This window comes from Microbacterium sp. ZW T5_45, assembly GCF_044987415.1.
Taxonomy (GTDB): Bacteria; Actinomycetota; Actinomycetes; order Actinomycetales; family Microbacteriaceae; genus Microbacterium.
The window spans coordinates 1-57,671 of sequence record NZ_JBJDRJ010000019.1; the positions used below are offsets into that span (position 1 = coordinate 1).

The window sequence follows — 57,671 nt, forward strand, 5'->3', positions numbered from 1 at the left end:
AACAACAAGCGTCTCCACGAAGCTCTCGACTACGCCACACCAACCGAGATCGAAGCCGCCTACTATCAATCACAGAACGCCGAACCGGCGCTCACATAGACAACGGAACAGAACCCAGGGCGGTTCAAACATCCTCGCTCGTGGATGAGGATGCGCCGCTGCTGCGCCTTGCCGAAGGGGAGTCGCGGCGACACGAGGTGCGGGTCGTCGGGTCTGTATCTTGATCGAGCGGCACCTGGGCTTCGGTTCCTGAGCGAGCGCCGCGGGGGACAAGGCCTCCGTGACCCTCGAGGGCGAGGCGGAGGTGCCGAAGCAGAGGATCTACCGCTGGTGGCCGTCGAAGGATGCGATCCTCGGCGAAGCACTGCTCGGGGAACACTGCCCGGTGCAGACCTCGCCGTCCCCTTCACCGACGGCTTTGCCGCCGAACTGCGCTTCTGGTTCTCGGCGATGCCGCGGGCCGCGGCGACCCGGAGAGCGTGGCGATCGCGCGGCGCTGATCGTCTCGCGTGGGCGCGCGAGGCGGGCGAGGGGCGGGCGGATGTCGAGGCCGAGGTCGTGGCGACCGCGAGCTACGCCGCGCTGCTGGGTGTGCCGCTGCCGGAAGGGCGGGCTGGGGCGATCGTCGCGATGCTGGTGCGCGGGGTGTCTGCGAACTTGAAATGTGGATTGCACGCCTCACCGGAACAACGTTATCCTGATGAGGACATCCCGCCTTCTTCACACTGGAGCGAACGTGCATCGAGACACCCTGGCCATGGATCGCGCGCGCATGGCGCTCCCTGACGACTTCGTGCGGATCTTCAGCGGACGCGGCGCCGTCGCTCCGCGCGATCACACTGTGACCGGTATCCGCAATCTGCAGATGACGCCGCTCGAGCAGGCGGGATGGCAGTTCGAGCTATCGTTCCGCGAGCACAGCACCGGCGTGCGCATCCACGACCGCGCCGACCTCATCTGGGCGCACCACCGACGCACCGGCGTCGGCATGCACCCGCTGGCGCTGAACTTCGGTTCCGGTCTCGGGGCGCACGATTTCCTCCCGCCACGCGAGGACGAGCCGGCGCCTGAGGGGACGCTGCGCGGACTCGTGACGCAGAGCTGCACCTGGGCGCCCAACGAGGTCGAGCGCCGGGGAACGTTCCACAAGCGCATCTTAGGCCGCACGCTCAGCTTCGCGGTGAGCAGCCGTACCACGACGGATGCCGTCGCCGACGGGGTGTTCCTCGCCCTCACGATTCGCAACCGCGAGGATCAGGAACTGCGGCTCACGGTATCCGCGCATCAGCGTATCCTGCCCGGCGCACATGCCGATCCACGTGTCGACGACATCGCGGAGCGGATCGACGGGCGCACAATCGAGGGGCCTGTGTGGCAGTGGCCTGCGGGACGCACGAGTGAGGCAGCACGTTTCCGCGCCGCGGTGTCGTCCGATCTGCCGGATGACGGTGAGGGCTGGCTCCTCGTCGTGCCCGCCCGTTCCGAGGTCTCGGCGGTCTTCCGCATCGCGGTGACCGAAGCCAGCACGGCGTTCGCGGTCCCCGCCGAGCATCCGCTGACCGCTCTGCTCGCCGACTCCGACGCGCACTTCGCCGCCGTGCACGACCGCTTCCTTTCGCGCCTGCCGCGGGTGCATGGATCGGCCGCGCTGGCCGAATTCCACCTGCGCTGCGCCCACACGCTGTTCGAGGCGCGCTGGGTCCGACGGGACTGGACTGTGACGCCGTTCTACAGCGCGGGCACCTGGCTCGCGACGCTGGCATGGGATGTCAGCTTCTCGTCGGCGCTGCTCGCACTCCTCGAGCCTGACCACCTCGAGAACGGTATTAGGGCCATCGCCGATGCCGGGCTCACGCAACACAGCTACCTGCTCTGGGACGGGTTGCAGGGACCGCACTACTCCTACACGCTGTTCGCCGCGATCCGTGCGGTGCGCGACCTCGTCGATGTGGCTGGACGTCCTGAGGCGCTCGATCGTCCTCTCCTGTCGGGCTCCGCTGTGGGGCAGGAGCTCGTGACGCGCATGCGCGAGGTCCTCGAACGGCATCGGGATAACGTGGGCCTCATCTCGTTCGGCGATGAGGCGCACGACTACAACGAGAACCGGACGGACGGTCATCAGGGAGCCGTCGCCGCGATCAACCTCGTCGCGATCGACGCCCTGGGGTGGCTGGCCGATCTCGACACGACCCCGGATGCCGACCGCGACCTGTTCCGGACCGAGGCGGCGGCCATCCGCACCGCACTCGACGGGCTGTGGGACGCGGATGCCGGCTGGTTCCGCAACCGCTACGCGGACGGTGCGACCGAGCTGTACGCGAGCTTCCAGATGTACGACGCTCTGCGCTCGACCGGGCTGCGCCCTGCAGAGCGGGATGATCTGCTGGGCCACCTGCGGGAGAGTGCCTTCCTCGGGCCGCACGGCATGTACTCGGTGTCGCGAGAGGACGAGGTGCACTTCGACCTCGACGATGCGGACTGGGGTGGCGGCGGGCAGTACACGGGGATGCCGCTGCGCATCGCGCAGGACCTGTTCGCGATCGGCCGCGCCGACCTCGGCTGGGACGTGCTGGAGCGTTGTCTGACGTGGAGCGACGCGTTCCCGTACTTCCCGCAGGAGGTCATGACGGACTCGCTCACCACGCCCGACGTCGAGCAGCCCGTCGAGGTCGCCGCGGGGGCCGGCGTGCAGGCCATCGTGTTCGGGGTCTTCGGCCTCACGCCGGCCGCCGACGGATCGCTGCGCGTGGCGCCGGCCTGGGATGCCCGCAGCGCGGGGCTCTCGCTCGATGATTACCCGCACGGTGACGAGCGTGTCTCGGTGCACCTCGCCGAGGACGGATTCGAGGTGCGGGTCGGCGCGACGACTCACCGCGCCGACTACGGCGAGACGATCGAAGTCGTGTCGCCCCGCATTCCCCGTTCCGTCCACTGAGACCCTGCCCTTCTCGAACCCAGGAAAGACGACATGACGACCACCCAGACCGCGACCGCAGTCCACCCGATCCCAACCGCCGTCGACGCACCCGTGCTGTCGGTGACGACGACGATCACGCAGGGGCGCGACGACGCGCTCGTCGTCCGCTCCACGATCGATGGCGACGGCGCCGTCGTGCTGTCCGTCGAAGCTGAGGCTGATCTCTTTGCGACCGCCGTCGCGACCGTCGAGTTCGCACAGACGTTCGGCGTCGCTCTCTTCGAGGGCGGCGTCGCCCAGCGCGACGGCGATGTCGCGCGGCATGCGGCCCCGGCATCCGGTCTGATCGCCGCCTACGCGACATCGCTGCACGGTGGCGGCGCCGTGCAGATCGACGGCACTGCGCCGTCCGCCGTCGCCGAGTGGACCGACGGGGGCTTCCGCGTGCACGTGCTGCTGGCCGGGGATGCGACGACCCACGACGCCGTGGTCGACGGTGCCTGGTCGCCGTCCGACGCGATCGACGCCGAACTCCTGTCGGAGGGGTCCACGCGCACGGTGGTGCTGCGCCTCACGCACGCCGTCGATCCCGTGCCGGCGCTCTTCGAGGACGCGGTCGCCTTCGCCGACCCGCTCGATCTGCAGACGCACCGAATCGCCCTGTGGGGCTCGCAGGTCGGCGCGTTGGACACGCTGGAGTTCGCCGGCGCCGCCTACCCGACGCTGCATGCACCGAAGCGTGCCTACGGGTCGCTGCACACGTTTTTCGATCCCGACGCCTGGAGCTCCTCGGTCGCGCTTGCGTACTCCGGCATCCCGTACCTGCAGCGGCAGGCCGAGCAGGTCGTCGAACGCGCACTCGCGCACCTACACGACGACGGCCTGGTTCCGCATCACTTCGACGGCGACGAGCCCGACTACATCGCGATCTCGGGCTCCCCGCAGCCCGGGCCCAACCTCTTCGTCGTCGAGGCGGCGATCGACATCGCGTGTGCGACGGGCGACATCGGATGGTTCCGCGACCAGTGGGAGGGCGGCCTCCGGCGGGCGCTGGAATGGCTGCTCGATCGCATCGACGACCGGCACGGGCTGCTCGATGTCGTCGGGGCGCTGTGGGTCGACGTGTTCCGCCGAGCCGGCATGACCCTCGACACCAACGCGATGGCGGTGCGCACGTTCGGACGCGCAGCCGATGCCGCCCGCGCGATCGGCGACCCGTTCGCGCAGCGTCTCGATGAGGGCCGCAATACGGTGCGCGGGCACCTGGACGCGCTGTGGAGCGACGACCACTTCGTCACGAGCATCGACGCCGAGGACGGCACGGTCGACGACCACCTCGACACCGAGAACTACCTGGCGATCGCGGCGGGTGCGACGACGCCCGAGCAGTCCGAGCGCATCGTCGCGCTCTTCGACGCCTCGCCGCTCACCCATCCGAACGGCCGCGGCACCTTCGTGAGCCTGCGCCCCTACGAGGCGGAGGACTGCTATCTCGGAAACACGGGCGACTCGGACATCGCGATGGCCCGGCATTGGTGGGCCGACCTTCTGGCGCGCCGCGCGCTGGGCGACGACGAGACCTTCCGTGCACTTTTCGAGCCGGTCAGGGCTGACATGCTGGAGATGCTCTGGATGACCGAGCGTTACTCGGTGGATGGGGCGATGGTGCGATCCGAGGGCTACCACGAGTACCCGGATCTGCTGGATTACCTCCTCCGTGAGGGGATGTACGGCCTGAGCCTCGATCTGGGTGCGGTGCTGATCGCGCCCATGCGTCCAGGGCCCCTCGCGGCTCGATGGGGAGGCATCTCCTACGCCTACGCGCAGGACGAGGTGCGCCTGACGCTCGCCGACGACCTCGACCGCGCGGTCACGTTGCGGGGTCTCGTGCCCGGCGGCCGGTACGACGTCGGCGGCACGATCGTCACGGCGGATGCCGCAGGCGAGCTGCACACCTCCATGCGTCGCGACCTGGTCGCCACGCTCCTTCCCGCGGAGGTCGAATAGGACGCTCCTGCCCGCTCCCCGCATGAGGCGGCGATCTCCGGATCCTCGCCCGTCCGCTCCCTCGTGTTGCTGCTGCGGCCCTACCGCTGGCGGGTGACGATCGCGCTCACCGCATTCGTCTTGAAGGATTTCCCCGTGTGGCTGATGCCGGTGATCACGGCATCGATCATCGACATCGTCGCGCAGGGCGGCCGTCCGAGCGCGGTGGTGCCGCTGACGGTCACCGCCGCGGTCCTGCTGCTGAGCAACTACCCGACGAGTATGACGTTCGTCCGCAACAGCAGCCGGGTCTTCCGCGACCTCGCGGCGCGTCTGCGGACGTCGCTGGTGGCCCGCCTGCAGAAGCTGTCGATCGGTTTCCACAACCGCACGAGCGCCTCGGTGATCCAGAGCAAGCTGGTGCGCGACGTCGAGAACATCGAGCTCATGCTCAGTGCGGCCGTCCCGTCGTTGCTGTCGGGGGTGGGCCTGCTCTCCGGCGCACTCATCATCACGGCGATCCAGGTGCCCGTGTTCGTCGTGGTGTTCCTCTGCACGCTGCCGATCTCCGTGGTGATCGTGCTGAGCGTGCGCAGGGTGTCGCGCCGCAGCAACCAGGGTTTCCGGGTCGACGTCGAGGAGCTGTCCCGCGCGGTCGGCGAGATGGCCCACCTCGTCTCGCTCACCCGAGCGCACGCTCTGGAGGCCGAGTCCGAGCGCAGCGTCGCGGTGCACGCCGAGCGCGTGCGCGACAGCGGCCTCGCCCTCGACCGCGTGAACGGGCGCTTCGCCGTCACGTCGTGGGTGAGCTATCAGCTCCTGGGACTGGGCTGTCTCGCGGGGGCGGCGCTGCTCTCGCTAACCGATGTGCTGCCAATCACTCCCGGTCAGGTCGTGCTGCTGTCGAGCTATTTCGCGCTGCTGACGAACGCGGTGGTGCAGCTGCTCGGTCTGTTCCCGATCCTCGCCAAGGGGATCGAATCGGCCCGGTCCCTCGGCGACGTGTTCGACGAGGAGGATCTCGAGCACAACGACGGCAAGGACGTCGTCGACGAGGTCCGAGGATCGTTCGCGTTCGAGGACGTGACCTTCCGCTATCCGGATGCCGGTGCCCCGGCCGTCCGCGGGGTGGACATCGAGGTCGCGGCGGGCGAGACGATCGCCTTCGTCGGGGCCTCGGGATCGGGCAAGTCGTCCATGCTCAGCCTGCTGATGGGGTTCGTGACGCCGACCGGCGGTCGTCTGTTGCTCGACGGCGTCGACCTCTCGACCATCGACCTGCGCAGCTACCGGCGGTTCGTGGCAGTGGTGCCGCAGCAACCCGCGCTGCTCACCGGGAGCATCCGCGAGAACGTCGCCTACGGCTTGCCCGACGTCGACGACGTCCGCATCGCGCAGGCCCTCGCCGACGCGAACGCGAGCGAGTTCGTCGCAGAGCTGGATGCCGGGTGGGAGACTCCGATCGGTCAGGGCGGGGCCGCGCTCTCCGGTGGCCAGCGGCAGCGTCTGGCGATCGCCAGGGCGCTCGTGCGCGACCCGAGGGTGCTGCTGCTCGACGAGGCGACCTCTGCGCTCGACGGCGCCTCGGAGGCGCTGGTGAGCGAGGCGCTGCAGCGTCTGATGCGCGGTCGGACAACGTTTGTCGTCGCACACCGCCTGAGTACGGTCCGAACCGCGGATCGCATCGTCGTGATGAACCGAGGACGCATCGTGGAGATCGGTTCGCACGACGATCTGATGGCATCGGGCGGGGTCTACGCGCGTATGCACTTCGGCTCGGATCGGCCTCCGGAGTAAGCGAGTCGCTCTTTCTGCACTGCGCGGGGCCGCTTCGGCGACCCCGCCGGTTAGGTCAGGATGGAGGCGTGTCGGGTTTGCCGGAAAGCATCTTGAACAACGTTGTTCCGCATGCTACTGTCGGAACACACCGACACGACGACGTGCCCTGCAAAGACGCAAAACGACGTGACCTGCATAAGCAAAGGAGCTGCACATGCACGCAAGGAAGACCCGACTTCTCGCCGCGACAGGAGTGTTCGCGATGAGCGTCGCCGCGCTCACCGCCTGCTCTGCATCGTCCGGTGGCGACCAGACGCTGCGGATCTACACGCCTTACCCCGAGATGTACGACATCCCCCTGGCCGCCCTCGCCGACGCGTACGAGGAGGCGAACCCCGGCGTGACCGTCAAGGTCGAGTCCACTCCCTACGACGGCTACGCCGACGCGCTGCAGACGCAGTTCATGGGCGGCACCGCGGCTGACGTCCTCCTGCTCGAGCCGCCGGAGATCACGGCGTTCTCGTCGAAGGGCTACCTCTCCGACCTCTCAGAGCCGCTGGCTTCCGACGGCTGGGCCGACACGTTCCTCGGCACCTCGGTGTCGCAGATCCGCGCGCAGGACGGCAAAGACTACGCCGCCCCGTGGGCTCTCATCGACGTCAAGCTCCAGTACAACGAGACGCTCTACGCGCAGGCAGGTATCAGCGAGGCGCCCACGACCTGGACCGAGCAGCTCGCGGCCAACGACAAGCTCCAGGACGCCGGCATCCAGCCCTACTGGTTCGGCCTCGACGGCACCGACGCGAACATCTGGTGGCGCTTCACGCTCATGCTGAACGCCGGCTATCGCACCGCGACCGACGAGATCAACCTGCGTCACGGCGACGGCTGGAGTTACGACTCCTCCGACCCCGACACGATCAGCGGCGAGGCGTACACGGCCGACGAGAAGTACGTTGCGTTCGTGAACGGCGTCACCGACCCGCTGACGAGCGACATCTACCAGGAGGCGCTCGACCTGCTCCTCGAGCTCCAGCCCTACACCGGCGATTCGACGGCGTGGAGCGGCGAGGCCAGCGGAGGGGCCTACATCGACGGCACGCTCGCCCAGAACACGGGCGTCGACGCCTCGATCCCGAACTGGACGCGCGACTCGGTCGAGGCAGGCTTCGACTGGACCTACGGGTCGATCGCTCTTCCGGCCGTGACCGACGCCGAGTGGCCAGCGCTGACCGACGGCCCCACAAACCCGCTCGCCTCGGTGCGCAACGGCCTCGCCGTCAACGCCGCCTCGGGCAACCAGGAGCAGGCGGTCGACTTCGTGAAGTTCGCCACCAGCACCGAGGGCCAGAACATCCTCTACGACAACGGCTGGGACGACGATGACGCGTTCGTCATCGGTCAGTCCTCGGCGATCGCGGGCGTCACCTACCCCGACGGCAGCGGGCTCAGCGACTCGGATGTCGCGATGGTCCCCGAGCTCTCCCTCTACGGGTTCGGGATGCCGCCGACGTACGACAGCCAGGACATGGACGAGTTCAACAACCAGCTCCAGCAGCTGTGGACCGGCGTGATCACGAAGGATGACTTCCTCGCCCAGCGCAGCGCCTCCAACCTCGCTGCCTTGGAGCGCAACCTGCAGGTCTACGCGAGCGAGGTCGACCAGGCCTTCATCGACGAGAACACGAAGTAAGGACCGCTCATGACATCGCTCGTGGACGGTGAGGAGACCGTGATGAGTTCCAGTGACGGCTCACCGCCCCCGCGCAGCGATGCGCCCGTCGGGGCGCCGCGAACCGCGGCGCCCCGACGGCGAAGCAGGAAGGGCCTGTTCCTCTCTTACGCGATGATCGCACTGCCGTTCCTGATGCTGTTCGTGTTCGCGATCTACCCCTTCATCCAGGGGCTCGCGAAGGCGTTCTTCAACTACAACGGCGGCGATATCGACATCTTCATCGGCGTCGACAACTTCGTCCGCATCCTCACTGACACGCAGTTCCACCAGTCGCTGCTGAACGCCCTGATCCTCACGGCCTTCGCGGTGCTCGTCTCCACCGTCATCCCGCTGTGGGTGGCGTGGATGGTGCACCACTTCACGAGCGAGCGGCTGAAGTACCTGTTCCGCATTCTCGTGATGCTGCCGACCATCGTCCCGATGGCGGTGAGCCTGCTCATCTGGTCGCGGCTGCTCTCGGTCGACGGCGTGCTCAACACCGTGCTCGGGGCTGTCGGGCTGGGCGACCTTGCCCACAACTGGCTCGGCGACCAGTCGGTTGTGCTGCTGGGCATCATGCTCGTGGGCCTGCCCTGGCTCGGCGGCGTGAACTGCCTGCTGTACCTCGGGGCGTTCGGCAATGTGCCCCCGGAGCTCTACGAGGCAGCCGAGCTCGATGGCGGCAAACGCTGGACCGTGTTCCGGATGGTCGAGTACCCGTTCGTGGCGATGCAGACGAAGATCATCGTGATGCTCGGCATCATCGGCGGTCTGCAGGCCTACGAGAACATCTACATCCTCACCAAGGGCGGTCCCAACGACGCGTCCATGGTCCCCGGCCTGATCCTGTTCCGCAATGCCTTCTCGTACGGCCAGTACGGCTACGCGAGCGCGATCGGCGCCACCATCCTGATCCTCACGCTCATCATCCTGGGAGCCTTCCAGCTCGTGGGTGCCCTTAGGAGGCGTCGTGGCTGAGACCGCCCTCATCGTGACCGAGAAGCCGGGGCGTCGTCGCCGCCGGCCCGCGCCCACCACCGCCCGTCGTGGCGATCGCAAGGGCAACATCCCCCGCGTGCTGATCGTCGCGTTCCTTCTGGTGCTGACGCTCTTCCCGCTGTACTACCTCGTGGTGACCTCGCTGAAGTCCAGCGGCGAGTCCAAGACGAACATGTTCCTGCCGCCGCTGCGCGGGGTGCACTTCGAGAACTGGCTGCGGGTCGTGCCCGAGGTGGCCCAGCCCGCGTGGAACTCGACCGTAATCGTGGTCGGCGCGGTCGTCATCCTGCTGGCGATCATGGCGCCCTGCGCCTACGCGTTCACCTGGCATCGCTTCCCGGGGAAGGAGCGCCTGTTCACGGTCGCGATCGTGACGATGATGCTCCCCTCGATCCTCACCCTCGTGCCGCAGTTCATCCTCGTGAAGAATCTCGGGCTGCTCAACAGCAAGTGGGCCGTGATCCTCCCGTGCGTGGCGGCCAGCGTGGGCCTGTCGCTCTACTTGCTGCGCGCGTTCTTCAGCGCCCTGCCCGAGGACCTCGTCGAGGCCGCCCGCATGGACGGCGCGAGCGAGATGCGCATCCTCGTGCAGGTGATCCTGCCCCTCACAGGTCCGGCGCTCATCACGGTGGCCGTGCTCACCGCGGCGGCCGTCTGGAACCAGTACCTGTGGCCGCTCATCACTCTCACCGATCCCGCCGAGCGCGTCGCCTCGGTCGCGGCGACCTTCTTCGCGTCGAATCCGTACACGGCGTCCAGTGTGCCGGTGCTGATGTCGGCGTACCTGATCTCGTCGCTGCCGCTGCTGATCATCATGGGCGTCCTGTTGAAGTACTTCATGTCGGGTGCGACCCAGGGGGCGCTGAAGGGATGACCTCGCTCATCGACCCGTCCCGCTCCACCCGTGTGACGTCGGCCCTTGCCGTCTCGGCGGATGCCGGACCGCCGTCGTCGCCGACCGCCCGAGCAGGCGTCGGCGCGGTGAGCCGCAGATGCCTGCGGCTGGACATCCCACAGGATGCCGACGGGCTGCTCGTCGCCGATGCCGCCCTCTCGTCCGGGGTGCTGATCGCCGGCGACCGGCTGGTCTACTACGTTTTCGCGGGCTTCGCCCCGGGGCACATTCCCGACACCGGAGCGCTGCACTGGGCGGCCGGCGGATACGCGGCCACGGGTGTGGGCGTCGACCTGCTCTTCTCCGACGGCCGCCGGCTGTCGACGTCCAACGCGCGCGATCATCACGGCGTCGCGGTGGACGCCGAATCCCAGGGGTCATCGAAGAGCGTCTCCGTCGACCAGTGGACCCGCAAAGAGGTCGACCTCACGGCCTTCGCCGGCGCGACCGTGGTCGGGGCCGAGGTCCACGTGAGCGCGCACGGCGCCCCGCATGACGCCGTCGCCTGGCTGGATGGCCCGTTCGTCGAGCCAGGCGAACCGGTGCCGACGAGTCCTGTAGAGCACGTCGACACCCGTCGGGGCAGCCATTCGTCGCGGGACTTCTCGCGCGGCAACACGGTGCCGGCGACGGCTCTGCCGCATGGCGGAGTGCTCGTCGTGCCGATGACCTCGACGGACGACGCATCCTGGCCCTACTCGTACCACCTGCACAACGACGCCGACAACGCGACGCCGTTCCGCGGCATCGCCCTCTCGCACGCGGCCACGCCCTGGTTCGGCGACTGGGGCGTGCTGCACCTGCGACCGGCCCTCGACGGAGGCGACGATCACGGCAGCAGGTTCGTGCACGCCGACGAGCGCGCGCACCCGCACGAGTACGCGGTGCGTCTCGAGAACGGCATCGGGCTGCGCGTGGCCCCGACCGGCACGGGGGCCGTCGCACACGTCTCGTTCCCGACCGACTCCGGGTCGATCGTCCTCGACCAGGCGCCGGCCGGCGGCGAGGTCTCGATCGTCGAGCACGACGGGGCGCGCATCGCGCTTGTGCGCTCCGCGGCTCACGGGCCGATGATCGCCGGCGCTCCGCTGACCCACTACGCGCTCGCGTTCGACGTACCCGTCGCGCGGGTGGAGCCGGCGGCATCCGGGGTGTGGGCGGAGTCCGCGACGCTGCGCGTCGACGACTCCGAGGTGGTCGTGCGCATCGCGACCTCCACGATCGACGTCGAGCACGCCCTCGCCCGTCTCGACGAGGCGGTCGCGGCAGGTGGCGGCGTCGACGACGCGGCCGAGGCCGCCGCCGCGGCGTGGAACGCCCTTCTCGGCCGGCTACGCGTCGAGGGCACGACGCCGGATCGGCTCACATCCGTCTACTCCTCGCTGTACCGGCTGTTCCTATACCCGAGCGCGCTCGGGGAGCGGACGGACGACGGGCTCGTCTCGCCCGATGTCTTCGCCTTCCGCCCGGACACGCCCCCGAGCGGGAGGACCGTGCAGGGCGACGTCGTGATCAACAACGGCTTCTGGGACACCTATCGCACCGCCTGGCCCGCGTACGCGCTGCTCGCCCCCGACCTCGCCGGCCCCCTGCTCGACGGGTTCGTGCGGCATTTCCACGAGTCCGGATGGGTGCCGCGGTGGAGCGCTCCCGGCTTCGTCGACTGTATGGTCGGCACCAGCAGCGACATCGTCTTCGCGGATGCCGTCGCCAAGGGCGTCGCGCTCGCCGACCTCGAGGCCGCCTATGACTCCGGCGTGAAGAACGCGCTGGTCCCGTCGCCGGAGCGCTCGGCCGGTCGCGTTGGCCTCGAGCGTGCGCTCTTCCTCGGGTATGCGCCGGACGAGGTGCACGAGGGCATGTCGTGGACGCTCGAGAGTGCGATCAACGACTTCGGCCTCGCGTCGCTCTCGCGGGCGCTGCTCGACCGCCTCGGCGACGGGCATCCGCGGGCTGCCGAGCTGCGGGCCAACGCCGCCTACTTCCGCGACCGCTCCCGGGCCTACACAGCCGTCCATGATGCGACGACCGGCTTCTTCCGCGGGCGCAGGGTCGACGGATCGTTCTCGACTCCGTCCGCCGAGTACGACCCGCGCGTCTGGGGCGGTGACTATGTCGAGACGAATGCGTTCGGTATGAACTTCTCCGTGCCGCACGACGGAGCGGGGCTCGCCCGCCTGCTGGGCGGACGCGAGGCGCTGCGCGAGCGACTCGACGCCTACTTCGACACGAACGAGCGGGGCGATGAGGCGGTCTGGGGCTGGTATGGCCGGAACGTGCACGAGATGACCGAGGCCCGCGATGTGCGCATGGGCATGTTCGCCCTGTCGAACCAGCCGGCCCACCACATCCCATACATGTACGCCCACACCGGCGCCCACGACCGCACCCAGGCGATCGTCCGCGAGTCGCTGTCGCGCCTATTCCTCGGGTCCGAGTTCGGTCAGGGGTACCCGGGCGACGAGGACAACGGCGAGATGAGCTGCTGGTACCTCTTCGGAGCCCTCGGCCTGTATCCGCTCGCCGTCGGCTCGACCGAATACGTCTTCACGAGTCCGCTGTTCCCCGTCGCCGAGTTCGACGTCGCCGACGAACGTACAGTGCGCATCGAGACGAGGGCTGCCGATCCCGCACACGTGTACATCCAGAGCGTGCTCGTCGACGGCGAGGCGTGGCACGGGATCACGATCGATCACGCCCGGCTCCTCGAGGGGTGCCTGATCGAGATCGAGCTGGGTGCCGATCCCTCGGACTGGTTCGAGGACAGCCATCCGTCGTCGGTCACCGCCGAAAACGAGGGCGTACATCCGCTCGTCGATCTGCTGGATGCCGATGCCGGGATCTCTGCCGACTTCGCCGGTGCGGAGCTGCTGCATGACGACGACGCCTCGACCGGTGTCGAGGTGCCGGCCGGCGGCGTCATCCGCTGCGTGACGACGGTCCTGCGTGAGGTACGTCTCTACACGATCACCTGCGGCGCGGCTCCCGGTGACGGCCCGACGGCATGGACGCTGCGCGGGGAGCGCCCCGACGGCTCGGTCGTCGAGCTCGCCCGCGAGAGCGGTGTCGCCTGGCGCTGGCCATACGAGACCCGGGTTTTCGCCGTGTCCGCCCCCGAACCCCTCGGCCGGCACGAGCTGGGCTTCGACGGCGACCGCTCCTGCACCGTCGGCGAGCTCCAGCTGCTCGCTCCGCGCTGACCCCTCCACCTGTGACGTCCCCAGAGACGTTCGACGAAAGGCCGATCCCCATGACCCGTACCGTCCTCGACCTGGCGACGCTGGACTGGACGCTCGAAGGATGGCGCCCCAGCGAGTGGGAGCTCGCTGCGGCGGTCGAAACCTCGGTGAGCCGGGTGAGCGATGTGGGGCCGATCCCCGCGCGGTTCCCCGGTTCGGTGCGCGGAGCGCTGCTCGCGGCCGATCTGATCCCCGACCCGACGATCGGGCTGCAGTCGCGGGCGAGCGAGTTCATCGAGCACCGGCACTGGATCTACCGCGCGGTGCTCCCCGAGGACCTGGTCGAGGGTGACCTGACGCTCGAGTTCGCGGCGCTCGACGGCCCCGCCGTGGTGTTCGTCGGCGGGGCCCGGCGGGCGGAGACCGCGAACGCGCATCTGCCGCTCGTTGTCGACCTCGGTGCGGCCGCCGAGCATCGCGGCGCGCAGATCGCGGTGGTCTTCCTCACGCCGCCGCCGTACCTCGGGCAGATCGGGCACACGTCGGAGACGCGATCGTGGCGACCGCGGTTCAACTACGGCTGGGACTGGATCCCGCGGATGGTGCAGATCGGTGCCGCACGCACCGCGCTGGCCGCAATCCGCAGCGGGGTGCCGACGCCGACCGACCTCGTGATCCGCACGGAGTTCACCCCGGATGCCGGCACTGCGCCGATCGTCGGACGCGGAGTCGTGCGCGGCACGGGTGCCGTCGCCCCCGGTCTCTCCGTCATCGCGCGGCTGACGTCCTCCGAGGGGGACGTCGTCGCCGAGAAGACGGTGACCACCGATGATGCGGGCCGCTTCTCCTTCTCGCTCGACGCCGATCGTGTCGCGGGCTGGTGGGGTGCGGCATCCCTGCACCGGCTGGAGGTCGGGGTCGACGGCGCCGACCCCGCCGACCGCATCGTGCGCCCGATCGGGTTCCGCGACGTCGCCTGGCGCGCGAACCCCGGAGCGCCGGAGGGCGCCGAGCCGTGGCTGCTCGAGATCGACGGTGCTCCGGTGTTCCTCCGAGGCGTGAACTGGGCGCCGCTGCGCGGCGACTACGCCGACGTCGGCCTCGACGAGTACCGCCGGCGGCTCGACCTCTACCGCGACCTGGGCGTCAACATCCTGCGGGTGTGGGGTGGCGCATCCCGCGAGCGCGACGAGTTCTACGACCTGTGCGACGAACGGGGGCTGCTCGTCTGGCAGGAGCTCCCGCAGAGCTCATCGGGGCTCGACAACCACCCACCGCTCGATGACGCGTACGCGGCAGAGCTCGCCGAGATCGCCGGCCGCTACGCGCGCGACCTGCACCACCACCCGTCTCTCGTCGTGTGGAGCGGCGGCAATGAACTCGCCGGAGCACCCGGCGAGCCGACGCCCGGCACTCCGCTCACGTTCGACCACCCGGCGCTCCGGGCCGCCGGCGCCGCGATCCGCGAGATCGACCCTGAGCGCAAGATCGTGCCGACCTCTCCGACCGGGCCGCGGTACACAGCCGACGAGAGCGAGTTCGGCCTCGGCCTGCACCACGACGTGCACGGACCGTGGGTCGTGTCGCCCGAGCCGGAGGGGTGGGCGCGGTACTGGGCCGCCGACGACGCGCTGCTGCGCTCCGAGGTCGGGGTCGCGGGGTCCAGCGGTCTCGACCTGCTCGAGCGTCACGGACTGACCGGCACGGATGCCGCAGAGCGCGCGCACCTGTGGCGGCACACCTCGAACTGGTGGTTCGACCGCGACACGGTGCCCGATGCCGATCTGCCCGGATGGGTAGAGAACAGCCAGCGCGAGCAGGCGGACGCCCTGCGGGTCGCGGCGTCCGCGGCGATGGACCGTTTCCCCGCCTGCGGCGGCTTCATCGTCTGGATGGGGCACGACGCCTTCCCCTGCGCGATCAGCCTCGCCGTCGTCGACTACGACGGCAGGGCGAAGCCCGCGGCCCTCGCTCTCGGCGACGTCTACCGCCGGCAGCTGCCGACCGAGTCCCTCACCGCCACCGCGGACCTGTCGGCCTGACGGCATCCGCCCCTGGGATCACGACGCCGTGACGGAGCGACGCTGATCGCACGACGGCATCTCTCGTCTCGGTCGCACGCGACGGGGGACCACCCGTGGCTCCGATCCGTGGTGCCCCGCCCAGGAGGGCGGGGCACCACGGGGTCAGTCGATCGTCAGGCCGAGTTCGTCGAAGCGAAACGTCGCGTCGCCGTGCAGGTAGATCTCGTATCGAAGGGTCGCCGTGCTCGAAAGGAGCACGCCGTCCAGATCCGAGAGCGACCACGACGAGCCGGGCGTGATGGCCAGAGTATCGTTCGTCAGGGGCGCGCCGGACGCATCCAGCTGCCAGACGGCGAGTGTCAGGGAGCCGGATCCGCTCTCCCGCATCGAACGCAGCGATGCGTGGAACGCGCTCTTGCCAGCCGTCGACACCGCGACATCTTGCAGGAGGGAGTTCGAAGTCCCGCACGTTCCGCCGCAATTCATCGCCAGGTAGGGCGTCCCGTCGTACGAGTTGCCCGGTAGCCGGTACACGGCCCAGTTCGTGCCGGTGCCGAGCCGCTGGAATCCGACGGTGTCACTGCGCCAGAAGTCGCTGTTGACGAGGAGATTCCCCGTCTTCTCGAGGCGGAACCAGTACAGCGCGTCGGTGTTCTGATCGACGTGGGAGTTGCGCCCGTATGCGAGCCAGATGTATCCGGTCACCGGGTCCTTGAACAGGCTCGTGTACTGGACGTTGCAGGGTGCGATGGTGCCGCCGGCCTCGTCGGTCGCGCGACCCGAGTACAGGATCGGGTTCCCGGCGGGGATCGGCGACCAGGCGGTGCTCGTCAGGGAGCTGGACCGGTAGAGGCCGAAGTCCCATCGCTGGTTGTCGGTGCAGGCGAGGGAGATGTCGGCGCTCTCCACGAGCTGGTAGAACTGGCCGCCCTCCTCGAGGATCGAGCCGTGGCCTCCCCCGACGGACTGTCCACCGGCCCAGGCCTCGCGCCAGCTCTGCGAGTCCTTCCGATCGAAGACCGCATCGGCGGGAGTCCCCTGTGCGGGATCGCCGGCGATCCAGGTCTCGAAGTCGGCGGTCTTCGCGATGCCGCGATAGCCGTTCACACCGTCGAAGCCGTGGAAGCCGACCCAGTAGTAGGTGCCGTCGAACCGGAAGATGTTGAAGGTTCCCTCGTCGAAGACCCTTCCCGGTGAGCCGGGGATGGAGGTGCAGTCGTCGGTCGCCGTGTCGCAGATCTGGTTCCAGAGCTCTCCGGGGGAGACCACGGGATTCGTGGATGCCGCGGTGAAGGCGCCCATCGGGTCAGGCCCGCTTCGTTGGGCGAGGCATCCGGCCCATGCGGTTCCGTCGAAGCACTGGAAGAGCAGCACCCAGGTGTCCGTCGTCGCGTTGTACCAGGCGCTGCCGTCGGTCGCCGCGCAGGAGTATGCGGTTCCGGCTGCCGGAGTGACCACGGTCTGCGGTGCGCTCCACGTCGCACCTTGATCGGTGGACTTCTGCACCACGATGCCCATCGTGCAGAAGACGGACCGGTCTGTCATGTGACGCCGGAACAGATACCAGGCGTCGTCGGGGCCGACCGTGACGCTCGTTCCCTCGTAGTAGCCCTGGGAGCCGGTCGATGCCCAGCTGTCCCTGCGCTGGTACACCCATTCGGCGTCGCCGTTCCAGTACTCCGACATGGTTGCGGGGGAGGCGCTTGCGGTCGAGGCGGACTGCGTCGATGCGGCAAGCACCTCCGTGATGGTGCTCGACGAGGGCGGATCGAGATCGGTTCCGGCCGCGGGAGGAGCGGCGGATGCGAGGCCGCTGACGACCACGGCGAATGCGACGAACAGGGCGTGGCGGATGGATGATCGCATTCTTGACTCCAAAACTTCGTTGTTTCAGAATGACGTTACTGGGTCGTTCTGAGGAGGTCAAGGGTGCGGATCATTCACGGTGATTCAGCACAATTATCCCGATCCACCGCCATATTTTGAGGGACTTTGATCGGCGATGCATTGCTAGACAACGTTATCTAAGTCCGCTACGGTGTCGGCGACGGACCATCCGTCGCCCCCACCCCGCACTGCCGCAAAGGAGCACCGCATGCGAAATACCGATCGATCCCCCCGACCTCGAAGGAGGAGACTCTCGCGGGTCTCCGCTCTCCTGACCGCCGCGGCGCTCGCCGCTGGCGCCCTTCTGGCCTCCGGTGCCGCGTCCGCCACCGCGGTGATGACGCCGGTCGCGGCCGCCGCGGCCGATGCGCCGACCCTGCAGGACTACTGGAACGGCGACGCCGACTGGTCGTTCGTCAAGCAGACCACAGCGACCGAGAGCGGCATCATGAACGCCGCGGACGGTCAGTTCTTCCGCACCATGCCCGACGGCACCTGGTACCGCTTCAGCCGTGAATGGGGCACCGGATCGTGCGGGGTGAGCCTGAGCACGGTGGTGCGCGCATCCACGGACCAGGGCGCGACGTGGACCGACCCCGAGCTCGTGATCGCCCCGGAGGCGGGGACCGACTGGTCGTGCTACGCGACCGACGGTGGTGCGTACTACAACGACACCGAGGACCGCTGGTACTACCTGTTCCAGTGCTTCGACGGGACCAAGTGGGGTGGATGCCTGATCACCAAGGATGGCGCGGACCCTCGTGGCGGTGGGTGGGTTCCCCTGCAGACGACCGCAGTGGTCTCGGGCGGTGACCTCTGGGATCAGATCTGCGACGAGCCGACGGACGACTGCGTCACGCTGTCCGGCGGACGGGACGTCTTCGACGAGGGCACCTTCGACGTGTTCAATTACGACGGCGAGTACTACTGGGTCGCCTTCCACGGTTACGACGGGATCAACGGATACCGTGGCATCGCCAAGACCACGGACTTCGTGACGTGGATCGCCGGGGACGCATCGCAGGGAGTGCCCGCCGACGCCTCCTTCGACAGGAAGGACTCGGACCTCTGGCGCGAGGACTGGAAGCTCGGCTCGTCGATCGGGTTCGGTCACGGAAGCATCGTCGAGCAGGACGGCTACTACTACCAGATCACCGAAGCCGCGGACACGAACCTCGGCTGCACCGTGGGGCAGCGCTGGGACACCGGGATCTACCGGACCGATGACCTGACTTCGACGGCCTGGGAGCCGCTGCCCCAGGGCAACCCGATCCTCTACTCGTCGCTCGAGCCCCGATCCGACGGCAAGATCCAGCCGTGCCAGATCCAGTATCCGTCGATGTTCGAGGACCCGACCACCGGCGTCGTCTACCTCACATACGGCCGTCTCGACGATCTCGACTCGAACCGCAACTCGGTCATCTGGCTGAAGCTGGACTGGAAGACGAACCAGCTGTCGAACGGCGACTTCTGGAAGGCGAGTCTCGACGATTTCACGATGTCCTCCGGCGCGACCTGGGCGGCCGAGCGACTCATGTCGATCACGTACGACGCCTCGCCCAGCCTCTCCGTGCGTCCGGGATCCTCGCCGGCCGTCCTCTCGCAGACGGTGGCCGTCGACCCGTCCCTCGGCAGTTCGCTCGTGGCATCCGCTCGGGTGATCGGGGACACGACAGGATCGATCACCGTGTCACTCGCGCAACTCGACAGCGCAGGGGCCGTGATCACTGTCGATCAGGCAGAGGTTGCGGCGGGATCCGGCTGGAACGACGTCGCTGTCCCGGCGACCGTGGCGGATGGGGCGGTATCGCTCCGCTTCGAGGTCGCGTTCTCTGGTGAGGGGCAGGTGTTCCGTGCCGATGACCTGGGTGTCGCGGCAGCGGCATCGGCGGTCTACACCGCGCATGCAGCGAACGCGCCCATCGTCGTGGACGGTGCGATCGACGAGGCGGCATGGGGCTCGGCCGGCGCGGTGGAGGTGTCGAACGAGTCGGTCGACGTGGCCGCGTTCGGCACCGTGTGGGGATCGCAGTCCTCGCGAGCCGACCTGACATCGACGTTCAGGATGGTGTGGGACCAAGACTCGCTCTACATCTCAGAAGAGCGGACGGATGACGTCGTCAACTTCTCGGAATCCGGGGAGGCGCTGTACCTCTCGGACGCGATCATGGTGTTCCTCGACACGGCCAACGACAAGACCGGTGCGTCCTATCGCGACGGGGACTACGCGATCCTCGCGACGGCCAGCGATCCCGACGGTGAGTCCCACGTCTATCTGCGCGAAGGGCACGACGCCGGAGCCGACACGATCGTCCTCGACGGTGCGCAGATCGCGGCGGACATCCGTGACGACGGCTACACGCTCGAGCTCTCCATTCCCTGGGCGGCACTCGCGGTGACCCAGCTGACGCCTGCCACCGGATCGGAGTACGGGTTCTCCCTGCTCGCGACCGACAATGACGGCGCTGCCGACTGGGGTCAGATCATGTGGTCAGGTGTCGGCGATCCGCAGGAGGGGTGGGGCACGCTCCGCCTCGCGGACGCGCTGGTGATCGAGGAGCCCGGCAAGGGCGAGCCGGAGCAGCCGGGTGACGGGGATGCGGACGGCGGTGGCGCGGATGCTGACGGCGGAGCCGGTGGCGGCGATGCCGGTGGCGGTTCCGACGACGGCGGTACGGACCCGATCGAGGCCGGACGGTCGGCCACGACGCCCGGCGGTGCACTGGCCCAGACCGGTGCGGATGCCGGGTGGACGCTTCTCGCCGCGGCCGGCGCCCTGGCTCTGATGGGTGCAGGAGTCCTGGCACTGCGCGCACGTCGTCGGGCGTAGCCGGGACGGAGGCGGCTGTCGGGCTCTCCCGGCGGCCGCCTCTATCGCGTCCGGGCCTTCGTCTCGCCGCGCTCGCTCAGGAACCGGAGATATCGGGCGAGGCCTCGACGCTACTCGGCCTCGGAGCCGCGGAGCACGAGAGTCGTCGACAGCACCTCGAGCCGGGAGTCGGCCGCGGTATCGCGGTCGAGGCGCTGCAGCACGACCTCGGCGGCGAGGTGGCCCATGGCCTGAGTGTTCTGGCTGACGACGCTGACGGCGGGCCGCACGAGGGTCGCGGCCTCGAAGTCGTCGAAGCCGATCAGTGGCAGCCGCACTCCCTCGTCGGCGAAGGCACGCAGCGCACCGACGGTCGCACGGTTGTTGGCGGCGAAGATCGCGGTGGCCTTGCCGGCGCGCAGCAGCGTGAGGGCTGCGGCGTACGCCTCCTGCTCACTGTGCGCGCTCGTGCTGACGAGTGCGGGATCGACCTGCTCGCCGCGGCGGCGCAGGGCGTCGCCGTAGCCGAGGTAGCGCTCCTGCATCGTGTAGATCGAGAGGGAGTCGCCGAGGAACGCGACGTGCTCGTGCTTCGCGCGCAGCAGGTCGACGGCCTCGAGGGCCCCGCCGCGGTTGTCGGCGATGATCGTGTCGGCCCCCTCGAGAGGAGCGGGGCGGTCGATGAACACGACGGGCGGATGCGGTTCGCGCACCGACGACCACGGTCGCCCGGACGACCGTGGCGGCACGACGATGATCGCGTCGACCTGGCGTTCGAAGAGGCTGTCGACGAGACGGTCGTGGGTGTCACCGTCTTCCTCAGAGCTCGCGGTGATGAGCAGGTAGCCGGCGTCTCGCAGCCGCGCCTCGGCGGCCCGGGCGATCGACGAGTAGTAGGGATTCGCGAGGTCGCTAATCAGTAGGCCGATGGTTTTGCTTGTCCAGCCGGGGCGGATGCTGGCGGCGGCGAGGTTGCGCCGGTACCCGAGTTTGGTGATCGCGTCGCCGATGCGTTTGGCCATCGCGGGGTTGATGTTGCCGGCGCCGTTGACGTAGCGCGACACCGTCTTCAACGCGACACCCGCTTCGGCGGCGACGTCGATCATGGTCGGATTCTTAGCCACGGCATCCCCCTATGGTCGGGGACAACGATAGCCCAGCAATCAGCCGATCGGCTGCTCCTGCGCGGCAGGTTGAGGCGCCTCGGGTGCCCAGGTCGGGACCGGCGGTCTCAGTTCGACGATCTCGATCTCGCCGCCCACGCGCACGAGTCCTCCCGCGTGCTCGAGCAGCACCGTGTCTCCCGCCTGCGCCGGCACGTCCCGGCCCTCGCGTGAGAGCACACCGGAGCCGGCGAGGACGATCGCGACGGCGAAACCGGCATCGAGTATTGCGCCGTCGCCGAGCACACGGCGGTCGAGGCGGAAGTACGGGTCGGCGGATGCGGGAAGCGTCGCGTCGCGGGCGATGAGCGCGTCGAGTCGATCCTCGCTCAGTCGATCGCGGTCGACGGCCTGCAGGGCGGTGTTGAAGCCGAGGCCGAGGTGCCCGTCGCGGCTGCCGTCGATCGCGAAACCTTCCCATTCGAGTAGGATCGACAGGTCTTCCGGCTCCTGCACCTCGGCGAGGAACACGTCCTGTCCGATCGCGTGCAGCACGCCGGGCGGCACGAATACGGTGTCGCCCGGCTGAACGGTGCGCCGGTGCAGCAGGCCCAGCAGTTCGTCGGTGCGCTGGTGCGCGACGAGCTGTGCGAGGTCGGCGAGCGGAACGTCCTCGCGCAGACCGAGGTGGACCTCGCCGCCGGCGAGGATGTGCCACGCCTCTGCCTTGCCGTGCGGGCGCATCAGATGCTCCTGGGCGAAGGGGGTCCCGGGGTGGGCGTGCACGGGCAGGCGCTGTCCGGCGTCGAGCAGCTTGACGAGCAGTTTGGAGTCGACGCCCCAGGCAGCCACGTGGGCGGCGCCGAGCCAGCGCTCGGGGTCGCGGACGAGCGATTCGGCGAGCGTGGTCCCGTCGGCGAGGGTCGTGAGTCCGAGGACGGGGTCTCCGAAGACGGTGGTGGTCGAGGCCACCCAGTCCTCCGGCACGTACTGCTCGAGATCGGGGAGGTTGCGGAACTGCGCGATCCGGGTGCCGCCGCGGTAGAAGCGCTGCGCGGGCCGGTTGGCCGGGAGGACGTGGATGCTCATTCTGATCTTTCGACTAGACAACGTTGTCTTGTTCAGGCTACTGTGTCGAACGTGCGAGAGACAAGCCTCCGTCCTCCGCATCGACCGATGATCTGCAATGAAGGAGCCGCATCGTGGCGCAATTCCGCCTCAACCGACTGTTCAATCCCCTCTCCGGGCGAGCACTCGACGTCGCCGTCGACCACGGCTTCTTCGGCGAGCCGAGCTTCCTCACCGGCATCGAGGACATGGACCGGGTCATTGACGTGCTCGTCGACGCCGGCCCGGACGCGATCCAGCTGACGCTCGGTCAGGCGCGGCTGCTGCAGTCGCGACCCGGCAAGCAGAAGCCGGCGCTGGTGGTGCGCACCGACGTCGCGAACATCTACGGCAACCCGCTCGACTCGCACCTCTTCAGCCGACACGTCCCCGACGCAATCGAGCAGGCCGTGCGGCTGGACGCCGTGGCCGTGTGCGTCAACCTCCTGCACATCCCCGAGCACCCCGAGGTGCGCGAGCAGTGCATCACCTCGATCCTCGAACTGCGCAGCAGGGCGACGGATGCCGGGATGCCGCTCATGATCGAGCCCCTCGTCATGCAGGACAACAGCGTCGCCGGCGGCTACATGGTCGACGGCGACACCGACAAGATCCGCACCCTCGTCCGCCAGGCCCGCGAGCTCGGCGCCGACCTCATCAAGGCCGACCCCACCGACGACTCCTCCGATTACCACCGCGTGATCGAGGTCGCTGGCGACGTCCCGGTGCTCGTGCGCGGCGGCGGTCGGGTCGACGACGCGACGCTTCTGCAGCGCACCGCCGACGTGCTGGCGCAGGGCGCGAGCGGCATCGTCTACGGCCGCAACATCATCCAACATCCGAACCCCGCCGGCATCACCCGCGCGCTCATGCGGGTGCTGCACGAGGGCGCGACGCCCGCCGAGGCCGCTCTCGAGCTCGATACGGAGGCCGTGCGATGAGTGCCCCCCGCACCGTCAACGTCGCCATCGTCGGCGGCGGACTCATGGGCCGCGAGATCGCCGCGGCGATCCAGCGCTGGCCCGCGCTCGTCGACCACCCCGTGCGCCCACGGCTCACGGCCGTGTGCGACGTGAACCCCGCGGCATTCGCGTGGTTCGAGCAGATCGACACGGTCACCACGACCGTCACCGACTACCACGACCTTCTCACCGACGACTCGATCGACGTCGTCTACATCGCCGTGCGGCACGACCTGCACGAGCAGCTCTATGTCGACACGATTCGCGCAGGCAAGAGCCTGCTCGCCGAGAAGCCCTTCGGCATCGACCGGGCGGCATCCGAAGCCGTTCTTCGGGCCATCGACGAGACGACGGGGTCGTTCGTGCGGGTCTCGAGCGAGATGCCGTTCTTCCCCGGAGCGCAGGCGGCGATCGCCCATGTGGCGTCCGGTGCTCTCGGTCGGATCATCGAGGTGCGCAGTGCGTTCCTGCACTCGAGCGACCTCGATCTCGACAAGGGCATCAACTGGAAGCGACAGGCGCAGTTCTGCGGGGAGGCCGGCGTGATGAACGACCTCGGCCTGCACGCCTGGCACGTGCCGCTGCGTCTCGGGTGGGCGCCGACGCGGCTCACCTCGGTGCTGCAGGACATCGTCCCGTTCCGTCCGGGCTCCGACGGGCAGCCCCAGCGCTGCGACACCTGGGACAACGCGGTCGTCAACGGCTGGTTCGATCAGGACGGTGTGGAAGTGCCGCTGCGGGTCGAGACCAAGCGCATCGCGCCGGGGCAGAAGAACTCGTGGGAGTTCGAGGCGATCGGCCTCGACGGCGGGGTGCGGTTCTCGACCGCGCGGCCCAAGACTGTCGAGGTGTTCGGGGTGATCTCGCCGGCCGGCATCGGTACAGAACAGAGTTGGCAGCAGATCCAGGTGGGCAGCCAGTCGGTGTGGCCGACGGTCACCGGCGGCATCTTTGAGAGCGGCTTCAGTGACGCGATTCTGCAGATGTGGGCCGCGTTCCTCGCCGAGCGCGAGGGACTGCTGGGGGATCGGTTTGGGTGCGCGACTCCTGAGGAGGCGGCGGCGACGCACCGCATCTACGACGCCGCTCTCGCAGCGCACGGCAGCGACCGGGTGGAGGCCGTCGAGGCGGCGGGGGTCCTCCAGGTATGAACGCGCGCAGTCGGATCTCGGTGGCAGGGCACGTGTGCGTGGATCTCGCGCCCGGCCTGCACCGCGAGCCGCCGCGCGAGCCGGGGGGACTGTTCGACGTCGGCGCGCTCACCGTCACGGTCGGGGGGTGCGTCGGCAACACGTCACTTGCCCTGGCCGGGTTCGGGATCGACGTCGACGTGCAGGCGGTGGTCGGAGCGGATGCTCTGGGCGCGATTGTGCGCGACGAGTTGGCGGCGGCCGGCATCCGCTCCTCGCGTCTGCGGTCGATGGACGTGGGCACTTCGTACAGCGTGGTGATCGAGCCTCCGGGTCAGGACCGCACGTTCTGGCACCATACCGGGGCGAACGACGTGTTCGACGGAACCGAGGTCGATCTCACCGGGCTTGACCTGCTGCACGTCGGGTATCCGATGTTGCTGCCGTCGCTGGTCGTCGACGACGGCGAACCGCTGCGACGTCTGCTGGCCCGGGCGAAGGATGCCGGGGTCACGACTTCGCTCGATCTCGCAGTGCTCGACGCCGACGGGCCGACAGGAGCAGTCGATTGGACCGCGGTGTTCGCGCGCATCTCGCCATTCCTCGACATCCTCAGCCCGAGCTTCGACGATCTTGTCTCGACGACGAGGGGGCCCTCCGAGTGGTCAGTCGCTCGTGAGCGCGGCTTCGCCGAGTCGCTGATGAACGCGGGTGTCGGGGTCGTGGCGATCTCGGCGGGTGCACGTGGTATGTCGGTGCGCACCGCGGATGCCGCCCGGCTGCGCGACGCCGGACGTGCTCTTGCGCCCCAGGCTGAGGTGTGGGCCGACCAGCTATTTCGGCACGAGGTCGACGAGATCATTGAGCCGGTGTCGACGAACGGCGCTGGTGACGCGTCGACCGCCGGGTTCCTTGCCGCCGTGCTCGGGGGCGGCGAGCCCCGTGAGGCGGCGACATGGGCAGCGGCGGCATCACGCGCGGTGCTCGAGGGTCGGCGACCGCAGCTCGCGGATTTCACCGCGGGAATCGTCTGAGGCGAAGTCCATGGGCGACGCGCGACAGGGGGTGACGATGCCCGGCGACCGGGTGCGGATGAGCGCGCCCGGGGTGACGGAGATCGCGCAGATCGTCGCCGGACCGAACGCGGCGGGAACGTTCTTGACGGTGCCGGTGGAACCTGAGCGATCTGTGGAGTCGACGTCGCCTGCGCCGGCGTGCATGAAAGAGGAGAACCGGTGATGCTGTCAGCTGTGTGGCCTCAGGAAGGAGAGGTACCCCACGAGGACCTGTTGGCGAGCGCCGAGGAGTTCTCATCGCGGCAGGGGCGGGTCGTGCGAGTGCGGACGTTCGGCGGGTGGGACGTCGAGCTGCTGCCCGACCGTGGTCTCGATATCGGCCTTGCTCTGCACGGCGGGGTGCCGGTCTCGTGGGTGTCGCCCGTGCGCGACCGGCGGCCGCTCGACAGGCCGCGCGATCGCGACTGGATTGCGAGGTTCCACGGAGGGCTGATGGCGACCTGTGGGCTGCGCGGATTCGGTCCGCCGCAGGAGGACCGCGGCTTGCATGGTCAGGCGGGGCATCTACCCGCCGGTGCCGTGGCGGTGTCGCGCAGAGTGACCGCCGAAGCAGCAGAGGTCGCAGTATCGGCGGTGATCGAGGACGCGCGGATCTTCGCGCCTTCGCTGCGACTGGAGCGCACTGTGACGTTGCGGTCATGGCGCGGCGGACGTTCTGCGCTCGAGGTCCACGATGTGCTGAGCAACCACGGGCCCGGCGAAGCCGAGATCGGCATGCTGTATCACGTGAACCTCGGTGCCCCACTGGTCGCGTCAGGGTCGCGGATTACAGTGCGGTCGGACGACCTCATGCACCGCGGAGGGGTGATGACGGTGGATCCAGCCGTGTACCCGGCGGTGGCCGAGGGCGTTGACGAGCACGTGGTCGAGCGCACCGGTTTCGACGGCGATCAAGCTGTGGTGACTGTCACCGGCACTGCTGGCGAACTCGCGCTCGAGTGGAGCGCCGGCACGCTGCCGCACCTCGCACAGTGGGTGTACCCAGCGCGGAACCGCTGGGCCCTGGGTTTGGAGCCGGCGACGTCGTCGCTGGTGGACGAGGGTGCCCAGCTCGTGAGGCTCCCGGAGGGATCGAGTCGGAGGCATGAACTGCGGCTATCTCTTGAGAACCGAGTAGCGATGTAGCTCGCGGACATCGCCTTATCTAACGGGCCACCGCCTCGAATCAACCGTGGATTGGCGCAAAGCGACGATTCATCGAAGCGAAGAACTTGAAAAGGCTGGGGCCGCGAGTGTGTTGTGTTATGCGGAATGGACAAGTAGATGTCATTGAGCACCAAGAGCGGAGATACGGATGACTGCTGAGCGGATTCAGGGGTCCAAGGCGGCGCTGCAGTCTTTCGTGGGCATCATGGGAAGAGCGAATGTGCTTACATCTCGCAGCGCTACTGGCACCTACGTCAAAGGCAACAGATTTGGTGGCGAAAACGTACTCGCGGTGCTCCGCCCCGCAACTCTTGTCGATATGTGGCGTGCCCTGCAGGTATGCGTCGACAACGATCTCATCATCATCCCGCAGTCGGCGAATACGGGGCTGACTGGTGGTTCGGGACCCGGTGAGCAGAATTACGATCGCGAGATCGTGATTATCTCGACATTACGGATCAACCAGATCCACCTGATCAATGACGCACGTGAGGCCATCTGTCTAGCTGGCTCTACGCTTTTTGAGCTTGAAGATCGGCTCGCTCCCCTCGGTCGTGAGCCGCATTCTGTAATCGGCTCCACCTCGATTGGAGCCTCGGTGATCGGCGGCATCGCGAACAACTCCGGTGGCAGTCAGGTTCGCAAGGGTCCTGCGTTCACCGAGCACGCGATCTACGCGCGCGTCAACGAGCACGGCAAGGCGGAGCTGGTCAACCATCTGGGTATCACGCTGGGCGACAACCCTGCGCACATCCTCGATCGCCTGCAACGCGGCGAGTGGGAGGCGGCAGACGTAACGCTTCCGCCACAGGACAGCCTCGACACCGCATACAGTGAGCACGTGCGCGAGATTGTCGGAACGCCGGCGCGTTACAACGCCGACCCGAAGTTCCTGCGGGAAGCTTCCGGTTCCGCCGGAAAGCTCCTAATCTTCGCGGTGCGGGTACGTACCTTCCCGAGATGCGGCCGCACAGCCACATTCTACATTGGTACCAACAGCACACTTGAACTTGAGCAGTTGCGACGTCAAGTGCTTCGATCCGATGCGCGCCTGCCAATCTCAGGCGAATATATGGGCCGGTCCTCTTTCGATCTTGCCGAGAAGTACGGCAAGGATACTTTTGTAGGTTTGAAGTACGCGGGTAGTCGGCAGCTACGACGCATGTTCGATCTCAAGAACTGGGCAAACGGTGTCTTTGCAAAAGTGCCGTTTCTTGGTGAGACCTTTGCCGATACGATCGCACAGAAGGTTATTGAACTCTTTCCCACGCAGCTGCCGAGGCGGATGCGCGAATACAGAGACCGCTTCGAGCACTACCTGATCATGGTGGTTGAAGATATTGAGAAGCCCAGAACTGAGGCGTTCCTGACGGCGTTCTTTGCCGAGCCGGAACGGGGCGGATCCTTCTTCGTCTGCTCCGACAGCGAGGCTGGAAGCGCGATGTTACATAGATTTGGCGCCGCAAGCGCGATGACGCGTTACTACAACCTCCATCGGAAGGACGTCTCGGAACTCATCACCTTCGATGTTGCACTGCGGCGGGATGACGAGGACTGGCTCGAAGTGCTCCCGCCGGAGATTGTGAACCAACTCGCGGCCAGCTCTTACTACGGGCACTTCTTCTGCCATGTGCTTCACCAGGATCACGTGGCCAAGCGCGGAATCGATCCGGTCGCTCTCAAGAAGCGGATGATGACCCTGCTCGAAGAGAGGGACGCTGCAATCCCAGCCGAGCACAACTACGGGCGCCTGTATCAGGCACCGCCAGCCCTGGTGGCTCACTACAAGCAACTCGACCCACACAACGTCTTCAACGCGGGGGTCGGCAAGACTTCGGCGCAGAAAAACTGGGCCTGAGGAGCCATGAGGAATCGGCTCGCCCTTCCGCGTGCGGCGACCGTGATCCTGTTCGACTGGAGCGGCACCGTAGTCCTGGATGCGTTGAGGGCGTGCCGCCCTCAACGCCGTTCTGAGCCAGCGTTCTGTTGAGTGTCTCGATTCGGACGCGTTCAGGAGCAAATTTCACTTGCCTATGCATCACATGTTTGAACCCCTTAGTGTGGTGGACCTCTGCGCTGCGGAAGCCGAGCGGAACAACGAAATGACAGTTCGGACAACTACCAGCCGGGAGGGCATAGAAAGCCTGCGGGTGCGTGGATGTGGCCGCGTCCGTCGCAAGTTCGTGCATCACGCCGGCGTGGACTTTTGTGCCGACGCCGCACGTCTGCTCTGACGCACCATCGCCGGGCCATCAACTGACCTTCACGCGCAGACGCCCCGCGTTGTAGGAATACGCCAGTTCTCGTGGAATTCTGCACCTGTAACCGCCGCCAAATGTCGTGGAGTCCCCGGCAATCTTCGCCATCTCGAGCGGGAACCTACACCCACGCAGCCCGTCGGTAGATTCGGATCATGAAGCTCCGTGCCGCTGCCCGCGTCGATCTCGGGCCCGGATCCCTGGCGTTCCCGAAACCCCCGACGGTGTGCCTCCGCGCGGACGGTTCGGCGGTCTGCATCGCGACATCTCGCACGGACTCCGGATGGGTGACGTCGTTGGTGCGCGTGCGTCCGTCGGGAGAGCACGTGCGGATGCCGATCCCTGAAGGCGCGTTCGGTGCGCAACCGGTGATCGTCGATCGCGGGGACGGCGGGTTTGTCGTGCTCGTCGACGACAGGAATGCCGTGCTCATCGATGAGGCTCTGAGCTGGTCACGTGCGGTCGAGATCCGCGGCACCGAGGACCGCGATCGTCAGGTGGCGGCAGGCGGAATCGCCCGTCAGGCCGAGGATGGCGACTGGCTGGTCGTGCTGAGCGATCCCGTGACGTTCCAGAACGCGCGCACCATCGCCGAACTCCATATCGACGGTGAGGTGCTGGCGTGGGAATCGATCGAGTTGCTCGACGGCAAGGACTACCCCATGGCGGGCGGGCGGACCTCGACCGCGCCGGGTGGGGTGAAAGCACCGATCATCGGAGATGTGATCGACGTCTCAGGGTCTCGTTTCGTGGCTGCGCAGGGCAGCGATACGGCGAGCATGCTGAGGTACGGGTCCGACTTCTTCACGCTTGCGGAACTCGACGGCAGTAAGCGCATCGCACGGCGCGTCTACGAGGAGAGCGGATGGAAGAAGGCCGCCGGCAAGCACGGCATCCGTGCGCGGTTCACGTCGGACGGGACGTCCGCGATCCTGACGCCCGTGTTCCGAACCGGAGGACGGCAACGGCTCATCGGACTCGTCGACAGGGCGATCGAGGAGATCTCCCCGATCCGTGGCGCCGCGACCTTCGCCCTCGTCGATGTGCGAGGGTCTGACGCGATCCTCGCATCGGACGAGGCGCTGCTCTTCGCGACCGTAGAGGACTGAGTTCTCCGCCGCCATCGGCGGGGTCTGTGCAGAATGCGGCGCGACGGCACCACCCCCTGTGCCGCCGCGCCGTTCGTGCACTCCCAGAAGGTGCACGAGTAAGAGACCGATGGTCTGTTCAGGAAAGTATCGGACCGCTGGTCTGCTGTCAACGACGCCTGACCCCCTGTCGGCAGGCGTGACCCCTGCATTGGCTAGTTTGGGGGAATGTCCTTCCAGCGCGCCCGCAATGACGAGCAGCGCGCCGAACGACGGCGGCTGATCCTCGCGACGACGCGGCGGATGCTGGAGCAGTCGCCCGCCGCCGAACTCACCCTGAACGAGTTGAGCCGGCAGGTCGGGCTCGCGAAGTCGAACGTCGTGCGCTACTTCGAGACACGGGAGGCGATCCTGCTCACCGTGCTCGAGGAGGAGCTCGGCCTGTGGGCCGACGATGTGACCGGCCGGCTCGCCCCCGACGCGACCGGAGCCCAGGTCGCGGCACTCCTGGCCGAGACGATGGCGGCCCGGCCGGTGATGTGCGACCTGATGAGCATCCACTCCGCGGTACTCGAGCGCAACGTGTCGACCGCCGTCGCCCTCGCCCACAAGCGCGGGATCGTCGCTCCGTTCTGGAAGATCGCTCAGGCGGTGATGGAGTCGCTTCCCGGCATCACCGAGGCGGTCGCGGTGAAGCTCGTGACCGTTGCCTTCCTCAATGCCGGCGCGCTGTGGCCGAACAGCCGCCCGAACGCGGCGCTGCGCGAGGCGTATGCCTCGGATCCGCTCGTCGCCACGTTCCAGCCCGACTTCGAGGTCGAGCTCCGCGCCACCCTCGGATTCGTCATCGCGGGGATGCTCGCGCAGGCGTAACCGCGACGTCATTCCGCACCGCCGAGACAGCATCCGCGTGCACTTTGTCGGGGCGATTTCCTTTTGCCGAGGGAGAATTCGTTTTCTGACCCGACATTCGGTGATTCACCCGACAAACGGACCCGGATGCCGGCCGGATCACTGTGTCGGACCGGCCACCGCGGGACCACCACCCCACCCGTCTCGAAACGCACATTTCGAGACACCGTGACACGCACCGACATGCGGCGTCATCGACCGTGTGGACCGGCCCGATGCGTCCCTATGCTCCTGGCAACCCCCGAACGCAGCACCGGTCGCCCCTCAGGGCTCGGGCACAGCGCCGCCACAGAGGCGCTGTCTCGTCGTGCCGTCTGACGTGTCGGTGACCCGCCCACCAAGACCCACCAGAACGCACCCGAGGAGCACCCGATGTCCGATCTGCAGACATCCATCGAGAGCGGCAAGCCCGCCCGCAAGAAGTGGCCGTGGTTCGTCGGCGGCGCCGCCGTCGCGGCCATCGCCGCCGTCGCGATCGTCGTGTCGAGCCTGAACGGCGCCGCCGCCCCGGCTACGGCCGGCGAGGGCTCCGACGACGGCACGCCCGTCTCGGGCGGCACCCTCGAATTCGCCCTGATCGACTACCAGCGCAGCCCCGACCCGCACTGGGGAACGAACTACGCCGAGTCGATCGTCGCCGACAACATCACCGACAAGCTCACCTGGCAGGACCCGGACACCGGCGAGATCACCCCGTGGCTCGCCGAGTCGTGGGATGTGAACGACGACCTCACCTCGTACACCTTCCACCTGCGCGACGACGTCACCTTCTCGGACGGCACCCCGTTCAACGCCGAGGCGGTCAAGGCCAACTTCGACCAGTACGTGAAGGGCGACGAGGCGCTGGGCATCAACCCCAACGGCGCTGTGCTGTTCCCCAACTACGTCGAGACCACCGTCGACGACGAGTTCACGGTCACGGTCACGTTCTCGAAGCCCAGTGCGAGCTTCCTCCAGGCATCGTCGTTCACCGCGAACGCCGGCCCCGGATTCCTCTCGCTCTCGACCCTCGCGCTCAGCGCCGAGGAACGCACCGACCCCACCAAGATCATCGGCACTGGTCCGTTCGTCTACAAGGAGTGGACCGAGCAGGTGCGCACCGTGCTCGTCAAGCGCGACGGCTACAACTGGTCTCCGCCCGCGATCGACCACAAGGGCGAGGCATACCTCGACGAGGTCGTCTTCAACGTGATCCCCGAGGCCAGCGTCCGCACCGGATCGCTGCAGTCGGGTGAGATCGACGCGACCCTCGACGTCGGCACCACCGACGAGGCACCGCTCGAGGCCGCCGGCTTCGACATCATCTCCCGTCAGGTCTCGGGCACCGCGATCTTCTTCAACTTCAACTCGCAGCTCTTCCCGACCAATGACATCGCCGTCCGCAAGGCCATCCAGCTCGGCTGGAACCGCGAGTCCGTCGAGAAGACCGTGCTCACCGACAACTACGACATCGCCACCTCGGTTCTCGCCGACTCGGTCACGGGCTATGCCGACTACAGCGACTCGGTCCTGAAGTACGACCCGGACGAGGCCGAGAGCATCCTCGACGAGGCCGGCTGGGTGAAAGGCGACGACGGCATCCGCGAGAAGGACGGCCAGAAGCTCGAGATCAAGCTCCTCGGCATCAGCAACCTGGTCGCCAACAAGCCGGCCTACGAGTCGGTGCAGCAGGACCTCGCCGCGATCGGCATCGACCTGCAGCTCAACGTCCTGCCCCTCGCCGACTACGCGGCGGCTGTCGCCTCGGCGAAGACCGACTGGAACGTCGTCGCGGCGAACCGCTCGCGCAACGACCCCGCCGTGCTGAACCTGCAGTACAGCCCGCTCGTCGGCAACGGCGCGTACATCGCGGAGGACTTCGAGGGTCGCGACGACATCATCGAGCGGCTCGGTCGTCTCGAGCTCACCCTCGACCCCGAGCAGCGCGCCGAGTACGCGAAGGATGCTCAGGACCTGCTGCTCGAGGAGTACGCGCTCGTGAACCCGATCTACAACCCCTCGCAGGTGATCGCCCAGGCGCCATACGTGCACGGCATCATCTTCGACGCCCAGGCGCGCAACCACTTCGTGGACGCCTGGAAGGACGCGTCCGCACAGTGACGCACTGACGGATGCTGTGGGGCTCGGACACGATCCGGCCCCACAGCATCCGCAGACCGGACCACGACAACCTCGAAAGGATCACCCGATGAGCGACCAGCCGCAGCGTGAGCTGCACATCAACGTCAACATCCTCAACGCCGGCGTCTTCGGCGGGTCCTGGCGGGTGCCCGAGAACGACCCGCTCTCGGCCTACCGGGTCGAGCACTACCTCGACATCGCGAAGAAGGCCGAGGCGGCGAAGCTCGACGCGGTCTTCCTCGCCGACGGCCCCGGCCTCGAACCCGACCTCGCCTACCGACCGGGAAACAGCTTCGAGCCCAGCGTGCTGCTCGCCCGTATCGCGGCCGAGACCGAGCGGGTCGGCCTGATCGGCACGTTCTCGTCGAGCTACAACGACGCCGATGAGCTCGCCGCCCGTCTCGCCACCCTCGACGCCCTCTCGGGCGGCCGCTTCGGCTGGAACGTCGTCACGACCGCGGGGGCCGGCGCCGCCGCGAACTTCGGCCGCCACGGCGAGCCGGAGCACTCGGCCCGGTACGCCCGCGCCAGCGAGGTCACCGCCCGGGTCATCTCGGCATGGGCCGGACAGAACGGCGCCCCCGCCGTGCTCCCCTCGCCGCAGGGGCGCCCCGTGCTCGTGCAGGCAGGCGCCTCGAAGGACGGCACCCGTCTCGCCGGCGAGCACGCCGAGGTCATCTTCACCGCCGCCCAGACCATCGACGAGGCCCTCGCGTTCCGCCGCGCCGTCGACGAGCAGGCAGCGACCTTCGGGCGCCGTCCCGAGCACGTCGCGATCCTTCCCGGACTCTCGACCGTCGTCGGCTCGACCGAGGCCGAGGCGCAGGAGCGCCGCCAGCTGCTGGCCGAGCTCGTCCCCGAGCCCTACGCCCTCCGCCGGCTGAGCGCGCAACTGGGCTACGACCTCGGCGATGTCGACCTCGACGCGATCGTGCCGCGAGAGTCGCTCCCCGTGCCGGAACAGGCCGGCGGATCGCAGACCTTCTACCGCCTCGTGCTCGGCATCATCGACCGGGAGCGCCCGACGTACCGCCAGCTGCTGCGCAAGCTCGGCGGCGGTGCAGGCCACCGGATCGTCGTCGGCACGCCCGAGCAGATCGCCGACGACATCGAGACATGGTTCCACGCCGGAGCCGCCGACGGCTTCAACGTCATGCCGGATGCTCTGCCCAGCGGCTTCGACCACTTCGTGGAGCAGGTGATCCCCGAGCTGCAGCGACGGGGCCTGTTCCGCACCGAGTACAGCGGGCGCACGCTGCGCGACCACCTCGGCCTCCCCGTGCAGGTGCCGCTGCGCGCGAGCACCCCCGAGCTGTCCCCGACCTGGTGACGAACCTGATGAAGACCCCGGCGAACAACCCCGCGCAGAAGGAGCCCCGACAATGACAACCACCCTCTCCGTCATCGTGCAGCTGCCGTCACCCGCGGCCGACGACACGGCATCCGACGTCATCGACGCGGCACGCGCCGTGCTCGCGCTCGCCGCGTCTCGCGGAGCGGATGCCGTCATCCTGCCCGAGCTCGATGGCGCACTCGTCGACCCGACGGTGCTGGCCGGGCTCCTCAGCGCCGACGGTCACGACGTGGCGATCCTCGTCGAGGCCCGCACCGACCGCCACGCCCCCTTCAACCTCGCCCGTCGTGCGCAGACGATCGCCCGGCTCACGGGCGGGCGAGCGGGTCTCTACCTGCGCGGCACGGGCGTCGACCCGATCACCGCCGCCGGACGACCGGGTACCGATCGCGGCTCGGACGTCACAGCCGAGTACGCCGAGGTGCTGCGCCGGCTCTGGGACAGCTTCCCGCTCTCCGCGCTGCTCGGCGACCGGGAGGCGGGCCTCTTCGCCGACATCGAGCAGATCGAGCCCGCGCGTCATCAGGGCGAGGTGTTCGGCGTCGAGGGGGCGCTGAACATCCCGATCGCGGGTGAGCACCGGCCGCTGCTGCTGGCGGATGCGGACGCCATCGGCGCCGGGGCCGCGATCGACGCGCTGGTCGGCGACGCCGATCAGGCGGATGCGCCGGTCTACCGGCCGATCACCTGGGCCGCGGTCGGTCTCATCGCGGACGAGACGTCGGGCGGCCGAGTGCTGCTGCGCTTCGACGTCCGGCTCGCCGACGCCGCCGCACACGTGGCCGCCGCACTCGATGCGCTCGGCGTCACCGCCGCGCGTCCGGCCGCACCCGCCCTGCGCCGCCGCAGCCTCGCGGCCGCGGTCGCCTGACCCACGCGCCCGCCCAGAAGCACGCACACGAAAGACGACACACCATGACCGACACCCTCTTCGAGACCGAGACCCACACCTTCGGATTCAGCACCGAGCAGGTGCACGCCGGCTACCTCGGCGAAGCCGGGTACGGCGCGCGCATCACCCCGCTGTACCTCAGCGCGGGATTCATCTTCGACGACTTCGAGCACGCCAAGGCCCGTTTCGCGGGCACCGACCTCGGCTACGTCTACTCGCGCATCAACAACCCCACCAACGCGGCCGTCGAGAAGGCGCTCGCCGATCTCGAGCACGGTGTCGGCGCGACGCTGGTCGGCAGCGGCCAGGCCGCGGCGACGGTCGCCCTGCTCAGCATCCTGCAGGCCGGCGATCACTTCCTCAGCGCACCCAGCATCTACGAGGGCACGCGCGCGCTGTTCCGTGGCAACTTCGCCCGCTTCGGCATCGAGGTCGAGTTCGTCGAGCACCCCAACGACCCCGAGGACTGGCACCGCCGAGTGCGTCCGAACACGAAGCTGTTCTTCGGCGAGGCGATTCCGAACCCCAAGAACGACCTCATCGACATCGAGGCGATCGCCGACGCCGCGCACTCGCACGGCGTGCCGTTCGTGATCGACTCGACCGTGCCGACCCCGTACCTGCTGCGGCCGATCGATTACGGCGCCGACGTCGTCTTCCACTCCACGAGCAAGTTCCTCGCCGGCCACGGCAACTCGATCGGCGGTGTCGTGATCGACGCCGGCCGCTTCGACTGGGCCGCGCACCCCGACAAGTTCCCGCACCTGCACAAGCCGGTGTTCGAGGAGGACGCCCAGGGCACCACCTGGATCGACAAGTTCGGCGCCAAGGCGAACTTCGCCTACGCCAGGGCCGTCGTCGCAGGCCGTTTCGGCACGAGCCTGTCGCCGTTCAACGCCTTCCTCGTGCAGCAGGGCATCGAGACGCTGTCGCTGCGCCTCGACCGACACACGCGCAATGCGCTCGCCATCGCGACCTGGCTCGAGCAGCAGCCAGAGGTCTCGAGCGTCGACTACCCGGGCCTCGCGTCGAACCCGTTCCACGCGCTCGCGCAGAAGTACTACCCGCGCGGTGCCGGCTCGGTGTTCGCCTTCACGCTCGCCGGGGGCGAGGCCTCGGCGAAGGTGCTCTACGACGCGGTCGAGGTGTTCACCCGCATGACCCACATCGGCGATGTGCGCTCGCTGATCCTGCACCCGCCGACGACCACGCACTCCAAGCTGTCGCAGGCCGCGCGGGACCGTGCCGGCATCCACCCAGGGCTGCTGCGACTGTCGGTGGGCATCGAGGACGTCGATGACCTCATCGCGGACCTCGAGCGCGCGTTCCGGGTGCTGCGGGGCGAGAACCCGCCGTCGCTGCGCGGATCGGATGCCGCAGGTGCATACACGCCGGCGGACGGGCTGTGAGCGCCGCACCGCACGCGGCCGTGACCGCGCCGTCGACCACGGACGGGATCCGCGCGGCGATCGCTCCGACGCTCGAACGGCTTCGGGCCGGGGCGGCCGCGCGGGATGCCGAGCGTGAGCATCCGTTCGCCGAGGTGAGGGAACTGGCGGATGCCGGCATCCTGCGGTTCCGCGTCCCCGCCGAGGACGGCGGGGCAGGGGCGAGCGTGCGTGAGTTCGCGGAGCTGATCATCGATCTCGCCGCCGCCGACTCGAACGTCGCCCAGGCGCTGCGTTCGGGCTTCCTCGTCGCCGAGTCGCTCGCGACGGGGAATGTGACCGGCCGTGCGCGCGCGCAGCTCGTCGACCGCGTGCTGCGCGGCGACCTCTTCTCGGGCACGGCGAACGAGACCGGCGGAGCGGCGGGCAGCGTGCGGACCACGCTCACCCGTGACGAGCACGGCCTGCGCATCGACGGAGCCAAGTACTACAGCACGGGCGGGCTGCACGCCCAGTGGTTCTCGGGCACCGCGCTCGACGAGCAGGGGCGCATCGTCGGCTTCACCGTCCCGACCGACCGCGAGGGCGTCGTGCGACTCGACGACTTCGACGCCGTCGGGCAGCGCCTCACCGCCAGCGGGAGCACGTTGCTGCAGGGCGTGCGCGTGGATCCAGACGAGCTGGGGGAACCGAACGCTCCGAAGCACCACCCGCACGTCTCGCTCGCGCACCTCATCCTCGCGGCCACGCTCGCGGGCATCGCCCAGGCCGTTCGCGACGACGCGGTGCGCGTCGTGCGCGAGGTCGCCCGGCCGATCAAGCACTCCACGGCCCAGACCGCCGCCGACGATCCCTATGTGCGTGAGGTGACCGGTCGCATCGCGACCGCCGCGTTCACTGCGCGGGCGCAGGTCGTCGCGGCCGCGGAGGCTCTCGATCGGCACTGGGCGAGGGAGTCCGCCGGCGCGGATCCTCGTGATACGGAAGCCGGCGCCACGGATGCCGACGGGCGTGGCGGAGCGGGCACGGGCGGTGAGGACACCGCCGTCGCAGCCGTCGTCGCGGTGGCCTCGGCCTATGTCGGCGCGGGGGAGCAGGCGCTGCGTGCGGCCGAACTGCTGTTCGACGTCGGCGGCGGCACCCTCACCGGGCGCGAGCTCGGCCTCGACCGGCACTGGCGCAATGCCCGCACGGTCGCGAACCACAATCCGCGCGGGTGGAAGTCCGCGGCGGTCGGCGCCTGGCTGCTCACCGGCGAGACGCCGCCGGCCAACGGCCTGTTCTGACGAGTCACGACCACAAGGAGAAACGATGAGCGACACCACAGCCCCCGCCCTCCCCAGCGAGCGGCTCGGCCGCAGCGGCGTACCGGTCAGCAGACTCACCCTCGGGGCCATGAACTTCGGCGGTCCGACGAGCCGTGAGGACTCGATCGGCATCGTGCACGCCGCACTCGACGCCGGCATCACGGTGATCGACACCGCCGACGTCTACGAGCAGGGTCTGAACGAGGAGATCGTCGGCGAGGCGATCAGAGGCCGTCGCGACGATCTCATCCTCGCGACGAAGTTCCATGGGCAGATCGGCGACAACCCGCTGCACGCCGGCAACTCGCGGCGCTGGATCCACCGCGCGGTGGAGGACAGCCTCCGGCGACTCGGCACCGACCACATCGACCTGTACCAGGCGCATCGGCCCGACCCGCACGTGCCGCTGCTCGAGACGATCGGGGCGTTGAACGACCTCATCCACCAGGGCAAGATCCGCTACTACGGCACGAGCGTGTTCGGCGCCGACGACGTGGTCTCGGCGCAGCACATCGCGCGTGAGAACGGACTGATCCCGCCGCTCACCGAGCAGGTTCCCTACTCGGCGCTCATCCGTCTCGTCGAGCGGACGACCCTGCCCATCGCCCGTGCACACGGCCTCGGCGTGCTGACCTTCGGGCCCCTCGCCGCCGGCTGGCTCAGCGGCGCGTACCGCGCGGGTGGTGCCCAGCCCGAGACCTCGCGCGGCGCGCGGGTGTGGGCCGGCCGCTTCGACGTCGCCGACCCCAAGAACGAGGCGAAGCTCGCCGCGGCCGAGCGCCTCGCGGTGTTGGCCGAGCAGGCGGGGCTCACCCTGCCCGAGCTCGCGGTCGGCTTTGCGCTGTCGCACCCCGCCGTCACCTCGGTCATCGTCGGCCCGCGCACCCGCGCCCACCTCGACAGCTACCTCGCCTCGGCATCCGTCGTGCTCGACGACGACGTGCTCGACGAGATCGACCGCATCGTGCCGCCGGGCACGACCTTCCTCGAGCGCGACAACGGGCGCATCCCCACCGAACTCACTCCCGCAGGCCTGCGCCGTCCACGCGCGACCCGCTGACCACACGACACGAAAGGCCCACCGTGACCTACCAGCCCTCCGAGAACCGCTACGGGAACCTGAACTGGCGCCAGGCCGGCACCACCGGGCTCGTGCTGCCCGAGTTCGCGTTCGGCCTCTGGCAGAAGTTCGGCGAACAGACGCCCTACGAGACGCAGCGTGAGATCCTGCTCGCCGCGTTCGACGCGGGCATCGTGCACTTCGACAACGCGAACCGCTACGGTCCGCCGCACCGCGCCGCCGAGAAAAACTTCGGTCGCGTCCTGCGTGAAGACCTCTCCGCCTGGCGTGAGGAGCTCGTGCTCACCACCAAAGCGGGCAACCCGATCGGCCCCAGCCCGTACCACCGCGGCGGCTCCCGGAAGAACCTGCTGCAGAGCCTCGACCACAGTCTGCGCGACCTCGGCACCGACTACGTCGACGTGTTCTACTTCCACCACCCCGACCCGAAGGTGCCGCTCGACGAGACGATCGGCGCGCTGGTCACGGCGGTGCAGTCGGGCAAGGCGCTGTACGTCGGCATCTCGAACTTCTACGACCCGGCGGAGGCGCATCGCGCCGCGACCCTGCTGAAGGATGCCGGGGTTCCCCTGGCGCTGCACCAGTCGCGCTACTCGATCTTCGATCGCCGACTCGAGATCGACGACGTGCTGGGCCAGTCGCTCGAGGACGGCGTGGGTCTGGTCACATACTCCCCGCTCGCCCAGGGTCTGCTCACCGACAAGTACCTCACGGGTGTTCCCGAGGGTGCACGGGCGCTCGACAGCGCGTTCCTCTCGACCGACGACATCACCGACGAGTCCCGCGCGCGGGCACGCGCCCTGAACGACCTCGCCCTCGAGCGCGGGCAGTCGCTCGCGCAGTTGGCGCTGCAGTGGGTGCTGCGCCGGCCCGAGGTCACCAGCGCACTGATCGGCGCGAGCTCCGTAGCCCAGCTGCAGCACAACCTGCAGGCGCCGAGCTTCGCGCCGTTGACCGACGAGGAGCTCGAGCTCATCGACGCGCACGGCGTGCACGGCACCGGGTTGCGGATCAGATGAGCGCCGCCAGCACCGCCGTCCGCTCCGCGGCCGACGCCGAGGGCGGTGTCGACACCGGCATCCGCCCCGATGTCGACACGAACGGCGCACCGACGACTCGACCGGCGGTGCTGGCGGGCAAGCGTCTCGGCTTCCTGCTGCATCTGGACACCGATGAGGACCCTGCGACCTCGTACGCGCAGGCCGTCGAACTCTTCCAGCACGCCGAGAGCCTCGGCTACGACTCCGGCTGGGTGATCCAGCGGCACTTCCGCCAGGGCAACGAGCACGTCTCTTCGCCGTTGGTGCTGCTCGCCGCGATCGCGCAGCACACCAGCCGCATCCGCCTCGGTACCGGCGTGCTCGTGCTTCCGCTCGAGGACCCCCTCAAGGTGGCCGAGGATGCGGCGACGCTCGACGTGCTCTCGGGCGGCCGGCTGGAGCTGGTGATCGGGTCCGGGCCGTTCCCCGGCGCGTGGGAGGCGTTCGGCCAGGATCTCGACGACAGGGCCGCGCTGTGGGAGAGCAGCGTGCAGCGCCTGCACGAGGTGCTCGACGGGGCTGCGCTGAACAGCCTCGGTGAGACTCTGCATCCCTCGGGCGCCGGTGTGCGCCGCCGCCTCTGGCAGGCGACGTCGAGCGCCCCCGAGGTCGCAGTGGCGCAGGCCCGCGCCGCAGGCGCCGCCGGAGACGGACTGCAGCTCTCGCGCGCCACCGACTGGAACCGGAATCAGAGCCCCGAGGCCCAGGCCGCGCTCATCACGGCCTACCGATCCGCACTCCCCGAGGGCATCGAGCCCCGGGTGCTCGTCTCGCGCGCCGTGTATCCGGATGTCGATCGCGCCCAGGCGCTGTCGCGGCTCGTCGACGGTGCTCAGCGCTGGCAGAGCTGGCTCGGCGCGCTCGGTCGCACCGAGGCCGCATCGGTGTCGCCCGAGGAGTACCTCGTGCGCGACCATTCGCGCTTCGGAGACGCGGCATCCATCGCCGACGGTCTCGCCCTCGACGCCGGGGTCGAGGCGGGTACCGAACTGCTCGTGAGCTTTCCGCCGGCCTCACCATCGTTCGACGAGCACAAGCGCCTGCTCACCGCGACCGCGCAGGACGTCGCTCCGCTGCTCGGATGGCACCCCCACATCGATCAGGAGGACTCATGAGCACGTCAGGCCGCTACCACCTCAACCTCTCGCTCATGCAGCCGGGGCACTTCCGCACCGCCTGGCGTCTGCCGGGGCACGATCCGCGCGCGGTGCTCGACATCGAGTACTTCGCCCGCATCACCGAGCATGCGGAACGGGCGAAGCTGCACACCGTGTTCCTCGGCGACGGCCCTGGCGCCTCGCCCGCGATCGCCGGCGGACCCGAGGCGGGCATCGACCCGACCATCCTGTTCGCGAACCTGTTCGCGCGCACGAGCCGCATCGGCGCGATCGCCACGAGCAGCACCACCTACAACGAGCCCTACAACCTCGCGCGGCGCTACTCGGCCCTCGACCACGTCTCGGGTGGACGAACGGCCTTCAACGCCGTGACCACCCTCAACCCGACCGCGGCGGCGGCGTTCGGCTACGACCACGAGATCCCCAAGAGCGAGCGCTACGAGCGCGCCGAGGAGTTCCTCGAGGTCGTCACCGCCCTGTGGGGAGCATGGGACGACGACGCGATCGTGGCGGATGCCGAGAGCGGCGTCTACGCCGACACCGCGAAGATCCATCCCATCGACTTCGACGGGGCGCACTTCCGGGTGCGCGGCAACCTGTCGCTGCCCGAATCTCCGCAGGGACGGCCGCTGATCGTGCAGGCCGGAGGCTCGGCGGGCGGCATCCGACTGGGCGCCCGGTTCGCCGACCTCGTGTTCACGGTCGCGCAGACCAAGGAGAGGGCGCGCGCGTTCCGCCGGGAGCTCGCCCAGGCAGCACTCGCCATCGGCCGGGTCACCCCGCCGCCGACCTCCCTCGGGGTGGTGCTGCTCATCGGGTCGACCGAGGAGGAGGCCCGCCGCCGCGGCGAGGAGCTGCTCGACACCCTGGGCGAGGCCGCGACCGACCGGCTCCTCGCGCAGCTCGGCATCCCCGCCGGCACGCTCGGGCCCGACGACCTGGTCACCCGCGACCTCGTGACGCCCGAGGCCCTGGGCAAGGGCTCGGACGGCTTCCATGCGAGCACGCTCGCGCTGCTCGAGGAGCAGCCGCTCACCTCGCGCCAGTTGCTCCTGCGTTCGGCCGCCGGCAACGGGCACCGCCTCGTGCTCGGCACGCCCGAGCAGATCGCCGACGACCTCGACGCGTGGTTCGACGCGGACACGGCCGACGGCTTCACGGTGATGTCGGCCGACAACGCGGTCGACGCCCCGGCGTTCCTCGATGAGGTCGTGCCGATCCTGCAGCGCCGCGGCTCGTTCCGCACCGAGTACCAGGGCGCCACACTGCGCGAGAACTTCGGGCTGCCGTTCCCGGCGTCGCCGCGTGCGGATGCCGCAGGCGAAGCGACCGGATGACGGATGCGGCCCGCGCCGCGGCATCCGTCGTCATGATGTGTCGCCTCATGGCGAACCGTGACGGCCGCCGGGCGCGGGCGTCCGATCGCCCGTAGCGTCGCTCACCACCACCCCTCATCACCACCGACCCCGACCGAGAAGGACTCCCGTGCTCCGTTACGCCGCACTCAAGCTCGGCCGAGCGCTGTTCGTCATCTGGGCCGCGTTCACCGTGACGTTCCTGCTGCTGTTCGTGCTGCCTGCCGATCCCGTCGACCTGCTGTTCGACCCCGCCGAGATCAACACGATCCCCGAAGAGGTCAGGGCGCAGGTCGCCGCGAACTACGGCTTCGACAAGCCGCTGATCCTGCAGTACTTCGACCGCCTCGGCCACGCCCTCGTCGGCGACTTCGGCAACTCGGTGCAGTCGGGTCGTCCGGTGACTGCCGCGCTGCTCGAGGTGCTCCCCAGCACACTGATCCTCTCTGTCGGTGCGCTGCTGCTGGCCGTCGTGATCGGATTCGTCATCGCGCTGATCGCCACCGCGACCCGGCAGAACTGGGTGCGCAACCTCGTCGAGTCGTTGCCGTCGGCCGCTGTCTCGGTGCCGGTCTTCATGTTCGGCATCGTGCTGCTGCAGATCTTCTCGTTCGGCCTCGGCTGGTTCCCCTCGTTCGGCGACAACGGCTGGCAGAGCCTTGTGCTGCCTCTCGTCACGCTCGCGATCCCAGTCTCGGGTCCGATCGCCCAGCTGCTCGTGCGCAGCTTCACCGGAGAGATGGGCGCCGGCTACGTGGTGACGAGCTTCGCGAAAGGGGCGACCAGGGGGCGCGTGATCGTCGGCGACGTCTTCCGCAACGCCAGCCTGCCGGCCCTGACGATCGCCGCGATCACCTTCGGCAACCTCATCGCCGGTTCTGTGATCACCGAGACCGTGTTCGCTCGTCCCGGCGTCGGGCGCCTCACACAGGGGGCGATCAACACGCTCGACATCCCGCTGGTGCAGGGGATCGTCGTCTTCGTCGCCGCGAGCTTCGCGATCATCAACCTCATCGTCGACCTCATCTATCCGCTGCTCGACCCGCGGCTGCGCGCGACGCTCGCCGTCCGAACCGTGTGAGGACCAGATCATGACCATCGAACTGACCCGCCCAGAGCTGCAGGCGGCCGACGACCTCGTCGACCCCGAACCGCAGCGCACCCGTCGCATCGACGGGTGGCTGCGGGCACTGCAGGACCTCGTGCGCCAACCCGTGCTGGTCGTGGCCTGGCTCATCGTGCTGGTCGTCATCGGCTGGGCGCTCTTCCCGAGCCTGTTCACGCCGTACAGCCCCTACGCCGGAGATCCCGCGCTGAGTTTCCAGCCGCCGAGTCTCGAGCATCCGTTCGGCACCGACCGGCTCGGGCGCGATCTGCTGGCGCGCTCGGTCTACGGTGCGGGCACCACGCTCACCGCCACCCTGCTCGCGGTGCTCATCGCCTTCGGCATCGGCACGATCATCGGACTCGTCGCCGGGTATCTGCGCGGGGTCGTCGACACCGTGTTCATGCGCATCATCGACGTGTTCCTGTCGATCCCCAGCCTGCTGCTCGCGATGGTCATCGTCTCGGTGCTCGGCTACTCGACGCACAACATCGCGATCGCGGTAGGGCTCTCGGCGATCGCCTCATTCGCCCGCGTGATGAGGTCGGAGGTGCTCGTGATCGCGAACCGTGACTACGTGCGTGCCTCCTACGGGCTCGGCGTCAGCCGCATCGGCGTCGTCTTCCGGCACATCCTGCCGAATTCGCTGAGCTCGGTCATCGCGCTCGCCGCCCTCGAGATCGGCACCTCGATCCTCGCGGTCGCCTCGCTCGGATTCCTCGGCTATGGAGCGCCGCCCCCCGAGCCGGAGTGGGGCCTGCTCGTCGCCGAGGGCCGCGACTACCTCGCCGTCTACCCGTGGATCTCGATCCTGCCCGGCATCGCTCTCGCTCTCGTCGTGATCGCGACCCACCGCATCAGCACCTCGTTCCGAAAGGACCGCCGCCGATGAGCGCCACCGTCGCCTCAGCATCCGTCCCTGCATCCTCCGCCGAATCTCCGGCTTCGTCCGGCTCGGCAGCCGAGGCCCTGCTCTCGATCACCGACCTGCGCGTCGACTACCGCACCCGTGACCGGTCGTGGTCACCCGCTGTGCGGGGGGTGAGCCTGCACGTCGATCCGGGCGAGACCGTCGCCCTCGTCGGAGAGTCGGGCTCGGGCAAGACCACGCTGATCCAGGGGGTGCTCGGGCTGTTGCCCGCGAGCGCGCGGATCAGCGGCGGGTCTATCGCGTATTCCGGCGTCGATGTGACGCGCTGGCCCGACAAGCGGATGGCGCGCGTGCGCGGCAACTACGTCGGCTTCATCCCGCAGGACCCGAACACCTCGCTGAACCCGGTGAAGAAGATCGGCCAGCAGGTGATCGAGGCCGTGCGGTTCAACGAGAAGGATGCCGCGACCGCCGAGCAGCACCGCGAGGCGGCGCTCGGCAGCCTGCGCACCGCCGGTCTCGCGAACGCCGAGCGCGTGTTCCACCAGTACCCGCACGAGCTCTCGGGCGGCATGAAGCAGCGTGCGCTCATCGCGATCGCCCTTGCCGGCAACCCGAAGATCATCGTGGCCGACGAGCCGACCAGCGCCCTCGACGTGACAGTGCAGAGGGTCATCCTCGATCACCTCGAGAGGCTGCGTCAGGAGCTCGGCATCGGCATCCTGCTCATCACGCACGATCTCGGTGTCGCGCTGGACCGCGCAGACCGGATCGCCGTCATGCAGCAGGGCGACATCGTCGAGCACGGTCCGGTGCGCGAACTCATCGAGAACCCGACCAGCGCATACACGCGCCGGCTGCTCGATGCGGCACCCGCGCGACACGCGGGTCGGTTGGCCCCGTCATCCGGCATCCGTCGGGAGACCGGCGATGACGTCGTCATCCGCGCCGAGGATCTGCGCAAGCGCTACACCGTGCGCACCGTGGGCAAGAACACCGTGATCGACGCCCTCGACGGCGTCGGCATCACGGTGCGCCAGGGCACGACGCATGCGCTCGTCGGCGAGTCGGGCGCGGGGAAGTCGACGCTCGCGAGCATCATCGCGGGCTTCGCCACCGCCGACTCCGGCACCGTGCACATCGGCGACCGCGAGACCACCTCGCTCAAGGGGAGGCAGTTGCGCGAGGTGCGCCGCGATCTGCAGTTCGTCTTCCAGAATCCGTACACCTCGCTCGATCCGAGGTTCACGGTCGGCGATCTCATCGCCGAGCCTCTCAAGGCCTTCAAAGTGCACGCCACGAAGGGCGAGCTCGTCGCCAGGGTGAGCGAACTGCTGCGCGCCGTCGCGCTCGATGACAGCTACCTGCTGCGCACGACCGCGCAGCTGTCGGGCGGTCAACGTCAGCGCATCGCGATCGCCCGTGCCCTCGCACTGAACCCGCGCATCCTCGTGCTCGACGAGGCCGTGAGCGCGCTCGACGTGTCGGTGCAGGCGCAGATCCTGCAGCTGCTCGTCGATCTGCAGGCCGAGCTCGGGCTCAGCTACGTGTTCGTCACTCACGACCTGGGCGTCGTACGGCTGATCTCCGACGACGTCACCGTCATGAAGGACGGCGCGATCGTCGAGCACGGCACGGTCGAGCAGGTGTTCGCCTCGCCCCAGCACGAGTACACCCGGACGCTGCTCGACGCGATCCCCGGCACGCGCTTCGCCGACGCGTGACCTCGACCCACCGCCTCCTGTTTTCGTCTGATCGAGAGGGAACCATGTCCCACCCCACGCTGCTCGCCCTGACCGGCGAGCTGCCCGCCCTTCTGCGCGATCAGGATTCCGCGCTGCTCGATGCGCTGCGGAACCTTCCCGCCGGCGTCGCCGTTGTCGTCGGTGCGGAGGGACGGCCCCTGCAGCTCGACCCTGTGGCCGTCGCGACCGCGCTCGCCGTGCGCGTGCCCGGCCTGCCGGTGATCGTCGCCTCCGACGGCATCCGGGATGCTCCGTACAACGCCGCGCGCCGCTTCCTGTCGCTCGATCATCTGTCGCGCGGTCACGCGGGTGTCGTGTTCCGCTCGGGCGAGGGCGATGCCGCGCAGACCGCGGAGCGCATCGACGTGATCCGCGCGCTGTGGAACTCGTGGCCGGCCGAGACGCTGCTCGCCGACCGGGAGAGCGGCGTCTACGCGACCACCGAGAACATCCGCCGGATCGAGCACGAGGGCGCGCACTACCGCGTGGCGGGCGCGCTCAACTCGCCGACCAGCGCGCAGGGCGAGCCCGTGTCGATCTGGCACATCGACTCGGCGGACGACCTGGTCGCGGCGCACGGCCTGGTCGATGTCGTCGTGATCGAGGATCCGACGCTGATCGCGCAGTGGGCGGACAGCGATCCCGTCGATCGGCCCGCGCTCGCCGCGGAGGCGGGCGTCGAGGGAGCCTCGTTCGAGTACCGACCTGTGCACCGCCTGGACGAGGTCGCGGCGCTGGCCGCAGCATCCGATCGACCTGCTCCGTCGCTGCGCGACGTTCTCGGACTCGCGCCACGCCATTACGACCTCTCAGCCAAGCCCCTCGCCTTCGGAGCCGCACGATGACCTCTCTGCCCTCTCTTCCCGATCGTGCCGATCATCTGACGCTCAACGTCAACCTGCAGTCGTTCGGGCAGCGCCCGGCGGCCTGGCAGTTCGGCGACCATCGCGCCGACACGCTCATCCGTCCCGAGCACTGGATCGCCTCGGCACAGGCGGCGGAGCGCGGTCTGCTGGACGCGGTGTTCTTCGCCGACCAACCAGCGCTGCACAATCCCAACCCGCGTCCGGGGAGCCAGCTCGAGCCGATCACGCTCGCGGCGCTCATCACGGCCGCGACCGAGCACGTCGGGGTGATCGCCTCCGCATCGTCGACGTACAACGACCCCGTCGAGCTCGCCGAGCGACTGCTCGGCACGGATGCCGTCACCGGCGGACGGCTCGGCTGGAACATCGTCACGACGTACAACCCGAACGTCTCGGGCAACTTCGGGCTCGACGCGAACCCCGACCGTGCGACCCGCTACCGTCGCGCAGCGGAGTTCGTCGATGCCGTGAAGACGGTGTGGGATGCCGCGTCCGGCGACGGCTCGTACCGCTTCGAGGGCGAGCACTTCCGGTTCGAGGGGCGGACGGGGCTCGCGCCGTCGCGGCAGGGCAGCCCGGTGCTGTTCCAGGCCGGCGGCAGCGATCAGGGTCGCGATCTGGCCGCCCGGCACGCGGAGGGCGTGTTCGCGGTCGAGTTGACGCTGCCGCGGGCGATCGAGAACTATGCCGATCTCAAGCGTCGTGCGGCGGCCTACGGACGCGGCACCGATCTGCCCAAGATCACCCCCGGGCTGTCGCTCGTGATCGGCAGCACGGTCGAAGAGGCGCGGCGCCGGTTCGACGAGTTCGAGTCGCGGGCGCCCGACGGGTACGCGCTCGGGTCGCTGAGCAGCGTGATCGCGCACGATGCGAAGACGCTCGACATCGATGCGCCGATCCCGGCCGAGGTCCTCGACAAGCCGTGGAATCCCGACGAGCATCCGACCTCGGCCGGGTATCGGCTCACGTTCCTCGACTGGATCCAGGAGCGCCGGCACCAGACGGTGCGCGAGATCCTGCGCGACTTCGGCGGTTTCGGTGCGCGGATCATCGTCGGGACTCCCGAGCAGATCGCCGACGACATCGAGCTGTGGTTCCGCTCGCGTGCGGCCGACGGCTTCAACCTCATGATCGATCACTTCCCGGAGGGGCTCATCACCTTCGCCGACGAGGTCGTGCCACTGCTGCAGGCCAAGGGCATCCACAAGCGCGAGTACACGCACTCGACGCTGCGCGAGGCGATCGGGGCGGGGAGCCCGGTGCTCGTCGGCTGATCCGGGGGCGTCGGATATCGGGTCCCTGAGCTCGCCGAAGGGCCGCGCCCCGCCCGTCTGACGTTTTGTCGGGTGATTTCGCGAAGGCGGCTCAGAACGCCGGGCTTCCGGGAGTCGCTGGGAATCCTCCCGACATCCGGCACGCACCGCGGTGCCGGGCGCGCGGCATCCGCGCGCAGTTTGTCGGGTGTATTGACGAGTCTCGGGCGAGAACACGCTTTCTGACCCGACAATCGTGAATTCGCCAGACGAAGTGGCGGGCGGCGGATGCTGTCGCTCGATGACTCTGGATGACCCCATCTGACGCGGTGTTCGCGCGCCCGCGGCGGCGCTGATTGACTCGCACGAGACCGCCGATCCGCCTGCCCAGGGAGATCTCATGACCAAGACCCTCGCGCCGTCTCTGCTCGCTGCCGCACCGTCCGCGGCCCAGCTCGACGAGCATCCGTTCGTCGCCGAGGTCCGCGCGCACGCGCTCGAAGTGCTCGCGCCGAACGCCACGCGCACCGATGCGCACGGCGTCACGGTCGAGGGCATCGAGCAGCTGCGGGCGCTCGGGGCTCTGAGGCACTCGGTTCCGGTCGCCGACGGCGGACTCGGGCTCGACGCCGGCGTCGATCGACGAGTGCAGGAGTGGATCGCCTACGGCGATCTCAACACCTGGCTGGTGTGGACCCAGCATGCGACATCGCTGCCGCGGCTGCTGGCGCTGGGCGCCGAGCGCGGAGGGCTCGGTCCGCTCGGGCGCAGCACCGTGCGCGGAGAGGCTCTTCTCGGTGCGGGCCTGAGCGATGTGCGCGGGTTCCCCGACCGGTTCGTGCGCGCCGAGCGCACGGCATCCGGGTGGCGACTCGACGGGGCCATCTCGTGGGTGAGCGGCTGGGGGCTGAACTCGGTGCTGCATGTGGCGGCCGTCGAGCCGGAGACTGCGACGGTCGTGATCGGGCTGATCCCCGTCGACGAGCGGACAGTCGGCACTCCGCTCGACCTGCAGGCGGCGAGGGGCAGCCGCACGTGGCGGGTCGAGCTGCGTGGCGCCGAGCTCGCCGAGGACGAGGTGCTCACGACGCTGCCATGGAGCGACTGGAATGCCGCCGACCTCGCGAACTCGGGCGATGCGCACGCCGGGCTCTTCGGTCTGGTGTTCCGCGTGCTCGACGAGCTCGTAGAGGAGGGCGGGGACGCCCACGCCGTCGCCGATGCCTGGGCGCCGGTCGTGCACGAGCTGCGTGAGCGCGCCTACGGTCTGACCGATGCGAACCGGGCGTCGGGGATTCTCGGCCACCTCGCCGAGGAACGGGCCGACACCAAGCAGCGTGCGATCGATGCGCTGGATGCCGTGACCGACGCGCTGCTCACCGCCCGTGCGGGGCGCGGCCTCGTCGGCGACGACACTGCGCAGCTGCACGCCCGCGCCGCGCTGTTCCTGCGGGTGCAGAGCCAGACGAGGACCGCGAGGTCGCGGCGGCTGGGTGTGCTCGCGGCGCGGGCCGCGAGCGGGCGCTGAGCCTGCGCACGACTCCCGACGAACGGTACAGCGGATGCCGTGAGCGAGAGATCACGTCCCTCGAGGCATCGGCGCCACCGCCACGCTCGAACCCCGGCGCGCGTGCTACTGCTGCGCCGCGAGATGCTCCTCGAGCACTTCGACGACGAGCGCGTGCTCGACCTCGTCGCTCACGCCCGAGGCGACGACCACGCCGACCTGGGTCGCGCCGATGCGGATCGGCACCGCACCGCCGGCGAACGCGTAGACGAGCGGCTCGACGCCCAGCGCCTCGGTCGCGGCGGTGACGCCGTACTCGTTCCAGCGCGTGCGCACGAGTTGTGAACTCGCGTCGTAGCGACGGGTGGTGGCGGCCTTGCGACGCATCCAGCCGTCGTTGTCGGCCGTCGTCCCCGCGAGAGCCGCGTGATAGACCTGCTGCTCGCCGAGCCAGATGGCCGTCGAGATCGTCTGCCCTCGCTCCCTCGCGAGCTCGATGATGCGGGCGCCGACGGCGAGGGCGTCGTCGTGCTCGAACCGCGCGAAGCGGATGCGTGCATCCTCGTCCTGCAGGGACGCGATCAGGGCGGCGGTGTCAGTGGTCATGCGACTCTCCTCTGTGAGATGGATCCGGCGGGTCAGGATGCCGCGGCGGGACCGGTCGAAGACCGGACGGTCAGCGTCGCCGCGGTGGGGTGGTCGGCGCCGCTCCGGCCGGGCTCGCGCAGGCGCCGGAGGACGGCGGCGAGCGTCGCCTCCACGGTCAGGTTGACGTCCTGCCGAACGGAGGTCATGTCGATGTACGGCAGAGCGGCGAGATCGCTGTCGTCGTAGCCGGCGATCGACACGTCCTCGGGGACCCGCACCCCCGCACGCATGAGCGTGCCGATGAGGCCGGCGCCGCAGTGGTCGCTGCATCCGATCACGGCGCTGGGCATCCGATCCCGGGCCATGATCATCTCGGCAGCGCGTGATCCGTCGTCCTCGCCGAAGCCGACGCCGAGCACGTCGATCTCGTCGCCGAGACCCGCGGCCGCCATCGCCCGCCGGTAGGCGTCGGCACGATCGGGGCCCACGGTGCCGCCGCGGCCACCGGCGTAGGCGATCCGCTGATGTCCGAGGCCGATGAGATGCTGCACGAGCAGGCGCAAGCCCTCGTCGTCATCGGTGCGCACGACGTCGACGCGATCGTCGGCGCGGCGCTCGCCGAGCCAGACGACCGGCATCATGTCGATCGCGCTCGCGAGCGCGGGGGAGGAGGGATCCGGGTTGTAGCAGGCGAGGGCTTCGATGCGCTGCTCCAGGAGCTGCGCGACGACGACCTCGGTCGAGCGCCGCGCGGTGACAGGACCCAGTGCGACGTCGTATCCCTCGTCGGCCGCGCGTTCGAGCAGGCGCTCGACGACCCGCAACTCGAAGATGTTGGACGCCGCATAGAGAACACCGATCAGCCCGGAGCGCCGCTGTCGCAGCAGGCGGGCGGAGGCGTTCGGCCGATACTGCAGCTCGCGGGCCGCCGCGAGCACGCGCTCGCGCGAGGTCGCGCTGGGGCCGGGCTCGTCGCGCATCACGAGCGAGACGGTCTGCCGTGAGACTCCTGCGCGAGCAGCGACATCGCGCATGGTCGGCAGCGGGCCGTGTGCGGTTTCGGGTGCCGGGATCTCGGATGCCGTGGATGCTGCGGTTTCGATTGTCAAGGGATCGGGTGCCGCGATCTCGGATGCCGGGACGCCGGGTGGTGCAACGGTGGATGCAGCGCGCGCCGCCGCATCCGCTTCGGCATCCGTCCCGCTCATCGCGCGCCTCCGCGTCCCACCTGCGGCTCAGCCCGCCAGCGCGATCTGCCGACGGACCTCGTCGATGGTCGCGAGCACCGAGACGATCTCGTCGTGCGGATGCAGCGGGGACTCGGTGCGTCCCTCGGCGACGTAGGAGGCGAAGGCGGTGGCCTGGTAGCCGAGCCCGTCATGCGGTTCGGGGACGGACTCGTCGCGCCAGGTGGCCGATTCCTCCGAGCCGATCGATCCGAGAGACAGGCGCAGTCCGCTGGGGCCGAAGAAAGGGCTGAGCACCTCGAGGCGCCCGGCGGATCCGTGGATGGACGCTTCGACGGGGAGCGAGGCGACCAGCGATGTCGAGAGCACGGCCTGCGCGCCACCCGCGGTGGTCACCAGGATGTTCGCGCTCGCGTCGACACCGGTCTCGGCGATCGTGCCGATCGCGCGGATGCTCGACGGGGTGCCGATCACCGAAGACGCGAACGAGACCGGGTAGACGCCCGCGTCGAGCATGGCACCTCCGCCGAGCTCCGGGTTCCACAGGCGGTGCTCCGGCATCATCGGGATCGAGAAGCCGAAGTCGGCCCTCACCAGGGCGATGTCACCGAGAACACCGCTGTCGAGGACCTGACGGATGACGTCCGACTGCGGGATGTACCGCGTCCACATCGCCTCGGTCACGAGCACGCCGGCGGCGCGCCCCGCGGCGAGGATCTCCGCGGCTTCGTCCGCCGACATCGCGATCGGCTTCTCGATGAGCACGTGCTTGCCGGCGGCGATCGCGGCGAGGGCCTGCTCGTGGTGCAGTGGGTGCGGCGTCGAGATGTAGACCACGTCGACATCGGGATCGGCCACGAGGTCGGCAACCGAGGAATGCACGGTCGGGATGCCGTGCTCGGCGGCGAACGCGGCGGTCTTCGCCGTGTCGCGCGCGGTGACGGCGACCGCGCGCTGAGCGGTGTGCGTGTGGATGGCGTGCACGAAGCGCTGTGCGATGCCGGTGCCGACGATGCCCCAGCGCAGTGCGGGCACCGACTCGGGTGCGATGACGCGGGGCAGGGGGATCGAGACGGGCATCGGTGCTCCTTCATGTCGGCTGATCACATCTTGGCACGATCTATTGGTACGTGCCAAGCATGGAAGCTGTGCGTTCGTGCGCCGGCGTGCTTCGTCTCGTCGCTGTGTTCCTCGCTCAGGAACCGCGGAGCGAGACGAAGGGCAGCTCACCTCACAGTGAGCACGAACCTCGCATACCCGGCGAGCACCGGCGAGCCGTCGTCGGTGGCCTCGACGATGATCCGGATGACCGCGCCGGATGCCGCATCCGCCGGCACCTCCACCGTGCACGTGGTCGCCGCGACCGAAAGAGCGGCCGCAGGTCCGCCGTCCTGCCACCCGCGCACCGACACCGCATCGCCGTCAGGATCGGTGACCGCGAACTCGAGTATGACCCGCTCGCCGGCATCCACCACCCGATCCAGGCCGGATGCCGTCACCCGCGGCGGATGATTCGCCGCGGAGACGTCGGGAGTGACCGACCACTGCAGTCGAGCCGCGAGATCGCGCTGATAGGCCCCGAACCACGGCGCCACCTCGCCGGCGTCGGCGAAGGGCTCACCCGGTGCCCAGGGCCTCATGCCGACGCTCGTCCACAGGTGCGGATCGTCGCCCGCGAGCTCCTGGCGACCTCCCCAGCCCCCGAACGTCGGATGCTCGGCGTTTCGCAGTCCGTTGTCGATGTGCATCGCGAAGTTCGAGGTGTCGCCCTCCGAGATCCACGATCCGCGCGGGTGCAGGGGTGCCCAGAGCCGATAGCCCTGCGCGGAGAGCTCCTCGGCCGTGGCATCCGGAACCCCGAAGTAGTCCTCGTCGTCGAACCCCTCGGCCATCTGCCGGCCGTCGCCCCACACGCGGTAGGCCGCTCCGATCGGTCCCACCTCCGACACGTTCTCGCGCATCCACTCGGCCGAGAGGTAGCGCTGATCGTCAGGGGCGACCACCTCCCAGGCGAAGTATCCCCACGCCATGGTCGCGACATCGCGGAACTCGATCTCCGGCCAGGTCGGACGGATGTACTCGGCGAAGGTGTCGTCCTGCTGCGCGAAGCTCGTGATCACGGTGCGTCGACTCACGAGGTCGTGGATCTCCTCCCAGCGGTCGGTGCCGCGGTACTCCTCCTCGATCGACATCAGGGCGCGTGCGATCGTGTTCGTCCCGCCCCAGGCCTGCGCGAACACCTTGCCGGGTGCGGCGCCGAGCAGCACGTCGCGCACGAGATCGGATCCGGCGGTCGGCTCGCGGGTATCGCCCACCTCGATGACGTTGCCGAGGGCCGTGATGGCGCGCAGCGACTCCGGGGTCGGATAGCGGGCGTCATGCCGCACGAGGTTGTCGTAGGCCAGTGCGTAGGCGTCGATCGCCTCGTCGATGTGCAGCCGTTCGCCGGCCGCGGGCCAGCGCTTCGCCGGGATGTCGAGGTCTGCATCGCCGGACTGGTGGAACCGGCTCGAGGAGTACACCAGCGCGGCGATGTCGATCTCGTTGCTGTACAGCAGCAGCCGGAGCATCGAGTTGAGGTCGTCGAGCTCGGGGTCGGTGGTCACGATGATGCGGGCGGGCGCTGTCACGAGGACTCGATTCATCTGGGCGCGAGCACGGGGCTCGCGGAGAACGTCAGCGGTCTTCGCGAAATTCTAGCTCAGCTAGAAACAAGATGTCGCCGCACGCCCGTCCGTTACCGTGGGGTGGTGATGAAGCGACGCGGCCCCTATGCGAAAGGCGTCGCGCGTCGCATCCAGACCCTCACCGCCGCAGAAACGCTCGTCCTCGAGCGCGGGCACGAAGCCACGACGATGCGCCTCGTGGCCGAGCGCGTCGGTGTCACCGAAGCGGCTCTGTACTATCACTTCCCCTCGAAGGACGTGCTGCTCGTCGAGCTGCTGCGCTTCCGCGACGAGCGCAGCCGTGCGCGCTACGAGGGTGTCGATCCGGTCGAGACGCTGCTGCGCATCGTCGAGGAGAATCAGGTCGAGCCCGCCGTCATCCGTCTGATCGCCTCGATGGCCGCGGGTGCGTCCGATCCGCAGCATCCGGCTCACGACTACTTCCAGGAGCGCTACCAGCGCCTGACGCGCGAGTTCTCCGCAGGCCTGAAGGGGCGACTCGGAGGTCTGCCTGACGAGCGTGTGGCCGAGATCGCCAATCTCCTCATCGCGAGCGCAGATGGACTGCAGACGCGCTGGCTCATCGACCCGACGACCGACATGGTGGCTCACCTGCGTGTTCTGACGGATGCCGTGCTCGGAGGCAGCTGAGCGGATTCGCGCCGCTCGACCCATCGGGCTGTACCGGCCACTCCGTTCGGCGTATCGGAGTATCGAGATACTTCGCGAGAACTCCTGAATCATTCCGATATTCCGTGGGAATGGGTCCCGGGGGTGACATATGGTCACCAGAGCGATCGGCGCGCGGGGGCGCGCCGAAGGGGATCTGGGGGACGCACATGTTTTTCGCGCGCACGACGCATCGGGCACACAGGGGAACGGCTCGACGGAGGCGGGATGCGCGTCGGCCGATCGCGATGGCGGCGGTCGCCGCAGTGCTCGGCGGGATGCTGGGGATCGGGACCGCGGTCGCCGTGACGGCCCCCGCCCAGGCGGCGGTGTCGGGCTTCGTCTGTTCCGCGGACATCTACACCGTGTCCGGAAGCGGGGCGATCAATCGCGTGAACCCGGTGACCGGTGCGGCCACCGGCAACGGCGGCTTCACCGTCACCCCAGGGAACCTCGTCAACGCGCTCGCCATCCCCGACGGCGGCGGGCAGTACGCCTGGGCCTTCGACCGAACCTCCGCGCAGGTGCTGCGATTCGACGCGGCTACCGAGACCACCACGACCTACGGAACCGGCGTCACGGACGGAGCACAGGTGGTCGCGGGCGCGATCGACCCGACGACCGGCATCTACTACTTCGCGAGCTCGAGCGCCGTGTGGAATCTCTACGCGTTCGACACCACGACCGGCACGATGATCGGCCAGGTCGGCACGATCTCGGGGCTGGCGGGCAACGGCGACATGGCCTTCGACGCGGTCGGCAACCTCTACGTCGTCTCGAACGCCAACACGATCGCGGCCGGGACCTTTGCCCGCGTCGACGGTCCGATCCCGACGACACCCGGCACCACGGCGTTCGTGGCGAACCCCATCACCGCGACGCCGGCGAACGCGGGACAGTACAACTCGGTCGCCGTCGTCTCCGACGGGTCCATCGCGATCGGGTCGGGATCGACCATCACCCGGGTGCGTCCGGAGAACGGCGCCACCCTGTCGCAGACCACGACGGCCGCGCCCTTCGTCGACTTCGCGAGCTGCGCCTACCCGAACCTCGTCTACGCGCAGAAGAACCTGCCGAACGGCCGCTATCTGCCGACCGACCAGTTCCGGCTGCAGATCACGAGCCCGAACGTCACGAACGAGTACATCGGCATCACCGAGGGTACGGACTCCGGTCTGCAGGATCTGCCGAGCGAGACCGCGGGTCCGGTGCTCGGCGTCGACGGCGTGACGTTCACGGTCACCGAGACCGGTGTCGGCACGACCGATCTGGCGAACTACGTCACCACCTGGGAGTGCGTCAACCGCACAACGGGCGCCGTGCTCTCCTCGGGAAGCGGCGCGATCGCGACCTTCACGCTGCCCTCGAGCAGCGAACCCGCTGAGATGTACTGCACGTTCACGAACATCGCGCAGCTTCCCGCGCTCACGCTGCAGAAGCGCGTGCTCGAGGTCATCGATGTGAACGGCAACGGCATCACCGACCTCGGCGACCAGATCCTCTGGGCCTTCGACCTCACGAACACGGGGAACACCACGCTGAGCGACCTCACCGTCGACGACGACATGCTCACCGCCCAGGGCATCGGCGTGACGTGCGATCCCGATTCGCTCCCGGTCGGCGGCACGGTCACGTGCGAGGCGGATGCCGCCTACACGATCACCCAGGCCGATGTCGACAACGGCAAGGTCGTCAACACCGCCACGGCGACCGGTACACCGCCCACCCAGCCGCCGGTGACGACGCCGCCGTCGACGACCGAGACCCCGGTCGACCAGCAGCCGGCGCTGACGCTCGACAAGCGTGTCGTGCGTGTCATCGACGTCAACGACAACGGCTACAACGACGAGGGCGACCAGATCGTCTGGGCGTTCGACCTCGAGAACACGGGAACGACCACGCTCACCGACGTGTCGGTGACCGATGACATGCTCACGGCGCAGGGCATCGGTGTGACGTGCGATCCGACGACGCTCGCGCCGGGCGCCACGGTCACGTGCGAGGCCGATGCGCCGTACACGATCACCGCGGCCGACGTCGACAACGGCAAGGTGGTCAACACCGCCACCGCGACGGGAACCCCGCCCGGACTCCCGCCCGTGGTCACCCCGCCGGACACGACCGAGACCCCGGTCGGCGCCTACACCGTCGTCAAGACCTCGGACCCGGCATCTGGCAGCACCGTGGGGATCGGCGACACCGTGACGTACACGCTGACGGTCTCGCATGTGGGAACCGCGGACGTGCTCGACGCGCACCTCACCGACGACCTCTCGGCCGTGCTCGACGACGCCACGTTCAACGACGACGCCACGGCCTCGGCCGGCACCGTCGATGTCGACCCCGCGACGGGGGAGCTCACCTGGTCGGGAGACCTCGGCGAGGGCGATGTCGTCACGATCACCTACTCGGTGACGGTCACCGACGACGGAGACTCGCAGCTCACCAACGTCGTGACGAGCCCTGGATGCACCGATTCGTGCACGACCGAGAACCCGGTCGGCGACTATTCGGTCGTGAAGTCCTCGGACCCGGCATCCGGCAGCAGCGTCGCCGCAGGTGATGTGATCACCTATACGCTGACGGT

At 68.8% G+C, this 57,671-nt stretch carries 42 protein-coding genes (1 of these 42 running past the window's edge); 35 read left to right on the forward strand and 7 right to left on the reverse strand.

Annotated features, from left to right (window positions below):
• The first annotated feature begins 330 nt into the window (after positions 1 to 330).
• The 9 genes from ACI3KS_RS11190 to ACI3KS_RS11230 all read left to right on the forward strand — a co-directional run bounded on the left by ACI3KS_RS11190 (position 331) and on the right by ACI3KS_RS11230 (position 15,511).
• Positions 331 to 786, forward strand: a complete 456-nt coding sequence (locus tag ACI3KS_RS11190) for a hypothetical protein (RefSeq protein ID WP_404918249.1) — start codon at positions 331 to 333, stop codon at positions 784 to 786.
• Positions 773 to 2,935, forward strand: a complete 2,163-nt coding sequence (locus tag ACI3KS_RS11195; protein ID WP_404918251.1) for an MGH1-like glycoside hydrolase domain-containing protein — start codon at positions 773 to 775, stop codon at positions 2,933 to 2,935. Before ACI3KS_RS11190 ends, ACI3KS_RS11195 begins: the two co-directional genes overlap by 14 nt.
• Before the next feature lie 33 nt (positions 2,936 to 2,968).
• A complete protein-coding gene (locus ACI3KS_RS11200; RefSeq protein ID WP_404918253.1) occupies positions 2,969 to 4,924 on the forward strand; it encodes a hypothetical protein in 1,956 nt (651 codons plus the stop codon).
• A gap of 93 nt (positions 4,925 to 5,017) precedes the next feature.
• Positions 5,018 to 6,700, forward strand: a complete 1,683-nt coding sequence (locus ACI3KS_RS11205; protein WP_404918255.1) for an ABC transporter ATP-binding protein — start codon at positions 5,018 to 5,020, stop codon at positions 6,698 to 6,700.
• 196 nt (positions 6,701 to 6,896) lie between these two features.
• Complete coding sequence (locus ACI3KS_RS11210; protein WP_404918257.1) at positions 6,897 to 8,375, forward strand: ABC transporter substrate-binding protein; 1,479 nt, start codon at positions 6,897 to 6,899, stop codon at positions 8,373 to 8,375.
• A 42-nt stretch (positions 8,376 to 8,417) separates the two neighbouring features.
• Positions 8,418 to 9,374 carry a carbohydrate ABC transporter permease gene (locus ACI3KS_RS11215; RefSeq protein WP_404918259.1) on the forward strand — a complete coding sequence of 319 codons (957 nt, stop codon included), beginning with the start codon at positions 8,418 to 8,420 and terminating at the stop codon, positions 9,372 to 9,374.
• On the forward strand, positions 9,367 to 10,269 hold the full coding sequence (locus ACI3KS_RS11220) for a carbohydrate ABC transporter permease (RefSeq protein ID WP_404918261.1): 903 nt from the start codon (positions 9,367 to 9,369) through the stop codon (positions 10,267 to 10,269). The genes ACI3KS_RS11215 and ACI3KS_RS11220 overlap by 8 nt, the downstream gene beginning before the upstream one ends.
• Complete coding sequence (locus tag ACI3KS_RS11225) at positions 10,266 to 13,490, forward strand: GH92 family glycosyl hydrolase (RefSeq protein ID WP_404918263.1); 3,225 nt, start codon at positions 10,266 to 10,268, stop codon at positions 13,488 to 13,490. Before ACI3KS_RS11220 ends, ACI3KS_RS11225 begins: the two co-directional genes overlap by 4 nt.
• 50 nt (positions 13,491 to 13,540) lie before the next feature.
• Positions 13,541 to 15,511, forward strand: a complete 1,971-nt coding sequence (locus ACI3KS_RS11230; protein WP_404918265.1) for a glycosyl hydrolase 2 galactose-binding domain-containing protein — start codon at positions 13,541 to 13,543, stop codon at positions 15,509 to 15,511.
• Positions 15,512 to 15,655: 144 nt separating this feature from the next.
• Here ACI3KS_RS11230 and ACI3KS_RS11235 read toward each other — a convergent pair whose 3' ends face one another.
• A complete protein-coding gene (locus ACI3KS_RS11235; protein WP_404918267.1) occupies positions 15,656 to 17,359 on the reverse strand; it encodes a hypothetical protein in 1,704 nt (567 codons plus the stop codon).
• 229 nt (positions 17,360 to 17,588) lie between these two features.
• On the opposite strand from ACI3KS_RS11235, the gene ACI3KS_RS11240 reads away from it, so the two are divergent.
• The gene (locus ACI3KS_RS11240) at positions 17,589 to 20,210 is read left to right on the forward strand and encodes a sugar-binding protein (protein ID WP_404918269.1); all 2,622 of its coding nucleotides are present in this window, start codon (positions 17,589 to 17,591) and stop codon (positions 20,208 to 20,210) included.
• Positions 20,211 to 20,320: 110 nt separating this feature from the next.
• On the opposite strand, the gene ACI3KS_RS11245 is transcribed toward ACI3KS_RS11240, so the two are convergent.
• Positions 20,321 to 21,295, reverse strand: a complete 975-nt coding sequence (locus tag ACI3KS_RS11245) for a LacI family DNA-binding transcriptional regulator (protein WP_404918271.1) — start codon at positions 21,293 to 21,295, stop codon at positions 20,321 to 20,323.
• Positions 21,296 to 21,352: 57 nt separating this feature from the next.
• The gene (locus ACI3KS_RS11250) at positions 21,353 to 22,381 is read right to left on the reverse strand and encodes a class I mannose-6-phosphate isomerase (RefSeq protein ID WP_404918273.1); all 1,029 of its coding nucleotides are present in this window, start codon (positions 22,379 to 22,381) and stop codon (positions 21,353 to 21,355) included.
• Between the two features lie 113 nt (positions 22,382 to 22,494).
• On the opposite strand from ACI3KS_RS11250, the gene ACI3KS_RS11255 reads away from it, so the two are divergent.
• The 23 genes from ACI3KS_RS11255 (at position 22,495) to ACI3KS_RS11365 (ending at position 49,995) form a co-directional block, all read left to right on the forward strand.
• Entirely contained in the window at positions 22,495 to 23,340 is an 846-nt protein-coding gene (locus ACI3KS_RS11255) for a class I fructose-bisphosphate aldolase (protein WP_404918275.1), read from the forward strand.
• Positions 23,337 to 24,512, forward strand: coding sequence for a Gfo/Idh/MocA family protein (locus ACI3KS_RS11260; protein ID WP_404918277.1), 1,176 nt, complete (start codon positions 23,337 to 23,339; stop codon positions 24,510 to 24,512). The genes ACI3KS_RS11255 and ACI3KS_RS11260 overlap by 4 nt, the downstream gene beginning before the upstream one ends.
• A gap of 20 nt (positions 24,513 to 24,532) precedes the next feature.
• Positions 24,533 to 25,525, forward strand: coding sequence for a carbohydrate kinase family protein (locus ACI3KS_RS11265; RefSeq protein ID WP_404918279.1), 993 nt, complete (start codon positions 24,533 to 24,535; stop codon positions 25,523 to 25,525).
• A gap of 10 nt (positions 25,526 to 25,535) precedes the next feature.
• Entirely contained in the window at positions 25,536 to 25,730 is a 195-nt protein-coding gene (locus ACI3KS_RS11270; protein ID WP_404918281.1) for a hypothetical protein, read from the forward strand.
• The gene (locus ACI3KS_RS11275; protein WP_404918283.1) at positions 25,730 to 26,692 is read left to right on the forward strand and encodes a DUF4432 family protein; all 963 of its coding nucleotides are present in this window, start codon (positions 25,730 to 25,732) and stop codon (positions 26,690 to 26,692) included. The genes ACI3KS_RS11270 and ACI3KS_RS11275 overlap by 1 nt, the downstream gene beginning before the upstream one ends.
• 169 nt (positions 26,693 to 26,861) lie before the next feature.
• Complete coding sequence (gene dld, locus ACI3KS_RS11280; protein ID WP_404918285.1) at positions 26,862 to 28,571, forward strand: D-lactate dehydrogenase; 1,710 nt, start codon at positions 26,862 to 26,864, stop codon at positions 28,569 to 28,571.
• A 555-nt stretch (positions 28,572 to 29,126) separates the two neighbouring features.
• Positions 29,127 to 30,080, forward strand: a complete 954-nt coding sequence (locus tag ACI3KS_RS11285) for a hypothetical protein (RefSeq protein ID WP_404918287.1) — start codon at positions 29,127 to 29,129, stop codon at positions 30,078 to 30,080.
• 207 nt (positions 30,081 to 30,287) lie between these two features.
• Positions 30,288 to 30,932: a TetR family transcriptional regulator gene (locus ACI3KS_RS11290; protein WP_404918289.1), complete on the forward strand. Its 645-nt coding sequence runs from the start codon at positions 30,288 to 30,290 to the stop codon at positions 30,930 to 30,932.
• A gap of 411 nt (positions 30,933 to 31,343) precedes the next feature.
• Positions 31,344 to 33,071 carry an ABC transporter substrate-binding protein gene (locus tag ACI3KS_RS11295; RefSeq protein ID WP_404918291.1) on the forward strand — a complete coding sequence of 576 codons (1,728 nt, stop codon included), beginning with the start codon at positions 31,344 to 31,346 and terminating at the stop codon, positions 33,069 to 33,071.
• Between the two features lie 88 nt (positions 33,072 to 33,159).
• Entirely contained in the window at positions 33,160 to 34,422 is a 1,263-nt protein-coding gene (locus ACI3KS_RS11300; RefSeq protein ID WP_404918293.1) for an LLM class flavin-dependent oxidoreductase, read from the forward strand.
• A 52-nt stretch (positions 34,423 to 34,474) separates the two neighbouring features.
• Positions 34,475 to 35,317, forward strand: a complete 843-nt coding sequence (locus tag ACI3KS_RS11305; protein WP_404918295.1) for an LLM class flavin-dependent oxidoreductase — start codon at positions 34,475 to 34,477, stop codon at positions 35,315 to 35,317.
• A 44-nt stretch (positions 35,318 to 35,361) separates the two neighbouring features.
• Positions 35,362 to 36,747 carry an O-acetylhomoserine aminocarboxypropyltransferase/cysteine synthase family protein gene (locus ACI3KS_RS11310; protein ID WP_404918297.1) on the forward strand — a complete coding sequence of 462 codons (1,386 nt, stop codon included), beginning with the start codon at positions 35,362 to 35,364 and terminating at the stop codon, positions 36,745 to 36,747.
• Positions 36,744 to 38,012: an acyl-CoA dehydrogenase family protein gene (locus ACI3KS_RS11315; protein WP_404918299.1), complete on the forward strand. Its 1,269-nt coding sequence runs from the start codon at positions 36,744 to 36,746 to the stop codon at positions 38,010 to 38,012. The genes ACI3KS_RS11310 and ACI3KS_RS11315 overlap by 4 nt, the downstream gene beginning before the upstream one ends.
• Before the next feature lie 25 nt (positions 38,013 to 38,037).
• Positions 38,038 to 39,093 carry an aldo/keto reductase gene (locus tag ACI3KS_RS11320; protein WP_404918301.1) on the forward strand — a complete coding sequence of 352 codons (1,056 nt, stop codon included), beginning with the start codon at positions 38,038 to 38,040 and terminating at the stop codon, positions 39,091 to 39,093.
• A gap of 23 nt (positions 39,094 to 39,116) precedes the next feature.
• Positions 39,117 to 40,133 carry an aldo/keto reductase gene (locus ACI3KS_RS11325; RefSeq protein ID WP_404918303.1) on the forward strand — a complete coding sequence of 339 codons (1,017 nt, stop codon included), beginning with the start codon at positions 39,117 to 39,119 and terminating at the stop codon, positions 40,131 to 40,133.
• Positions 40,130 to 41,269, forward strand: a complete 1,140-nt coding sequence (locus ACI3KS_RS11330) for an LLM class flavin-dependent oxidoreductase (RefSeq protein ID WP_404918305.1) — start codon at positions 40,130 to 40,132, stop codon at positions 41,267 to 41,269. The genes ACI3KS_RS11325 and ACI3KS_RS11330 overlap by 4 nt, the downstream gene beginning before the upstream one ends.
• Positions 41,266 to 42,609 (forward strand): NtaA/DmoA family FMN-dependent monooxygenase, encoded by a 1,344-nt coding sequence (locus tag ACI3KS_RS11335; protein ID WP_404918307.1) that lies wholly within the window; start codon positions 41,266 to 41,268, stop codon positions 42,607 to 42,609. The genes ACI3KS_RS11330 and ACI3KS_RS11335 overlap by 4 nt, the downstream gene beginning before the upstream one ends.
• Before the next feature lie 148 nt (positions 42,610 to 42,757).
• A complete protein-coding gene (locus ACI3KS_RS11340) occupies positions 42,758 to 43,708 on the forward strand; it encodes an ABC transporter permease (protein WP_404918309.1) in 951 nt (316 codons plus the stop codon).
• A gap of 10 nt (positions 43,709 to 43,718) precedes the next feature.
• On the forward strand, positions 43,719 to 44,624 hold the full coding sequence (locus ACI3KS_RS11345; RefSeq protein WP_404918311.1) for an ABC transporter permease: 906 nt from the start codon (positions 43,719 to 43,721) through the stop codon (positions 44,622 to 44,624).
• Positions 44,621 to 46,327, forward strand: coding sequence for a dipeptide ABC transporter ATP-binding protein (locus ACI3KS_RS11350; protein WP_404918313.1), 1,707 nt, complete (start codon positions 44,621 to 44,623; stop codon positions 46,325 to 46,327). Before ACI3KS_RS11345 ends, ACI3KS_RS11350 begins: the two co-directional genes overlap by 4 nt.
• A 44-nt stretch (positions 46,328 to 46,371) precedes the next feature.
• Positions 46,372 to 47,193, forward strand: coding sequence for a hypothetical protein (locus tag ACI3KS_RS11355; protein WP_404918315.1), 822 nt, complete (start codon positions 46,372 to 46,374; stop codon positions 47,191 to 47,193).
• The gene (locus ACI3KS_RS11360) at positions 47,190 to 48,488 is read left to right on the forward strand and encodes an NtaA/DmoA family FMN-dependent monooxygenase (protein WP_404918317.1); all 1,299 of its coding nucleotides are present in this window, start codon (positions 47,190 to 47,192) and stop codon (positions 48,486 to 48,488) included. Before ACI3KS_RS11355 ends, ACI3KS_RS11360 begins: the two co-directional genes overlap by 4 nt.
• Positions 48,489 to 48,867: 379 nt before the next feature.
• Positions 48,868 to 49,995, forward strand: coding sequence for an acyl-CoA dehydrogenase family protein (locus ACI3KS_RS11365; protein WP_404918319.1), 1,128 nt, complete (start codon positions 48,868 to 48,870; stop codon positions 49,993 to 49,995).
• A gap of 105 nt (positions 49,996 to 50,100) precedes the next feature.
• On the opposite strand, the gene ACI3KS_RS11370 is transcribed toward ACI3KS_RS11365, so the two are convergent.
• The 4 genes from ACI3KS_RS11370 to ACI3KS_RS11385 form a co-directional block, all read right to left on the reverse strand.
• On the reverse strand, positions 50,101 to 50,580 hold the full coding sequence (locus ACI3KS_RS11370) for a heme-binding protein (protein WP_404918321.1): 480 nt from the start codon (positions 50,578 to 50,580) through the stop codon (positions 50,101 to 50,103).
• A gap of 32 nt (positions 50,581 to 50,612) precedes the next feature.
• Complete coding sequence (locus ACI3KS_RS11375; RefSeq protein WP_404918323.1) at positions 50,613 to 51,770, reverse strand: substrate-binding domain-containing protein; 1,158 nt, start codon at positions 51,768 to 51,770, stop codon at positions 50,613 to 50,615.
• Between the two features lie 27 nt (positions 51,771 to 51,797).
• A complete protein-coding gene (locus ACI3KS_RS11380) occupies positions 51,798 to 52,829 on the reverse strand; it encodes a Gfo/Idh/MocA family protein (protein WP_404918325.1) in 1,032 nt (343 codons plus the stop codon).
• A gap of 146 nt (positions 52,830 to 52,975) precedes the next feature.
• Positions 52,976 to 54,379, reverse strand: coding sequence for a nucleoside hydrolase-like domain-containing protein (locus ACI3KS_RS11385; protein ID WP_404918327.1), 1,404 nt, complete (start codon positions 54,377 to 54,379; stop codon positions 52,976 to 52,978).
• 123 nt (positions 54,380 to 54,502) lie between these two features.
• Between ACI3KS_RS11385 and ACI3KS_RS11390 the strand changes: the two genes are divergently transcribed.
• Both ACI3KS_RS11390 and ACI3KS_RS11395 read left to right on the forward strand, forming a co-directional pair.
• Complete coding sequence (locus ACI3KS_RS11390) at positions 54,503 to 55,066, forward strand: TetR/AcrR family transcriptional regulator (protein ID WP_404918364.1); 564 nt, start codon at positions 54,503 to 54,505, stop codon at positions 55,064 to 55,066.
• A 266-nt stretch (positions 55,067 to 55,332) separates the two neighbouring features.
• Positions 55,333 to 57,671 carry the 5' portion of a hypothetical protein gene (locus tag ACI3KS_RS11395; RefSeq protein WP_404918329.1) on the forward strand. 1,156 nt of this gene lie beyond the right edge of the window, so 2,339 of the gene's 3,495 nt are visible here — the first part of the coding sequence; it begins with the start codon at positions 55,333 to 55,335; the stop codon falls past the right edge of the window.

Excerpts from the sequence above, each read along its gene's own strand:
- ACI3KS_RS11195 (WP_404918251.1), top strand. The coding sequence starts at position 773 with ATGGCGCTCCCTGACGACTTCGTGCGGATCTTCAGCGGACGCGGCGCC.
- ACI3KS_RS11200 (WP_404918253.1), top strand. The coding sequence starts at position 2,969 with ATGACGACCACCCAGACCGCGACCGCAGTCCACCCGATCCCAACCGCC.
- ACI3KS_RS11210 (WP_404918257.1), top strand. The coding sequence starts at position 6,897 with ATGCACGCAAGGAAGACCCGACTTCTCGCCGCGACAGGAGTGTTCGCG.
- ACI3KS_RS11215 (WP_404918259.1), top strand. The coding sequence starts at position 8,418 with ATGAGTTCCAGTGACGGCTCACCGCCCCCGCGCAGCGATGCGCCCGTC.
- ACI3KS_RS11225 (WP_404918263.1), top strand. The coding sequence starts at position 10,266 with ATGACCTCGCTCATCGACCCGTCCCGCTCCACCCGTGTGACGTCGGCC.
- ACI3KS_RS11230 (WP_404918265.1), top strand. The coding sequence starts at position 13,541 with ATGACCCGTACCGTCCTCGACCTGGCGACGCTGGACTGGACGCTCGAA.
- ACI3KS_RS11235 (WP_404918267.1), bottom strand. The coding sequence starts at position 17,359 with ATGCGATCATCCATCCGCCACGCCCTGTTCGTCGCATTCGCCGTGGTC.
- ACI3KS_RS11240 (WP_404918269.1), top strand. The coding sequence starts at position 17,589 with ATGCGAAATACCGATCGATCCCCCCGACCTCGAAGGAGGAGACTCTCG.
- ACI3KS_RS11245 (WP_404918271.1), bottom strand. The coding sequence starts at position 21,295 with ATGATCGACGTCGCCGCCGAAGCGGGTGTCGCGTTGAAGACGGTGTCG.
- ACI3KS_RS11250 (WP_404918273.1), bottom strand. The coding sequence starts at position 22,381 with ATGAGCATCCACGTCCTCCCGGCCAACCGGCCCGCGCAGCGCTTCTAC.
- ACI3KS_RS11260 (WP_404918277.1), top strand. The coding sequence starts at position 23,337 with ATGAGTGCCCCCCGCACCGTCAACGTCGCCATCGTCGGCGGCGGACTC.
- ACI3KS_RS11270 (WP_404918281.1), top strand. The coding sequence starts at position 25,536 with ATGGGCGACGCGCGACAGGGGGTGACGATGCCCGGCGACCGGGTGCGG.
- ACI3KS_RS11275 (WP_404918283.1), top strand. The coding sequence starts at position 25,730 with ATGCTGTCAGCTGTGTGGCCTCAGGAAGGAGAGGTACCCCACGAGGAC.
- dld (WP_404918285.1), top strand. The coding sequence starts at position 26,862 with ATGACTGCTGAGCGGATTCAGGGGTCCAAGGCGGCGCTGCAGTCTTTC.
- ACI3KS_RS11285 (WP_404918287.1), top strand. The coding sequence starts at position 29,127 with ATGAAGCTCCGTGCCGCTGCCCGCGTCGATCTCGGGCCCGGATCCCTG.
- ACI3KS_RS11290 (WP_404918289.1), top strand. The coding sequence starts at position 30,288 with ATGTCCTTCCAGCGCGCCCGCAATGACGAGCAGCGCGCCGAACGACGG.
- ACI3KS_RS11295 (WP_404918291.1), top strand. The coding sequence starts at position 31,344 with ATGTCCGATCTGCAGACATCCATCGAGAGCGGCAAGCCCGCCCGCAAG.
- ACI3KS_RS11300 (WP_404918293.1), top strand. The coding sequence starts at position 33,160 with ATGAGCGACCAGCCGCAGCGTGAGCTGCACATCAACGTCAACATCCTC.
- ACI3KS_RS11305 (WP_404918295.1), top strand. The coding sequence starts at position 34,475 with ATGACAACCACCCTCTCCGTCATCGTGCAGCTGCCGTCACCCGCGGCC.
- ACI3KS_RS11310 (WP_404918297.1), top strand. The coding sequence starts at position 35,362 with ATGACCGACACCCTCTTCGAGACCGAGACCCACACCTTCGGATTCAGC.
- ACI3KS_RS11320 (WP_404918301.1), top strand. The coding sequence starts at position 38,038 with ATGAGCGACACCACAGCCCCCGCCCTCCCCAGCGAGCGGCTCGGCCGC.
- ACI3KS_RS11330 (WP_404918305.1), top strand. The coding sequence starts at position 40,130 with ATGAGCGCCGCCAGCACCGCCGTCCGCTCCGCGGCCGACGCCGAGGGC.
- ACI3KS_RS11335 (WP_404918307.1), top strand. The coding sequence starts at position 41,266 with ATGAGCACGTCAGGCCGCTACCACCTCAACCTCTCGCTCATGCAGCCG.
- ACI3KS_RS11345 (WP_404918311.1), top strand. The coding sequence starts at position 43,719 with ATGACCATCGAACTGACCCGCCCAGAGCTGCAGGCGGCCGACGACCTC.
- ACI3KS_RS11350 (WP_404918313.1), top strand. The coding sequence starts at position 44,621 with ATGAGCGCCACCGTCGCCTCAGCATCCGTCCCTGCATCCTCCGCCGAA.
- ACI3KS_RS11355 (WP_404918315.1), top strand. The coding sequence starts at position 46,372 with ATGTCCCACCCCACGCTGCTCGCCCTGACCGGCGAGCTGCCCGCCCTT.
- ACI3KS_RS11360 (WP_404918317.1), top strand. The coding sequence starts at position 47,190 with ATGACCTCTCTGCCCTCTCTTCCCGATCGTGCCGATCATCTGACGCTC.
- ACI3KS_RS11365 (WP_404918319.1), top strand. The coding sequence starts at position 48,868 with ATGACCAAGACCCTCGCGCCGTCTCTGCTCGCTGCCGCACCGTCCGCG.
- ACI3KS_RS11370 (WP_404918321.1), bottom strand. The coding sequence starts at position 50,580 with ATGACCACTGACACCGCCGCCCTGATCGCGTCCCTGCAGGACGAGGAT.
- ACI3KS_RS11375 (WP_404918323.1), bottom strand. The coding sequence starts at position 51,770 with ATGAGCGGGACGGATGCCGAAGCGGATGCGGCGGCGCGCGCTGCATCC.
- ACI3KS_RS11380 (WP_404918325.1), bottom strand. The coding sequence starts at position 52,829 with ATGCCCGTCTCGATCCCCCTGCCCCGCGTCATCGCACCCGAGTCGGTG.
- ACI3KS_RS11390 (WP_404918364.1), top strand. The coding sequence starts at position 54,503 with ATGAAGCGACGCGGCCCCTATGCGAAAGGCGTCGCGCGTCGCATCCAG.